Source organism: Flavilitoribacter nigricans DSM 23189 = NBRC 102662 (genome assembly GCF_002646595.1).
GTDB lineage: Bacteria > Bacteroidota > Bacteroidia > Chitinophagales > Saprospiraceae > Flavilitoribacter > Flavilitoribacter nigricans.
On sequence record NZ_PDUD01000041.1, the window covers coordinates 57,672 to 115,342 of the forward strand.

The 57,671-nt window shown below is 51.4% G+C and carries 36 protein-coding genes (2 of these 36 cut by a window edge); 23 read left to right on the forward strand and 13 right to left on the reverse strand.

The genetic code is table 11. The features are described 5' to 3' along the window. A protein-coding gene (locus CRP01_RS32410; protein ID WP_170110628.1) for a hybrid sensor histidine kinase/response regulator crosses the window boundary here: on the reverse strand, nt 1-3,448 show its 5' portion. 344 nt of this gene lie to the left of the window's left edge; only the first 3,448 of its 3,792 coding nucleotides appear in the window; it begins with the start codon at nt 3,446-3,448; its stop codon lies off the left edge, out of view. A gap of 492 nt (nt 3,449-3,940) precedes the next feature. Between CRP01_RS32410 and CRP01_RS32415 the strand changes: the two genes are divergently transcribed. Together CRP01_RS32415 and CRP01_RS32420 are read left to right on the forward strand one after the other, a co-directional pair. Beyond that, on the forward strand, nt 3,941-4,306 hold the full coding sequence (locus CRP01_RS32415; protein ID WP_099154240.1) for a hypothetical protein: 366 nt from the start codon (nt 3,941-3,943) through the stop codon (nt 4,304-4,306). Nucleotides 4,307-4,315: 9 nt separating this feature from the next. Then, nucleotides 4,316-5,101, forward strand: a complete 786-nt coding sequence (locus CRP01_RS32420; protein WP_099154241.1) for a LytR/AlgR family response regulator transcription factor — start codon at nt 4,316-4,318, stop codon at nt 5,099-5,101. Between the two features lie 164 nt (nt 5,102-5,265). On the opposite strand, the gene CRP01_RS32425 is transcribed toward CRP01_RS32420, so the two are convergent. Further along, nucleotides 5,266-10,185: a CheR family methyltransferase gene (locus tag CRP01_RS32425; protein ID WP_099154242.1), complete on the reverse strand. Its 4,920-nt coding sequence runs from the start codon at nt 10,183-10,185 to the stop codon at nt 5,266-5,268. A 425-nt stretch (nt 10,186-10,610) separates the two neighbouring features. On the opposite strand from CRP01_RS32425, the gene CRP01_RS32430 reads away from it, so the two are divergent. Further along, nucleotides 10,611-11,216: a GAF domain-containing protein gene (locus tag CRP01_RS32430; protein WP_099154243.1), complete on the forward strand. Its 606-nt coding sequence runs from the start codon at nt 10,611-10,613 to the stop codon at nt 11,214-11,216. A 111-nt stretch (nt 11,217-11,327) separates the two neighbouring features. Here the strand turns inward: CRP01_RS32430 and CRP01_RS32435 are convergent, their stop codons facing one another. Further along, entirely contained in the window at nt 11,328-12,176 is an 849-nt protein-coding gene (locus tag CRP01_RS32435) for a hypothetical protein (RefSeq protein ID WP_099154244.1), read from the reverse strand. 274 nt (nt 12,177-12,450) lie between these two features. Continuing rightward, entirely contained in the window at nt 12,451-12,615 is a 165-nt protein-coding gene (locus tag CRP01_RS32440) for a DUF1328 domain-containing protein (protein ID WP_099154153.1), read from the reverse strand. 370 nt (nt 12,616-12,985) lie between these two features. Between CRP01_RS32440 and CRP01_RS32445 the strand changes: the two genes are divergently transcribed. After that, the gene (locus tag CRP01_RS32445) at nt 12,986-14,707 is read left to right on the forward strand and encodes a GMC oxidoreductase (protein WP_099154245.1); all 1,722 of its coding nucleotides are present in this window, start codon (nt 12,986-12,988) and stop codon (nt 14,705-14,707) included. A gap of 96 nt (nt 14,708-14,803) precedes the next feature. On the opposite strand, the gene CRP01_RS32450 is transcribed toward CRP01_RS32445, so the two are convergent. Continuing rightward, complete coding sequence (locus tag CRP01_RS32450; RefSeq protein WP_143473628.1) at nt 14,804-17,269, reverse strand: hypothetical protein; 2,466 nt, start codon at nt 17,267-17,269, stop codon at nt 14,804-14,806. 217 nt (nt 17,270-17,486) lie between these two features. Between CRP01_RS32450 and CRP01_RS32455 the strand changes: the two genes are divergently transcribed. Further along, on the forward strand, nt 17,487-18,371 hold the full coding sequence (locus tag CRP01_RS32455; protein WP_099154247.1) for a helix-turn-helix domain-containing protein: 885 nt from the start codon (nt 17,487-17,489) through the stop codon (nt 18,369-18,371). An 82-nt stretch (nt 18,372-18,453) separates the two neighbouring features. Continuing rightward, nucleotides 18,454-19,104, forward strand: a complete 651-nt coding sequence (locus CRP01_RS32460) for an NAD(P)-dependent oxidoreductase (protein ID WP_099154248.1) — start codon at nt 18,454-18,456, stop codon at nt 19,102-19,104. 278 nt (nt 19,105-19,382) lie between these two features. Here CRP01_RS32460 and CRP01_RS32470 read toward each other — a convergent pair whose 3' ends face one another. After that, entirely contained in the window at nt 19,383-20,321 is a 939-nt protein-coding gene (locus CRP01_RS32470; RefSeq protein ID WP_099154250.1) for a hypothetical protein, read from the reverse strand. 359 nt (nt 20,322-20,680) lie between these two features. Here CRP01_RS32470 and CRP01_RS32475 point away from each other — a divergent pair, with 359 nt between their 5' ends. Together CRP01_RS32475 and CRP01_RS32480 are read left to right on the forward strand one after the other, a co-directional pair. Then, nucleotides 20,681-21,484, forward strand: a complete 804-nt coding sequence (locus tag CRP01_RS32475; RefSeq protein WP_143473629.1) for a hypothetical protein — start codon at nt 20,681-20,683, stop codon at nt 21,482-21,484. Between the two features lie 156 nt (nt 21,485-21,640). Further along, nucleotides 21,641-23,620, forward strand: a complete 1,980-nt coding sequence (locus tag CRP01_RS32480) for a PVC-type heme-binding CxxCH protein (protein WP_099154252.1) — start codon at nt 21,641-21,643, stop codon at nt 23,618-23,620. A 21-nt stretch (nt 23,621-23,641) separates the two neighbouring features. Here the strand turns inward: CRP01_RS32480 and CRP01_RS32485 are convergent, their stop codons facing one another. After that, nucleotides 23,642-23,992 carry a high-potential iron-sulfur protein gene (locus tag CRP01_RS32485; RefSeq protein WP_099154253.1) on the reverse strand — a complete coding sequence of 117 codons (351 nt, stop codon included), beginning with the start codon at nt 23,990-23,992 and terminating at the stop codon, nt 23,642-23,644. A 163-nt stretch (nt 23,993-24,155) separates the two neighbouring features. Here CRP01_RS32485 and CRP01_RS32490 point away from each other — a divergent pair, with 163 nt between their 5' ends. The 7 genes from CRP01_RS32490 to CRP01_RS32525 all read left to right on the forward strand — a co-directional run bounded on the left by CRP01_RS32490 (nt 24,156) and on the right by CRP01_RS32525 (nt 35,334). Further along, the gene (locus tag CRP01_RS32490) at nt 24,156-25,571 is read left to right on the forward strand and encodes a hypothetical protein (RefSeq protein ID WP_222845865.1); all 1,416 of its coding nucleotides are present in this window, start codon (nt 24,156-24,158) and stop codon (nt 25,569-25,571) included. Between the two features lie 228 nt (nt 25,572-25,799). Further along, the gene (locus CRP01_RS32500) at nt 25,800-26,690 is read left to right on the forward strand and encodes a sulfite exporter TauE/SafE family protein (protein WP_099154254.1); all 891 of its coding nucleotides are present in this window, start codon (nt 25,800-25,802) and stop codon (nt 26,688-26,690) included. 221 nt (nt 26,691-26,911) lie between these two features. Continuing rightward, the gene (locus CRP01_RS32505) at nt 26,912-28,372 is read left to right on the forward strand and encodes a sulfatase-like hydrolase/transferase (protein ID WP_099154255.1); all 1,461 of its coding nucleotides are present in this window, start codon (nt 26,912-26,914) and stop codon (nt 28,370-28,372) included. A gap of 67 nt (nt 28,373-28,439) precedes the next feature. Next, on the forward strand, nt 28,440-29,960 hold the full coding sequence (locus tag CRP01_RS32510; RefSeq protein ID WP_099154256.1) for a sulfatase family protein: 1,521 nt from the start codon (nt 28,440-28,442) through the stop codon (nt 29,958-29,960). Nucleotides 29,961-30,055: 95 nt separating this feature from the next. Next, on the forward strand, nt 30,056-33,136 hold the full coding sequence (locus CRP01_RS32515; RefSeq protein WP_099154257.1) for a PQQ-dependent sugar dehydrogenase: 3,081 nt from the start codon (nt 30,056-30,058) through the stop codon (nt 33,134-33,136). Nucleotides 33,137-33,139: 3 nt separating this feature from the next. Continuing rightward, on the forward strand, nt 33,140-34,579 hold the full coding sequence (locus tag CRP01_RS32520; RefSeq protein WP_099154258.1) for a glycoside hydrolase family protein: 1,440 nt from the start codon (nt 33,140-33,142) through the stop codon (nt 34,577-34,579). Between the two features lie 44 nt (nt 34,580-34,623). Beyond that, nucleotides 34,624-35,334 carry a DUF459 domain-containing protein gene (locus CRP01_RS32525; protein ID WP_099154259.1) on the forward strand — a complete coding sequence of 237 codons (711 nt, stop codon included), beginning with the start codon at nt 34,624-34,626 and terminating at the stop codon, nt 35,332-35,334. An 81-nt stretch (nt 35,335-35,415) separates the two neighbouring features. Here CRP01_RS32525 and CRP01_RS32530 read toward each other — a convergent pair whose 3' ends face one another. The 3 genes from CRP01_RS32530 to CRP01_RS32540 form a co-directional block, all read right to left on the reverse strand. Further along, nucleotides 35,416-36,990: a sulfatase-like hydrolase/transferase gene (locus CRP01_RS32530; RefSeq protein WP_099154260.1), complete on the reverse strand. Its 1,575-nt coding sequence runs from the start codon at nt 36,988-36,990 to the stop codon at nt 35,416-35,418. A gap of 146 nt (nt 36,991-37,136) precedes the next feature. Continuing rightward, complete coding sequence (locus CRP01_RS32535; RefSeq protein WP_099154261.1) at nt 37,137-38,585, reverse strand: DUF1501 domain-containing protein; 1,449 nt, start codon at nt 38,583-38,585, stop codon at nt 37,137-37,139. Between the two features lie 9 nt (nt 38,586-38,594). Then, entirely contained in the window at nt 38,595-41,819 is a 3,225-nt protein-coding gene (locus CRP01_RS32540; RefSeq protein WP_099154262.1) for a DUF1553 domain-containing protein, read from the reverse strand. A gap of 255 nt (nt 41,820-42,074) precedes the next feature. Between CRP01_RS32540 and CRP01_RS32545 the strand changes: the two genes are divergently transcribed. After that, entirely contained in the window at nt 42,075-43,853 is a 1,779-nt protein-coding gene (locus tag CRP01_RS32545; protein ID WP_099154263.1) for a sialate O-acetylesterase, read from the forward strand. Between the two features lie 391 nt (nt 43,854-44,244). Here CRP01_RS32545 and tnpA read toward each other — a convergent pair whose 3' ends face one another. Continuing rightward, nucleotides 44,245-44,718 (reverse strand): IS200/IS605 family transposase, encoded by a 474-nt coding sequence (tnpA, locus tag CRP01_RS32550; RefSeq protein ID WP_099154264.1) that lies wholly within the window; start codon nt 44,716-44,718, stop codon nt 44,245-44,247. Beyond that, entirely contained in the window at nt 44,693-45,448 is a 756-nt protein-coding gene (locus CRP01_RS32555) for an IS1 family transposase (protein WP_099154265.1), read from the reverse strand. Before CRP01_RS32555 ends, tnpA begins: the two co-directional genes overlap by 26 nt. 561 nt (nt 45,449-46,009) lie before the next feature. Between CRP01_RS32555 and CRP01_RS32560 the strand changes: the two genes are divergently transcribed. The 3 genes from CRP01_RS32560 (at nt 46,010) to CRP01_RS32570 (ending at nt 50,117) form a co-directional block, all read left to right on the forward strand. After that, nucleotides 46,010-47,371, forward strand: coding sequence for an FAD-dependent oxidoreductase (locus tag CRP01_RS32560; RefSeq protein WP_222845867.1), 1,362 nt, complete (start codon nt 46,010-46,012; stop codon nt 47,369-47,371). 372 nt (nt 47,372-47,743) lie between these two features. Continuing rightward, nucleotides 47,744-48,889, forward strand: a complete 1,146-nt coding sequence (locus CRP01_RS32565) for a hypothetical protein (protein WP_143473630.1) — start codon at nt 47,744-47,746, stop codon at nt 48,887-48,889. Nucleotides 48,890-49,100: 211 nt separating this feature from the next. Continuing rightward, nucleotides 49,101-50,117 (forward strand): zinc-dependent alcohol dehydrogenase, encoded by a 1,017-nt coding sequence (locus CRP01_RS32570; RefSeq protein ID WP_099154267.1) that lies wholly within the window; start codon nt 49,101-49,103, stop codon nt 50,115-50,117. A 188-nt stretch (nt 50,118-50,305) separates the two neighbouring features. On the opposite strand, the gene CRP01_RS32575 is transcribed toward CRP01_RS32570, so the two are convergent. Further along, nucleotides 50,306-50,470, reverse strand: a complete 165-nt coding sequence (locus CRP01_RS32575; RefSeq protein ID WP_099148859.1) for a DUF1328 domain-containing protein — start codon at nt 50,468-50,470, stop codon at nt 50,306-50,308. Nucleotides 50,471-50,791: 321 nt separating this feature from the next. On the opposite strand from CRP01_RS32575, the gene CRP01_RS32580 reads away from it, so the two are divergent. The 4 genes from CRP01_RS32580 to CRP01_RS32595 all read left to right on the forward strand — a co-directional run. After that, nucleotides 50,792-53,602: an alpha-L-rhamnosidase gene (locus tag CRP01_RS32580; protein ID WP_099154268.1), complete on the forward strand. Its 2,811-nt coding sequence runs from the start codon at nt 50,792-50,794 to the stop codon at nt 53,600-53,602. A 166-nt stretch (nt 53,603-53,768) separates the two neighbouring features. Continuing rightward, nucleotides 53,769-55,196 (forward strand): sulfatase family protein, encoded by a 1,428-nt coding sequence (locus CRP01_RS32585; protein WP_222845868.1) that lies wholly within the window; start codon nt 53,769-53,771, stop codon nt 55,194-55,196. 12 nt (nt 55,197-55,208) lie between these two features. Then, the gene (locus CRP01_RS32590; RefSeq protein WP_099154270.1) at nt 55,209-56,675 is read left to right on the forward strand and encodes a sulfatase; all 1,467 of its coding nucleotides are present in this window, start codon (nt 55,209-55,211) and stop codon (nt 56,673-56,675) included. A 77-nt stretch (nt 56,676-56,752) separates the two neighbouring features. Further along, nucleotides 56,753-57,671, forward strand: partial view of a sulfatase gene (locus tag CRP01_RS32595; RefSeq protein WP_099154271.1) — the 5' portion only. The gene runs 578 nt beyond the window's last position; 919 of the gene's 1,497 nt are visible here — the first part of the coding sequence; the start codon lies at nt 56,753-56,755; its stop codon lies off the right edge, out of view.

The following is a 57,671-nucleotide window of genomic DNA, read 5'->3' on the forward strand; positions in this document are numbered from 1 at the left end:
AATTGAAGGCATTATCTTCCGCCAATAGAATCTTCATGCCGGCCAGCTCATTTCCCATCGTTTTCAGCTGATCTTCCGTGGCGGTAGTTTCGGCTACTTCCTTTCCGGCAGCAAGCCTGACCGGTAATTCAAAAAAGAAAGTACTGCCCTTATTCTCCTCACTTTTAATCCAGATCTTACCCTTTTGCAGGTCTACCAGTTGCTTGGTAATCGTGAGGCCCAGACCGGTACCACCGTATTTCCGGGTCGAGGAGGCCGACACCTGCTCGAAGGAATTAAAGATCGTTTGCAGTTTATCAGCGGGTATACCGATCCCCTGATCTTCAACAGCAAAACGCAGCATACCCGACTCCCCATTCCTGCAGATGAGTGTCCTGATGGTACCTTTATCGGTGAACTTAATGGCATTCCCGATCAGGTTGAGCAGGATTTGATTGAGCCGGGTCGGATCTCCCATTACCAGTTCGGGAACATCTCCTTCGGTACGATAGTTAAGTCGCAATCCCTTTTCCTCCGCCTTGAATTTTAAAATATCCAGCACGTTCTCCACCACTTTAACCGGATTTATCGGAACGGATGCGATCTCTATTTTCCCAGCCTCGATCTTGGAGAGGTCCAGGATATCGTTGAGAATGACCAGCAGATTGTCCGCGCTCTGGTGGATCGCATCTATGTACGGACGCTGCGCGGGCAGCAGCGCGTGTCTCCTCAGTATCCGGATCATACCCAAAATGGCATTCATTGGCGTGCGGATCTCATGGCTCATATTGGCCAGAAACTGTTGTTTGATCTTTTCGGATCGTTCTGCCCTTTCTTTTTGTTGCACTACTTCAGCGGTCTTTTCTCGCACCGTTTGTTCCAATACCTTCTGGCGCTTTTCTAATGCCGCCGTTCTCGAACGGATAACTGTCCAGACCAGGACCAGGCCAATTAGGCCGTAGAAGGCCTTTGCCCACCAGGTCAGCCACCAGGGAGGCAGGATGGTAAAAGTGTAGGCAAAGGGTTCGCTCCAACGCATGGTCTGGCCGGCGGCCCGGACTTTAAAGGTGAAGGTGCCGGGCGGCAGGCTGCGATAGTCCGCCTTGTTTTCAGTAGTGACCGGGTTCCAGCCTTCCTCCAGACCTTCGAGCATGAATTGGTAACTGATCTTATGCGGCGCCACCCAGTCGATAGCAGAATAGGAGAAGGTGAGATGGTTAATGTTATGAGGCAATTGCAGGTTCAAAGGATAATTGTAAAAGGCAGCCACACTATCATATGTACCCTCGAGATGTTTACCGAATAAGATGGAATTTAAATAAGTACTATCATTCGGCAATCTTCGGTAATCAACAAAGGTTTGTTCCAGTTCCAGTTGGTTGAGTTGTATCCGGGGGGCTTTTTCCGGCAATTGAAATTCACGTAGGTCCAACATAATATCTCTCCACCAGATACGGTTTTCACTGTCCAATAGGCTACCTCCAATATTGGTGCCTTTAAGCCCGTCTTCCCGATCGAGGTTGATGATGCGGAAATAGTCGGACCCAACGGCGGTAGAGTCGGGTACCAACAGATTCAGGCCCTGTTCGGTACTGACCCAAAATCGCCCCTGTCGGTCTTCCGTTATGTGTTGAATGATGCTGTTGCTTAGACCATCCTCCTTATCAATGTACGTAAAGGTGCCGCCCTTTCCGGTCGGATGAAAGATATTTATGCCGCCGTTCCAGGTCCCGATCCAGATATTGCCCTTGCTATCCTCCATAATGGTATTGACCTGATCCGTTGTGAGACCGGTCTCTGTTGTGAAATCGGTGAAACTTCCGCCATTGCCGGTTTGGTCCGGAGCATACCTGGTGATACCGCCGTGCCCCATTCCGATCCAGATGTAACCTTGGCTATCCTCCACTAGGATATGTACGTGATTGTTTGCTAAGCCTTCCGATTCGGTAAAGTGGGTCATTTCCTGCCTCGTGGGATTATATCTACTCACTCCGTGATGGTGAGAACCGATCCATAGGTCTCCCCGGCTGTCTTCCATGATGGTAAAGACCTGCTTGTGCACGAGACCGTGCCGTTCGGTGAATGAAGTACTTTCATTGGTCCGGGGATTATACCGGATTATTCCGCTGCTATCGGTTCCAAGCCAATAGTTTCCATTACTGTCTTCCAGTAGGGCTGTAAAGTAACCTTCGCTCCCCAGGTCTTCCGGGGCATACCGGGTATAAATGTGCATATCAGGATCATAAGCGCGCAGGCTGCCATTGTAATCTGCTAATAATTTTGCCTGCCCGTTCTCCAGTTTTACACTGCCGAGGTTATAGTGATAAGTAAATGACCGCTCATCGTAACGGTAGGCTCCGTCTCCCTGCACGGCGAACCAGAAACGGCCCGAATGGTCCTCCATAATAGAGACTATTCGCCGGCTGGTGAACCCCTCTTCAAATGCGAAACGGGTGAAGCTGCCCAGACCTCCGTAAGCATTGGGTATATACTTTATGACGCCGCCGTACTCCGTTCCGATCCAAAGATTTCCCCTGCTGTCAGTGAGTAGGGACCGGATATAGTCGGCGCTCAATCCTTCTTTGGTCGTAAATCGGGCTATGCTCTGTCCGTCATAGCGGTCCAGTCCTTCTTTCGTACCCAGCCAAATATTTCCCTGTTTATCCTCCGTTATCGCGTAAACAAGATTACTGCTCAATCCACTTTCTTCAGTAAAATGGGTAAAGCGCCCCCAGCCGTTATTGGCCCTGGGTTCAAACCGGCTTACGCCACCTCCTTCGGTTCCAAACCAAATATTGCCTCTGCTGTCCTCCAGGATTGCCCGCACATCGTTGTGGCTCAAGCCCTGTTCTATTGTGTAGTGCGTAAAACTACCCTGTCCCTCATTAGCCAGAGGGTCAAATTTATTAACGCCGCCGTTTGCGGTTCCGAACCACAGACCGCCTTTACTGTCCTCCATCATGCACTCTATCGCATTGTCACTCAATCCATTCTGATCGGTAAAATGCGTAAACTGATGCCCATCGTACCGGCTCAACCCTTTGCCGTCGGTTCCAATCCAAAGATTATCCCGGCTATCGATCAGGAGGGAGTGCACCGAGCTGTACAACAGCCCTTCTGCTTCCGAAAAGTGCATAAAACTGTAGTGATCAAAACGGCTGATGCCTCCTCCACCGGTTCCAAACCAGATGTTCCCATGCTGGTCTTCTACTACCGCGTGCACGAACATGGTGCTCATCCCCTGATCGACGCTCAGCTGCTTGAAATTGGCGATTGCTTCGGGTTTGATCTCCGCTGGAGCAGCGAGTGTGCGCGGGGGCTGCACGGCGAGTTGCGTCCTTCCGACGCCTAATACGGTTTTTGGTAAAGGCACAAGGTCACTTCCGGGGCTAATCACCGGAAGTTCTTCGGGCAACTGAATGAGCTGTGGTTTCCCGGCGGCCTGGAAATTGGTGGTGCGAGATCTCATCTCCGGCTTTCTCCCTGGTCTCACGACCGGACGGATCACCCTATCGGAGTTAATTTTTTTCCCTTTTATCGCTTTAGTAGATTTTTCCAGCAAGCAATCGACCATGGCGGGATCCGGCCGGTTAGTTCGGGGCGAAGTAACCGGATAGCTAATCAACGCATCCTTTTGCTTGGCCTTCCGTTTGCAGCAAATGGAAAGAAGGGATAAGGATAAGAGCAGAAAAAGTAGTGTTATTCGACTGGGTCGTATCAAATTTAGGGTTTAGGTTATAGGATGAAGTAGAAAAATCGGGCTTGTTAAATTTAGCTTTTTTGTGAAATTACACCAAATGACTTGAAAAAGAAATTTCCTTAGTTTTCCACAACTTTTGTAAAATGCCTGTCAAGCGAATCAGCCGTTCGATCAACCGTTCGATCAATTTTCCGAAAACAATCCGGAATAAGTGTTAACTTATCAGAATTGAAACCTTTTCCTGCCCAAAACCGGTAGAAGATGGATATTAAATGGAACACCAGTCTGCTTGATCTCAAAAACCTGATCGGGATCTCCCGAGGAGACCCCGATCAAATACTTAAGTATCTGGAGCAGTTTCAAAAATTGATCCCTCCCAGATTGGCCCAACTGCAACAGGGCCTGGGGAAAAAAGACCGTGAAATGATCCGAAAGATTGTGCATCAGATGAGCCCTCAGCTCCAGTTTTTCGGAATAGAAGGAATTGGTACCACCATTACCAGATTGGAATTCGAATACGAAACTTTGCCAATGGAAGAGCTTGAAGATCTGGTGAAGCATCTTATTATTAACTTAGAAAGTGCCTTACTGGAGATAGTGAGGATCATCCGTACCTACTTTAAATGAGGACCTGCTATGAGCCTGAAAAGAATAAGAAGTTTGATCATTGATGACGATCCTTTTATTCACAACTTATTGCGAGATAAACTACAGCAGCATATTCCGCAGGTGGAGGTGGTAGCTACGGCTAATAGCGGAGAGGAAGGTTTGCAAGCCATCGAGCACTTTAAGCCGGAAGTCATCTTCCTCGATGTGGAAATGCCGGATATGACGGGTTTTGAAATGCTCCAAAAGTTAAACGCCATCCCTTTTCAAATCATTTTCATCACTTCTTACCGGCACTACGCCATCAAAGCCATTAGATTCAATGCGCTGGACTACCTGACAAAACCCATTGATCTGGGCGAGCTCAAAAACGCCATCAAAAGATGCCGGGCAAAACTTGGAAACGCAAGCGAAAACAATCCATTAAAGCAGGCATTAATCAACCTCAAAACCAAAAATGCAGCCGACCAAACGCTTATTTTACATACGCAGGAAGGAAGCTTACACATCCAATTATCTCAGATCATAAGAATTGAAGGGGAGCGCAATTACAGCCGGATCTACCTGGTGAACCAAAAGAAGAAGATCGCTTCTAAAACTTTGAAAGACCTGGAAGAGATCCTGGATGACAAGGGATTTTTCAGGTGTCATAAATCCCATCTCATCAATGCGCGACATATTTTAGCTTATCCCACCCGTTATTCCCTGATGCTCTCCGATCAAACGCTTATTCCCGTTGCCAGGCGAAAAAGAGAAGCATTTAGGGACTGGCACGATCGAATGGTCGACAATCCTGTCAAAACTTTAACGCAATAGGCAACTTCGCACTTTAAAGCCTAAACCGGAGAATAGGTAAATAAGAATGGGATGAGTCGACAGCGGATCTGAAAGAACACGTTTGGTGGTTTGAAATATGATGATCACAAATTCAGAAAATCACTTTTCATACCAAACGCTCTGAAGATCTGGCAATGTCAGCACTAATCCACTTTAGCCAATAACTCCACAAAATCCGTAAGATTGGCGGGTTTAGATAAGTGATGATCAAAACCTACCGCTTTAGACTTTTCCTTTATTTCCTGGTGACTATAGCCGGATAAGGCCACCAGCAGTCCTTTATAGCCATTGGCCCGCAGTCGGCTGGCCACTTCGTGACCATCTATATCCGGGAGACCAATATCAATGAACATCACTTCCGGTTCGAAGGCCTCGGCTACTTTCAATCCTTCCATACCCGTCTCTGCCGTTCTAATCTCACAGTCAATTGGTTGTAGCATAAGCGGGATCATGAGTCGGATATCTTCGTTATCCTCAATAAGCAGGATCTTTAGTCCGGCCCTGATATTCGAGAAATCTACGTCCTCCCTTTTCGGTGGCAACGTTTTTTCTCTTTCAGAAATTGGTAAATTGATGGTGAAGGTGGTCCCCATGTCCTGCCCTTCACTCTGTACGCTTATATTACCATTCTGTAATTCAATAAAATCCTTGGATAAGGCCAAGCCAATGCCCAGGCCACTAGACGCTTTTCCCGGCTTTTTCTCCTGGAAAAACGGCTTGAATACCTTATCCAGAGCTTCGGCTTCGATGCCAATCCCAGTATCCGATATCTTAACTTCTGCGACATCATCTTTGGTAGTTAATGTCAGCCTGATCGTATCTTCATCAGTGGTGAATTTAAAGGAGTTCACCAGTAGATTGGTAAAGGCCTGCTCCAGCCGGACCCGGTCACCCGTAACCACTATTCCTTCTTCCAGCTCGACCAGGAACTTACGCTGGTTCCCGGTGTAGATCCGGCTAACGGTATCTGCGATGTCGTTCAATAATCCACTCAGGTTCACCGGTTTTGATTCCAGTAAGATCTTGTCTTGAGCGATTCGGCTCAGATCCAAAAGATCATCCAGTAGTTTACCCATGGTATTGACATTCCGCTTCATGATGCCGAAGATCCTGACGGTCGTTTCGGGATCCATTTCGAGCACTTCGATGGAAGCGGTAAGGGAGGCCAGGGGATTTCGCAACTCATGGCCCAATATAGACAGAAATTCATTCTTCCGATGGTCGGAAGCTTTCAATTCAGTGACGGCCAGCCGGAGGGAGGTTTCCAATTCTTTCCGATCGGTAACATCCATGATCATCCCTACCATTCTCGCTGCCTTTTCCTGTTCGAAAAGGGTTTGGCCACTGGCTTCCACCCAGTTTTTTTGGCCATCCGGATGGATTACCCGGAATATCGCGTGAAATTTACCACCACTTTGCGGCTGGGTTGCCTTCGCAAATTTTTCCTGCACCAGGCTTACATCATCCGGATGAATACGGTCCCAGAAAATATTCAGGGTCGGCACACCATTCTCCGGTATTCCCCATAAACGCTTAACCACCTCATCCCACTCCGTCAGATCTTCTACAAAGGAAAATTCAAAGGCTCCCAGGTTGTTGGATCCCATCGCAATGCGGAGTTTCCGCTCACTGCTTACCAGTCTTTCGTTCGCTTTGATATGATCGGTTATATCCTGCACGGTACCTACCATCCGGACGGGTTCCTCCCCATCGTAAATGGTTTTACCCGTAGCTTCCACCCATCGCATCTTTTGGTCTTTCCGATTGATCACCCGGTAGACGACCCGCAGTTCCCCGTTATTTTTTCCTTTCAGTGCTTCCTCAATGATCTGCCGGGTCGGTTCCCGGTCATCCGGATGGAGGCCTTCGTTGAAGATCTGATACGTAATGGGATTCACGTCCGGCGGTACCCCCCACAGCTGCCGGGTAAAATCATCCCAGATGACCGTATCCTTTCTAATATCATGATCGTGGATCCCGATCTTCCCCGCGATCCGGGCCATATTCAGGCGTTCCTGGCTTATTTTCAATTGTTCCTGGGTCTTCTGGCTCAGAAGAGCAGTAGAGATCAGATTGGCTACCGACAATAGAAAGTTGGCATCATCCTTCGAAAATTCCCGATAGGTACTGGTGTGAATACTCAGAATACCGAAAGGTGGATCCTGGTGGTTGATCAGACAACTAAGGCCGCTAACCACTTTGTGATCCAACAACAGAGATGGCCCTTTAAACCTTTTTTCATCCTGTAGGCGCTTGACAATAACCGGCTCTCTGGAGATCAGGGTGTAACCGGCCTGGGAATTTTGGTCACTGGGAACGGTAGCCCGGCCCACTAATCCTTCCTGCCAGCCCACTCCGGCGACGAGGAGCAGGTTATTTTTTTCCGGCTGATATTCCAGCACTTTACAAAATTCTACATTGAGGGTATACGCTACCTGTCGGACCGCCTGCTCAATAAGGGTTTCGGGAGCAGCGCCCCCCAGGGCCGTCATACCCAATTTGGCCACTGCAGCCTGTTGTTCCTCCCGCACTTCTGCGCGCCTGGACAACTGTTTGAGTTCCGTTACATCGTGAAATACCAGCACTACGCCCTCGATGCGACGCTCCTCCGCCCGATACGGCGTAATCTGCCGAATAAACCACCGGTCATCCTGCCCCTGGATCTCCTCGCGCACAGGCTGAAAATTCTCCAGTACTTCTCTACATTTATCGACCAGGCTTTCATCGACAAGATTGAGTCGAAGAAAGGATATGGGCCGGCCGATATCGGCGGGACCCAGTTTCAGCAAACGCTCTGCGGCCGGCGTGTAGCGCTGAATTCGCAGATCGGGATCAAGAAATATAGTAGGCACATTGGCGCTACTAAAAAAGTTTTCAAGATCATCATTGGCACTTTGCAGTTGATCTACCTTCTCCTTGAGTTGTAAATTAACCGTATTCAGTTCCTCGTTCAGGGACCTCAGCTCCTCTGCACTGGCTTCCAGCTCTTCGTTGGCAGACTGCAACTCTTCGTTTGTCGATAGCGCCTCCTCGTGCGACGCTTTCAGTTCCTCTGTGCTTGTTTCCAGCTCCTCGATCGTATTTTGCAGTTCTTCTTTGGTCTCAGCCAGTTCACGTTCCAGGTTTTGATTTACCTTCATTTCATCATCCTGAGTGATGCTTTGCTTGAACTCATTCTCCTGCTCTAAAACTTCGTAGAAAATAATAGCAATGGCCTCACCCTCCGCAAACTCCTGATCAAGCAAAGGCGTCAGCTCTACCCGAACCATCTTTGTCTTTCCTTCCGCATCCGTGGGAGCAACCGGCACCTTAAAGCTGATCATTTCTTTGCTTTTCTTCACCTTATACAGGGCACTCCGAAGCCGGCTCCGCAGGTCCGGTTTGATCAGCTGGATGATGTCATTACGCGGCTCTCCGGTTGACAGGGCCAGGTAATCACTCCAGTTGCCATGATTGTAAAGGATCGTACCTTCCTGATCGACAATCACTCCCGGGGGAAGAATATTCTCCAGCATGGCCCGTCGGATTAAATCCGAACGGGAAGGAGCTCCTTTAATTTTTTTCAGACTTTCTCTTTTGGCGGGTTTATTCGTACGCTCCGAATAAAATTCTCCCATGAACCTCCGCGTGTCCTCACGTCCGGGTATTTTTTGGTAGACCCTCCACTTTTTCGAAAGCGTTTTAAAGGAATTCTGTTTACTGGTAATAGTCTCAGAGCTACCTAAAAACAGATAGCCATCCTCGTTCAGTGCAAAGTAAAATGCCCCTAACACCTTTTCCTGCATTTCCTTTTTTAGATAGATCAGCAAATTACGGCAGCTGATGAGGTGCATATGGCTGAAGGGAGGATCTATTACTGAGTTTTGGATGGCAAAGGAGATCAGATCCCGCACCTGATTGTTGATGCGGTAATGATAAGAGTTTGCCGTTATAGTGAAATATTTCTCCAGGAATTTTTTCGGCATCTCCCGGGCGATACTTTCCGGATAGACGCCTTTTCGGGCAATTTTAATGGCCTGCTCATCAATATCGGTGGCGAATATTTTAATGGGGTTCGATTTTCTTTGTTTCCCACGCTCTTCAAGAAATAAAATAGCGATCGAATAGGCCTCTTCCCCGCTGGCGCAACCAGCGATCCAAATCCGGACCGGCTGTTCCTTTTCCAGCTTGGAAACGATATTGGGGATCACTTTTTTTTCCAATACTTCGAAAGCCTCCGGATCGCGGAAAAAGTCAGTGACATTGATAAGAAGATCCTTGGTCAATAATTTCCGCTCTTCTTCAATGTTCCGCAGCCTTTCCAGATAGGTCTTATAATCATCAATATTGGTCAGGCTCATGCGCCGGGCAATCCGGCGTTGAACGGTAGAGGGTTTATATTGTTGTAAATTAAAATTTTCGTGCGTTTTAAGGATGGCGGTAATTTCCTCCAAGCTGTTCTCCGCATTAAGGGCAATTTCCTCTTCTTCGTCTCTCAGGGTAAGCGGATGATCCAGATATTGCTGCAGCACCTGATACATTTTGTCTACCCGAACCACTTTATCCACTATACCGGCATCAATGGCACTTTGGGGCATACTATCGTGCTCGGCGGTCTCGGGGAGTTGAGCCAGCACCAGTCCTCCGGCCGCTTTGATGGCCCTCAGTCCGGCGGTGCCGTCGCTACCCGAACCCGATACCACTATACCCGCACACTGACTCTCACATTCCTCTGCCAGCGAACGGAAAAAGTGATCGATCGCCTTGCGATGACCACGATTTTCGGTCGGAGTGACCAGTTTTAATTTGCGATCCTTGATTTCCAGGTAGGTATTGGAAGGAATTACATAAATATGGTCCGCCTCGATCTCCTGATCGTGCTCTGCATCGCTTACCGAGATTGGACTTTCTTTATCCAGAAGTTCCGGAAGCAGGCTTTTATAATCCGGATCCAGGTGTTGAACAATGATGAACGCCATCCTCGTCTGGGCCGGCAAAGACCTCACGAAATCCTTCAAAACAGCCAAACCACCAGCGGAGGCACCAATACCTACTATGAGAAAAGATGATTCCTTATTTTTCATGTCACCAGATGATCTAAACGTCTATTTGAGAAAATTTACAGACTGTCTAAATTAAAAACCATTCATTATTTAAAAAAAGAATAATCAGGTATTAATGAAAAAAACGTATTACTCTAACAATCAGCACTTAATTCAACTACTTACGATTAGTTTGGCTCTTCTCCCGGGGCCGGCAGATTGCTTCATTTTTCCAGAGAAAAACCAAATTACTCTGCCTCTTGCAGAACGTATAAAGCTAACATGTGTTCAAATATAGTACCATTCCCAAAATATAATCGACATAAAGTGGTTTGGGATCTTCCTAATCCGCTGTAGTCGAGATAGCTACTTTCTCTCTATTTAGTACGCAGCGGGCTTAATACTTTCGCTGAATGTGATCTCGAATAACCAGATAGAGAAATAGGGGAATACCAAAATCCTCCCTTATGGATAAACAAAACGCTCTACGAAAGCTAGCAGAATTTGCAATTCTTTGCAACCTGACCAACGATATCTATCGGATCATGGATACAGCTTGCAGGACCGTAGCGGAGACGATCGGTACGGATCTGGCCAAGGTGTTGCGCAAAGCCGGCGCAGAAGATCACCTCTACCTGGTCTCTATTTTCGGATACGAGCAGAATGATTTCTCCGATGAGCCCCGTAAATTCAAAGAGAGTTCTGCGGCAGGATACGCAGTAGAAAGCGGTACCGATGTAGTTTCCGAAAATGTAGAGAAAGAAAAAAGGTTCAGCCTGAGTGCGCTCGAAAAGAAATACGATATCTCGAGCATGGCCAATATTCTTATACCCGGCAAACCCGGTGATGAAGCATGGGGCGTATTAGAAGTAGATTGCAGCGAACCCAGAAAATTTACCGATGATGAACTGGCCTACCTGAAATCTTTTGCCGAACTGCTGGGTACCGTAATCGCAAGAATCAGGCTGGAACACCAGCTCCAGGAAACGCTCAGTTACCGCGAAGGCCTACTTGCCGAAGCCAATGACTGGCTGGGTAGAACTAATGAAAGCATTAAAAAGCTAATCAAGTAAATCATTTTTATAACGGGCTCGTAACGAAAGTATACTTACTACCAGGATACTTACCTAAAGGATATACATCAGATCCCAGTCTAAATTCCAATCCTCGAAAACACAAAACCATTATCGATCAGATACAAAGGCCCCGGTACAATCACAGAAAGTAGACCACACCTGATGGATCTCATCTAAAACAAATACCCTGCATATATTTCGTTTCGAAGTCTGGATCGCACTAACCTTCCTGGCTTTTACCTGCTCCGGAAACCGGGTTTTGATCCATTCATTCCGCTCCCAATGCCATACACTGCCATCAGCGGCAATACCCCAGCCTCCGGCGCCGGCATACACATCGATCAGGGTATCATCCGGATTGCGCTGGGTCCATTCGTTTCCCTCCCAGCGCCATACGCTTCCATTGGCTCCGATACCCCAGGCCCCCGATATGACCGCCAGTTTATCGCCCGGATTGCGCTGTACCCAGTCATCGTTTTCCCAGCGCCATACACTGCCGTCCGGGCCAATACCCCACGATCCAGATACATCCTTCAGCTTGTCGCCCGGATTGCGTTGCACCCAGTCATTGTTCTCCCAACGCCATACACTGCCGTCGGGGCCAACACCCCAGGGCTCAGATATAGCCGCCAGCTTATCGCCCGGATTACGCTGCACCCAGCCATTTTTTTCCCAGTGCCATACGCTGCCGTCCGGACCAATACCCCAGGAGCCCGATAGATCCTTCAGCTTGTCGCCCGGATTGCGTTGTACCCAGTCATTATTTTCCCAATACCATACACTGTTATCCGGACCGATCCCCCACGAACCGGATATGGATACCAGCCGGCTGTCCGGGTTTGACATTTCCCAGCTCTGGCCGCAATCCGTATTTGCAGAATGGTTAGGAACCGAAGAGGTCCTGCAACTTTCGAGAAAGAAAAAAGAAAGGATAAGGAGGGGCAGATAATATTTCATATGGATTTGACTTTACAAATTTCTATAATGATCGGGAATTTCCGGGAACTTCTTTAATATCACCTACAATAGATCAGGACGAATAGGGGAATCCGGTTTTAGCAATTATACGACTTGTGTTGACGCGAAGCGCTATACCATAAATAAAGATGGTCCTAACCCATTGGGAAAGGACCACCTCTGTTCGATGATCTATCTAATGGATCATCTATATAGTGTTACTATCTATGCCAAAATAGTGTCTTGTGTTTTTGGCATGATATTATTTGTCTTATTACACTCTTTTCACGGCACCGGACAGCAGAGAAACTACCAGCAGTACGATAAATACCCAGAAAAGGATTTTTGCGATTCCGGCCATAGCACCGGCAAAACCACCGAATCCAAGAACGGCAGCGATAATAGCAACAACGAAGAAAATCAATGCATAACGTAACATAATATAATGGTTTTCAGGTTAATAATAGGCATTTCAGTAAAATTGAAATACACTACTAAAACACCATTACTGAAGTTGGTGTTCGGTCAGGTTTCCGGGCAATAGTGCCGAAGCCGGCCAAAATTTAAAGGAATATCGGGACCAATTGCCGAAACTAAATACAAAGATTGATGCCTTGCAAGCTCGGCGCAGCTTTGACAGAACGCGGGTGGAGAATGCGGTGTTTACAGTATTACAATGCCAGGGAGCGCGTCCAACCGCCTCCACGCACATTCACCAAACCATCGGCCAGGGCGTGGTCATCCGATCCCGGTATGGCTGATAAAAAACTGCTGTAAGGAGAATTACAGGAGATCAGAGGGCAAAACCAATGAAAAAAGATACAGATGTTCTGATCATCGGCTCGGGATTCGGTGCCTCCGTTGCGGCCCTGCGGTTTGCGGAGGCCGGGAAAAGCGTGACCGTCCTGGAGCGGGGCGGCTACATCACCCGGGAAAAGTTTGAGGCCGATGACGATATGCTCTGGCAACCGGACAATGGTCGTTACGGTATGAACGATTTTCAAAAGCGCGGCACGCACGTTATTCCCTGGTTGGGAGCTGGTGTCGGCGGAGGTTCACACGTTTATGCCGGCACCTTGAAGCGCCGGGAATTCTTCGATGATTTCCCATCCGATGTTTCCGTGGCGGAGATGACGCCTTTCTACGAACTGGCCGAGGATATGATGCAGGCCGTGAAGTATCCGGATCATCCCCCCTACGATCAATTACCCGCTTACCGCATCTTCCGGGAGGCCGAAAAGGAAATGGAGGAGCAATATCCCGATCAGGTAGAAGAACACGGAGATATTTTACTGGGCATCTCGTACGCACCCAACGAAGCGCTGGCGGGTAAGGTCTTCACCAACAAATACGGCGCTCAGCAACGCTATTCCGATCCCGATGAACAGAAGATACTAGGGGGCGATATTGAGGTTAAGAATACACTTGACAAAAACTACCTGCACCTGGCAACAGAACGCGGGGCGGTGATCAAAGAATTTGCCCAGGTCGTAAAAATAGAGCCCTTGCCGGAGGGCGGCTACCGCGTATTCTGGAAAGACCCCAGACAGGACAGCCAGGCCGGCGGGCAGATGACAACCGAAACCCTGGTCTGTGGGGCCGGTTCGATCGGTAGCACGGAGCTTTTACTGCAAAATAAATATCAACATCGCACGCTGCCGGATCTCTCCGATCAGTTGGGAAAGCGTTATTTTACCAACGGGGACTACATCATGTTTTTATTGCCTCGAAAAGGACTACTCGCCTCCTGGATCGGCCTTTTCGCCGCGATTGCCGGCTGGATTGCCGGTTGGGGATGGCTGGCCCTGGTAGGTGTAATCGCTTATTTTTTCGGATGGTATCGGTCCGATCCGAAAGCCGCCCCCGACCAGGGATCTACCAACAGCGATTATATCCGGTTCAGGCACCGGGACGGCAGCCCCCAGGGGATGTACATCGAAGGTGGACGCTACCCGACGCCGGTGAAGGCACTCCTGGCCATTGGGCTAAGTCTGGCCGGCGAGTACCGTCCGCACACCTACGGGCATATCAGTAACAGTGTAAATTTTCTGGGAAAATACGTTCCGGTCTTCGAATTGATCGAACGCTCCTGGCCCATTCCCATGCTGATGATGGGACGCGATGATGCGGTGGGCCAGTTCCACCTGAACGAGGAAAACGAAGCAGAAATCGAATTCCCTATAGAGAATAATGATCAATACGTAGACTTTCTAACGAAGTGGGGTAAAATCTTCAGTAAAAAAGCCGATAGCTACTTTCTCCCCAACTTCGTTGCGAAGGCTTTCAGAATTGTAGAAATACCCCACAATATGGGCGGGTGCAGCATGGGCGAAAATGCAAAGTCCGGGGTGGTAGACAGCTACGGGCGGGTTTTCGGATATGATAACTTTTTGATCCTGGACGGGTCTATCATGCCCTGCTCGTTGGGGCCGAATCCGGCATTGACCATTCTGGCTTTTGCGGAGCGATCTATGCGGCAGGTAATCTCCCAACCGGAAAAAGCGGAAGACGGAATTGCTGACCGTCCGTAAGGAAATTGTTAGGACTGACCCTAAATTGTAGGGATCAATAAATAAGTTGGCGCTAAATCCATCGAAAAAGGCCACCAGTGTTCGATAATATCTATCCTAATTGATCACTACCACTTTTCCCGCGGCATGGCGACCATCCGCCAGACGTATTCGATAAATATACATTCCCGGGGGCACCGGTGTGTTATTCAGATCAAGTCCGCGCCAGGCTCCGGTTGGGTCATTTGCCCGGATCTTGGTATTGCGGAATATCCTCTTTCCGTTCAGTGTATATATTTCCAGCAGTTCTACACCAGTTGCCGCCCTATTAGCGGTATACAAGGTAAAGGCCTGACCGCGACGCAATAAGCCGGGTAAAAAATAATCGCCCCCCAAAGGTCGATGGATGGAGGAAACTATATCCAGGCGGACCGTCACCAGGCTATCGCAGCCAGACGCATTCGACAGGTAAACAAAATGTAAGCCAGGTTCCGTTAAATACTGATTCAAGCCAATCCGCAAGCTATCTCCCAATACGATGGCCGTATCGATCTCAACGGAATTACTGTTCCCGGTAGTCAATCTTAAATTAACCAGGGTATCGCAGCCCTTGTCAGCATTTAGTACGTGAGTATAAATCCCCGCGTCAGTAAGGAGAGTACCATAAAATTCGTAGGGTTCGCCGTCACAGCTGATAGCCGTGCGATTGATCTCGATGCTTGGTTCAAAATACACTTCCACGCAGTATTCCACGGGGCACGCAAGTGCCTGTTCCTCCAATTCACATATGCTGGTGTCACGGGTGAGGAATTGACCGCGCCAGGTGAGCGTATCTCCCAGGCAAAGTTCCTTGTATTCCACGGAGCGAAGGGTATCCGCAGACGCTGTCACCAGCGTCTTGGCCAACCATTCACAACCGGTTTCATCGGTGACGTACACGGAATAGGCCCCCGGTTCTGTGAGCGGACGGTTGGTCCCCTGAAAGCCATCCAACCAAAAATAGCCGGTAGCATTTTCCAGGCTGACATCCCAGTGCAGGGTATCGCCCGGGCACAAGGGAACGGTATGGACCAGCCCGTCGGGGAGAATGCCGAGCGGGGGAGGAGTACGCTCCAAGGCCGTCATCCGGGCGGTATCAGCCACGCAATCACCCTGCTGGACCACGTAAAGGTAAACGCCCGGGGTATCCCGCACGGACGAATAAACAAAAGGCACCGAGCCCTGCAGGGGAGGAACCCAGTAGCCGCTCTCATCGATCCCTGGTCCCAAATGCGCTCTCAGATTAATGCCGGTTCCGTCCGGACAGGCTTCAATCGTAAAATCCTGGCCGGCGAATGCGTTTGAATTTAGATCTAACTGAATAAATGCTTTAGCCGTATCACTAACTGTTCCCGCAGCGTACAATAAGCAATCCAGCCGTCGTTCGCCGGGAGCACTGTCCTCATCGAAAATAAGACGGATAGAACGGATTATTTCAGCGAAGTCCTCCGGTTGGGCCTCTCCCCGATTACCGATCACTAAACGATCATCGGAGTTCGACTGAACCAGGAATAAAGACTGGTCAGGTACATCAAAATTCACCGCTCCCGGAGGGGAAAGATCCCGGCGAAAAGTAATTACGAGAGAATCGATCACACCACTTTCGATAGCTACATAAACATCCTCATCCGCAATAGCGAAGCGTCGGGTACAGAGCGTATCCGCCTCAAAGTGATCAATAAAGCGTCCGCTGCTATCATCTTCGTCCAGATCCAGGCGCAAAGCAAAATTCGTACGGAATTCATCCGGACTGGTAAAGCCGTAGATGGATTTCCGATTCCTCGGCAATACTGCCTCATCCGGCAAATGGACCACGCAGCGTTCGGAGACCTGTGCCGGGGCCAGTTGCCAGTTAAAGATCCGGTTTTCGTACCCTTGCGTTTCCGTATTGCGGATATCATTGCCGAATAGTTTCATTTGTTGCTCCTCCGGATCCCAGAGTGGGGCCAGGGCGACAAAGCCCGTACCGGGTTCGTCAAAAGTGTACACCACGGAACTGGCATTGAAGGGATCTTTGAGATCTATGCGATAAATTTTCGTGCTTTGATCAAATTGATGTCTTGTACTTCCGTACAAATGGCTTTCATGGAATAAAAGATCGCCCAGGAGCGTTTCGCCGAACGGCAGGTTTCCGATGGTTTTCAACTGCGCGGTCCGGGGATCATAACTGATCAGTTGTTCATATCCCAGGTAAAAGACTCCATTCGGATCACACACCAGAGAAGTGCAATCCAGGGTTTCGATCCGCACCAGGGAATCCCGGTTGGTTCCCTTTTTTACGTCAATTTCCACCAGATATACCGCTCCCGGCTGTCCGGTGAGACCGTATAATTTCCCATTGGGATGTAGGGCGAGGTCGGTGTAGATATTTCCCGGGAAGCGTATTGGCAAAGGAGTAGGAGCGGCCGGATCCAGAAAATAGGAAACGGAGCAATCATCGTAGGGATTGAGTGTTCCCAGTCGAAATCCGGTCTCATTAAAGATGATCTGAGAGCGGATCAGGAACGGGCACAACAGGGCCAGCAGGAGCATCGCGTTTTTCATGGGGTATATGCTGTTAGGTCTTAGGCTGTCCTAAAGATAGAAACCCTTATTGCAAATATGCCCAGCGGGTTCGGTTTAACTGTTGCTGCCAACACTTTTGTCATTTTTATTGCTTTCCCGCTGACGGTATGTACCGATTTACCAGAAGCCAGCGCTCCACTCGATGAACTATTCAATTTAATTTTAACATCTTTACATAGTTTGAAAAGTTCGCAGCGTGGCCAAAGACCTAACCTACAGCAATTTTATTAAGAGTCATATAAAAAGCATACCGGGTGATTTTAAATGGCAGGCCACCCCCTTGCAAATATATCCGCTGGAGATTATATCCAATTATCTGGTCCTGCCCACGCCGCTCCTGCGGGCCGATTTTCATTTTATGGTTTATCTGGCAAAAGGTAGCTACCAACACCAGGTAGGCATTGACAATTACGATATTCAATCGCCTTCTATTTTATATGTACCCGAGCGAGAGATCTTTTCCTTTACTTCCAGGTCCATGCAGCAGGATCTCGTCGGGTTTTTCCTGCTCATGGAAAATAAGGTGGTCACTTCGATCATGGGCAAAGTAGAACTAGCCGATCTGTTATCCATGGAAACGGTGATCACCCTGGATGCGGGGAATGATCAATGGTTCAATACCGTTTGCGGATTATTACACCAGGAGGTTGTTTCCATGCAACCAAACCGAAAAATAGGAACCGGGCTTTTGCAGGCTTTACTCCATAAGCTGATCACACTAAACAGCGGCAGAAGAGCCCTCTCCCGGCAACACGAAATAGCGGGTGATTTTAAACAGCTGTTGAACAAGCATGCAAAAGATCACAAATCGGTAGCTTTCTACGCAAAAACATTAGGGGTTTCGGAAAACTATTTAAACCGGTGTGTTAAAGCACATTACCGGAAAAGCTGCAAACAGATCATTCTGGAAACCGCCGTACTGCAAAGCCAGATATTGATGCTCGAAACCCCAAAGGATATCAGTGAGATCGCCTTCGAAATGGGTTTTGCCGATCCGTCCTATTTTTCCCGGGTTTTCAAAAAAGTCACCGGGCAGACCCCTTCCCAGTTCAAAACCCAGATCGTGCACGGTTTGTCCTAGTCTTCGTCTGATTCTGAAAAGAATATCCCCTACCCACAGCCTAACTTTGCCTGATATTTGAAAATATCAAGTTAAAAAGGAAATGAAAGTATTTTTATTAGGAGCTACCGGGAGCACAGGCTATGAGGTCTTAAAGCAGTTGGTGCAGGATGGATACGCAGTAAAAGCATTAGTCCGTGATCCGACGAGCTTATCATTGTCAGAACTGGAGCAATCGCAAAACGGGCAGATCGAGGTGATCCAGGGAGGTATCTTTGAACCCGAAAAGCTCAAAGCCCACTTGGAGGGTTGTGATGTAGTTATTTCCGCTCTGGGCACCGGAAGAGATAACCGCTATACGGAAGTTTATTCCGAAGGTGGCCGAAATATTTTGGCAGCCATGCGGGCTAACGGAATTAAAAGACTGATCACCGTCACTTCTGGTTTGATCGACATGAGTGACCCGGGTACCGATAATTTTTTCTTAAACCGGATCATTCGTCCTAATTTTAACAAGGTATACTACGACCAAACCAGATGGGAAACCATCCTGGACGATACCAATGATATCGACTGGACCTGCGTTCGCCCCACCTATCTCACCAATAAATCATTTACCGGCAAATACAGAGTGAAGGATCAGCACTGCCCCGAAGGAGGACGGAAGATCAGCCGGGCGGACCTTGCCCATTTTATGGTACAGCAGATCGATTCTGGTGAATTCATCCGCCGCAAACCGGTATTAGCTTACTAGCTTGGTTGAATTAATCTGGAATGGAAAAATTAAAAAGAACGTTGATCGTATGGGTAAGTATCTATCCGCCACTCACGATTATTCTGGCTGTATTTAAAGAGCACCTGAATGCGTTGCCCCTGGCTTTAAGGACTCTGGTACTGACCGTAATATTAGTACCCCTGATGACCTATATACTGATCCCTTTCTGGACCAGGATATTCGATCGGATCGATTTGCTGCGTAGGAGAAAAAAGAAAATCAAAAATTCGTAATGAACCAAGGCGATCAAATAGCCGCTAACCCGATCTCATCTCCTCGATCAGCAACGCATTTTTTTTCGATTCCGCCTTTTCGATCAATTCATCCGTTTCCTGTTCCTTTCTTTCAATCACCTCGTAGAAATGATTGATTTCGGCCAGGAGTTCGGCCATCATGGCAATCACACTCGAGATGCGGTCCCTGATGATCCAATCGTTGATCAGGTAATTGTAGTAGACCTCGACAAAGCGGTCGAATTTTGTCGTTCGGCTACTGAGCGAGGTTTCCCGCTGGGGGTAAATGTCTTCCAGTTCTTCCTCGTATTTCGTTAAAGCTACCCGCAGGCTGGAAAATTCCTCCACCGCTTCGTCGACGATCGTTTTCTCCTGGCTGTAATCGCTTATCTTCTTGCGGTGTCCCCAGTCGCGGCGGGCCGATGCGACCTCTAACAGGGCGAGTATCCGCTTTGCCCGCTCGTTGCACAAGCGCCCGACCGCTTTGACCTCTTCGATCTCCGATTTAAGTCGCACTAAGTCATCCAGTTCCTGAAAGAGGGCCAGCCAAACTGATTTGCCCCGGGCAGCGATGGCATTTTCACGTTCTTTAATGAGACTTTCTATACGATTTTTCACCACTTCCCGTTTTTCCACCTTTCCGTGCAGGATGCCGCGCTCAAATTCCAGCAACTTGACCAACCGCCGACTGTCTCTCAGTTGCAGAAAGGCCTGCAGGTACTCCTGTCGGTCTTTTTCTTTCTGCTCGTCCACATCACCCAGGACCTTACGAAACAACAGGTGAATACTTAGATTTTCCAGTCGTTCGACGTTCCGGTATTTTTGCTCTACTTTTTCCTCCAGCTCCACGATCCTCTGTTTTTCTGTGCGGAGTTTATCATTGACCTTCTCCAGGCGTTTTGCGGCCAACAGCATACCCTGGTACGAGACTAAATCCTTTTTGAGTTGTTCTTCGCGGTTCATTGTGAAACTACTTCAATAGCTCATCAATATCCGTAAAATGTCCAGTTCGTGCAAATCCTGCCTTCCTGGTATAGTAGAGATCGTGCAATAATTTTCCGCTGGTTATGGATCAAAGGTCCCACTGCAAGGCTACATTCAGAAAGGAGGGATCAAAAGTATTCGGGAATTGGGGGTAGCTTCCCCAGGCAACGGTGCATTTCCGGAAAAGCAGATCGTAAAGGCCATTCTCTGCCACCTCCGTAGGTAATACCCGCCATTGCTTGTTTGAATTTCGTAAGTATTGCTTTGATATTTGTTATCAGATAGTTGTGAATCCCAATACCTTCATTTCAGAATTTTTTAAGTTCAAAATGTTACGTTTGATGAAATTTTCAGGATTAAACAATTGGGGTAAACGAGCAGGTTTAGTCGTGATCTTTTTGCATCTCATCTGCTTTTTATTTGCACAGACTACGGATAGCACCAAGATCATCAGCCATTTCTCCGGGAAGATCTTTGCGACCAACAACGGAATCTCCCTGGTGCCGTCCTTTTCTCTGGACAAACCCGCCATTTTATTCAACCTGTCTATTGGTTGCAAAAAACTAACCTTCGAACCGGACGTCCGCTTTTCGCTGGAAGACGGGAAGCCCTGGTCATTGCTTTACTGGTTCCGGTATAAGGCGGTACAAATCGAGCATTTTTCCCTGAGGACCGGGGCCCACCTGGGACTCAATTACCGAACCATTACAGCGCTTTCGAATAATGTCACGAAAGATGTAATCGAGACCCGGCGGTTTTGGGCGGGGGAGATTGCTCCAACCTATTCTTTTTCGGATAAGGTCAAAGTCGGAGCCTATTACCTTTATTCCCTCGGCTTGGACGATAGTCAAAAGCACACCCATTTTCTGGTGCTGACGAGCGCCTTTCCCAACATCATGCTTACAGACAAGATCAAATTTGGCCTGTTCCCCGTGGCCTATTATCTGAGACTGGATGATCGGGACGGGTTTTATGTGTCCTCCACTTTCAGCTTATCCAAAAAAGATTTTCCTATCTCGCTCGAAGCCATTATCAATCAGAAGATCCGAACGGATATCCAACCGGAAAGACGTTTCGTGTGGAATATTTCACTGGTGTATTCCTTCAATAAGGAGTACGTGGAATGGGTGCCGAAGATCTAAGGGAATATAGGCTGTTTGCTTCGTTGGATTTTTGTATTTTCAGCCTGGAGACCAGTTATCCCAGACCTTCCAGACCTTCTAAGTCTCGAAGACTTAGAAGGTCTTCGGTCTTAGCAGGTAGCAGATCTTCATCCAATTAACATCAAGGCAGCACCAATGAAAAACCCATTTCCCTATCTGTGGTACGGCATGATCTTCTTTGCCTGTTCCCCATCTCCCTATCCGGATCCGCTTTCACCCGAAGAAGCGCTCGCTGCCTTCGAACTGGCCGACGGTTTCACCATTGAATTGTTTGCCGCGGAGCCCCACGTGCAGGACCCGGTCTCCATGATCTTCGATGAGCGGGGGAATATCTACGTAGTGGAAATGCCGGACTACCCCGACAAACCCGAGCCCGGACAGGCGAAAGGCCGCATTCGGCGGCTGGTAGATACGGACGGCGACGGCACGATCGATACGTCTACCGTTTTCGCCGATCAGCTTTCCGAAGCAACCAGTATGCTTCCCTGGAAAGGCGGACTACTGGTGACCAGCGCTCCCCATATCTATTACCTCCGCGATACCAATGGCGATCACCGGGCGGATCAGGAGGAGATCCTGTTTAGCGGCTTTTTTGAAAATAATTCCGAGGCCCAGATCACCAATCTGCGCTTCAGTGTAGACAACTGGATCTATGCCGCCAATTTCGGTCAGCCCGGGGAAGTCATCTACCATCGGCGGCCCGAAGCCGACACCTTGCCCATGCGCGGCGGTGATTTTCGCTTCCGGCTGGACCGGGACCAATTCGAACTGGCTACGGGTCCCACCCAGTTCGGCCAGGCAATTAACGACCGGGGGCACCGCTTTATGTCCCAGAATACCATTCACCTCCGGCAGGCCGTTATTCCGTGGCGCTATCTGCACCGGCATGCCTACCTGCCTTCCGGGAACGGCGTGCAAAACATCTCGGATCACGATCTGGAAATGTTCCAACTCACGCCACCGCCCTACTGGCGGGCGGAACGCACCCGGCGGCGGCAGAAAAGCTACGATGAACAGCAACTCGACCGGACGGAATACGCCGAGGATCATTTTACCGGTGCTTCCGGAGCAACTTTTTACGGTGGAGATGCCTATCCAGCGGAATTCTACGGCAATATCTTTTCGGGAGATGTGTCCGGCAATCTGATCCACCGGGATGTGCTGAGTTTACCCGGCGACAGTCCGGTTTATGTCGCCCGTAGGTCCGAAACCGAAATGGATCGGGAATTTTTGGCATCCAGAGACCCCTGGTTTCGGCCCGCCAACTTTACTGTGGGTCCGGACGGCTGCCTGTACGTGATCGATATGCACCGGCAACACATCGAAACTCCCGTCTCCATTCCGGAAGATCTGAAAGCAGATATGGATTTTTATAACGGCAGTCAGCACGGCCGCATTTATCGCATCGTTCCGAAAAATAATCCCAGGCCGGTGATCCGTCCGAATTTGGCGGAGAAGACCAGTACCGAACTGGTTGAATTGCTGACACATGCCAACCAGTGGCACCGCCTGACGGCCCAGCGCCTGTTGCTGGAAAGACAGGATACATCCGCGGGGGCACAGCTAAAGGACCTTTTTAAGGAAAATGCGGATCCGCGCAGCCGGTTGCACGCGCTGTATACCCTGGAGGGCCTTGGGCTATTGCAGGAAACCATGGTACAGGCAGCTCTAACCGACCCTGACCCCGGCCTACGGGAGCACGGTATCATTTTATCGGAAAAGTATTCCAAGTTTATTCCGCAAATGGCAAAACTGGTGACGGATGCTGATCCCCGGGTGGCACTTCAGGCCGCTTTGAGTCTGGGCGTGTTTTCCGGCCCGGAAGTGACTTCCGCCTTGGCGGATGTGATGGAGCAGCACGGTGAAGATCCGTGGTTCAGGACGGCGGTTTTGAGCTCATCGGCAGGATCGTCACCCGAGTTGCTGGAGCAACTCATCAGCCGGCAATACTTTTCCGATCCTTTGGATGCCGCCCAAACGGATTTTCTGCAGGATCTGGCCAAGATCATCCGTAAACGCGATCACCCCGGAGAACTCGACCGGCTGGCGGCACAGTTACAAACGATACCACGTGATTCTACTCTGGACCGGATCATCCAGGAAACTTTGCAATAAAAAGGGAAAAACGACAGCAGATCAGGTCTGGGGCGCCCAAGACGTACAATGGCCGACCGCGTATACCGGACCTTTAAAAAGCAGGCACTTGCCGCAGGAAGGATCGGTCGCGTTGGGGATCCATAAATTGCAATTGCTGCACTGGTTATCCGCTACGGGCGACTTTGGCAGGTAACCGAAATTTTCGCGCAGTTTCAGTTCCTGTTCACTGAGTCCCGAAAGATCGTCGCAATCGGCAGCAGCCTTACTTTCGCCGGTCTCATCGGCCGGATTAGCCTCGCCCCGGCAGGCGGTTAAGCCGAGACCGACCAATAGAAAACTACCGTTGAAAAGTCTTTGAAAAAACTGGCGCCGCGAGCTGTCTGCATGCATATTGATGATCTTTTTCGGTTATCTGTACCCATCCATTGTATCGGGATGCACCGGATTCTGTAAATGTCCGGTATATAAAGGAAATAGCAGATTCGAATGCACCACCTTTTTCCCGTACATTAGGCAGAGCAACCAGATCTAACACCGTATAAAACCGTAGCCTATGCCCTTCCGACCTTTCTTTCCGTACCGGGAGCAAAAGATATTACAAATTTTGCTAAAAAGAAGTAAACGCCTGGCGCTTTTCATCCTGGTGATGACCGGGGCGGCCGCCGGCGAAATCGCAGCCCAGTCCATCCGGGTTGGGGTTTTCGAGGTGGATACTACTCCGCCCATCGGGAGTCCGGTGGCTTACGCACCGACAAGAAAGATCGTCGATCCACTGAGTGCGCGCGGCATCGTGATCCTTTCGGACGAGCAACCCATCGTGCTTTGTGCGGTAGACTGGCTGGGCATCGCCAACGAAGGATTGGAACTGTGGCGAAAAAAACTCGCCAAGGCGGCCAAAACCACGGTCGATCGCGTATCCGTCCACGCCTTGCACCAGCACGACGGTGCCCGCTGTGATCTCACGTCCGAAAAGATCCTCCGCCAGTACGGGCTGGGCGGCACGCGCTACGATACCGATTTTCTGAAACTAACCGTCAAGCGGGCCGCTAAAGCAGTAAAACAGGCCCGGCGATCCGCGCAGCCGGTCACCCATCTAGGCATCGGTCAGTCAAAGGTTGAAAAAGTAGCCTCCAACCGTCGCATACTGGGCGACGACGGAATGGTCAGTATCATCCGCTGGAGCAAAACCTCCGACCCCAAAGCCATCGCAGCTCCCGAAGGGCTGATCGATCCCTGGCTGAAAGCGCTTAGCTTCTGGAATGGCGACCAACCCATCGCGGTGCTGACCTATTACGCCACTCATCCCCAGAGTTATTACGGCCAGGGGGATGTGACCTGTGAGTTTGTGGGGATCGCCCGCAATCAGCGCGAGCGGGATTCGGGTATTCCGCATATCCATTTCAATGGTGCCGGTGGAAATATCACCGCCGGCAAATACAACGACGGCTCTGTAGAACGCCGACCGGTACTGACCCGCCGGATGGAAACGGCCATGGCCGCTGCCTGGGAACAGACCGCTAAATCCGAGATCGCCGCCGACGACCTGGGATGGCATACCCGGGAAGTATTGCTCCCGCCGGGAAAACATCTCGTTGAAAAAGACCTGGTCGCCCAACTGGAAGATCCGGAAGTGGAGGACGACTGGAAAATGTACGTGGCCAAACATCTGGCCTGGCTGCGACGGACGAAAGCCGGCAAGACCATAACTATTTCTGCGCTCCGACTGGGCAAGGCGCAATTGCTCCACCTACCCGGTGAACTATTTATCGAGTACCAGCTCGCCGCCCAGAAAATGCGGCCGGAAGACTTTATCTGTACGGCGGCTTACGGAGAATACGGCATGGGCTACATCGGTACCGCCGAAGCCTACACGCAGGGTGGATACGAGACGAGTGAACGGGCCTCCCGGGTCGCTCCGGGATCCGAGCAGGTGTTGCTGCAGGCCATACGGGCGGTGCTGGATCCTTAACCAGGGGCTCTTTTGATGAATTTATATTATGGACTGGGTTGGTGAGGTGACAGGGAGAGGGGGTGAAGGGGAGACTGGGTGATGGGGTGATTTGGAGATGGGGAGACGGGGGGACGGGGGGACGGGGCGATGTATGCTCCGGTCAGTTTGCAAAGTATCCGGTAGTGTAGTTTTGTTCGCAATTACATTGTTAAACGCTAGTGCCGAAGGTACTAAAAGCTTATTCTAATGATCATCGCTATTTGGATAATTCTGATTGGATTGTCGTTATTTTTCATCTATGTCCTGAGCAGAGACCTGATCACGCACCAAAAGGTCCTCGAACAGATCAGTGTGGCCAAAACCGCTGCGATCGGCTTTGTCGTCAATTTTTTCGACGTGCTCGGCATCGGTGCTTTTGCGCCGCAAACCGCCCTGTTGAAATTTACCAAACAAACCGAAGACCGCGTGCTGCCGGGCACCCTGAATGTGGCCAATACCATTCCCGTCCTGATCCAGGCTTTGATCTTTATTCGGATCGTGGAAGTAGAGCCCATTACCTTATCCGCCATGCTGTTGTCGGCAACGGTCGGTGCTGTGGTCGGGGCCGGTATCGTATCCGGTTTGGCCGTGCGGAAGATCCAGCTGACTATGGGTTTTGCGTTGCTGGTCACTGCCTTCTTTATGCTCGCCGGTCAGTTGGATTGGATACAGGGTGGGGGAACGGCGATTGGTCTGACGGGCTGGAAATTAGCCGTAGCCGTAGCGGTCAATTTTGTGCTCGGAGCCCTGATGACGGTAGGTATCGGCCTGTACGCTCCCTGTATGGCGCTGGTGTACGCCCTGGGCATGTCGCCGCTGGTGGCCTTTCCCATCATGATGGGCTCCTGTGCCTTTCTGATGCCACCCGCATCTGCGAAATTTATCCGGGAAGGTGCCTACAACCGAAAAGCGGCCATCAGTATGGCCATCCCGGGTGCGGTCGCCGTGTTGATCGCGGCCCTGGTCGTAAAGTCGTTACCCCTGCATACCCTGCGGTGGGTGGTCATTGGCGTGATCATTTATACCTCCGTGGTTATGTTCCGATCAGGTCTACAAGCCCGAACTGACGTCAATCAGATGGAAGGCGAAGCCATTTAGAGTGGGTTTGGGAATAAGGTAATCGGCCAAATGGCAATTTCAATGGCAATAACAAATTCAATACCCAGATTAGGCGAAGAGGTAAATATTGGCGTGTAAAGCGGCCTTTACCTTGCTATTGGAATTGAGATTGACATTGCAATTAAAAAAATTATATGGTATTCCTTAACCACTGAAAAGTCCTATGCCATCTGGCCTACCATCATAAAACTGCAAACACAATGTCTAAAAATTATCTACTGTTCCTGTTGTTAGGCTTATTTTCCTGTCGACAGGGAGCGGAGCAGGAGCAGGCACAACAACGACCAAACATTCTATTCATCCTGGTGGATGATCTGGGCAAAGAATGGGTCAGTGCCTACGGAGCGGAGGATATTCAGACGCCGCACATTGATGCGCTCGCCGCGAGCGGGACCACCTTCCGCCACGCCTATTCCATGCCGCAATGCACGCCGAGTCGCGTGACCCTGCTCACGGGGCAGTATCCCTTCCGCCACGGATGGGTCAACCACTGGGATGTTCCCCGGTGGGGTGGAGGGGCGCACTTTGACGAACGGCGGAATCCCGCGCTCCCCGTTAAGATCAGAGAAGCCGGGTACAAGACCTGTATGGCCGGCAAGTGGCAGATCGATGATTTTCGGGTGGAACCGGATGCTTTGGTAAAAAGCGGGTTCGACGCCTATTGCATGTGGACCGGATACGAAGCCGAAGTGCCCGTCAGCGCCGAACGCTACCAGGATCCCTATATCTATCAGAGTGGAGCCAGCAAAACCTACGAAGGTCAGTTTGGACCGGATATTTTCAAGGATTTTATCATCGACTTTATACATACCAATAAGGATGATCCCTGGTTGGTGTATTACCCCATGGTCCTGACCCATACTCCTTTTGTCAACACGCCGGATGAGACGGCTGACGATAATCTGGGGAAACACAAAGCGATGGTACGTTACACCGATAAGATCACCGGAGAGCTTATGGCCGCGCTGGAAAAAGAGGGCCAACGCGATAACACCCTGATCATCTGGACCACCGATAACGGGACGGCCCGGCAAATTGAAGGGCACTACCGCGGGAACGTAGTCCAAGGAGGAAAAAGCCAGACCACTGAACCCGGGATCTGCGCACCATTCATCGCCAGCTGGCCGGGAGTGGTGCGAGCCGGGCACAGCTCGGAGGCATTGATCGACTTTACGGACCTTTTCCCCACCTTTTTATCCCTGGCCGGTGCACCTATAGGCCCTGAGATCGAGATGAACGGAGAGCAATACATCATTGACGGCCGGTCTTTCGCCGATGTGCTGCTGGGGAAACAGACCAACTCAGCACGCCCGTGGATCCTAGGCATGGGTGGTGGGAATAACGCCAAACGAACCGAAGCCGGCGTAGAAAATCAATATGTGTACCGGGATCGGGTCCTGCGCAACGAGCGATTCAAGTTATTTGTCGGACCGGACCAACAGGCGGCGGGCTTTTATGATCTGCAAAGGGATCCGTGGGAACAACAGAACCTAATCGACCAAACGCTCACCGATACGGCCCAACGGGCACTAAATACTTTGCTGGAGGCGGCGTCTGATTTTCCGGAAGAGGACGCCGATCCCCGCTACATCCCCAATCCGGAACAAAGCTGGGATGTGCCCATCACCGCGGAGAGCGGCGTGTGGAAAAGAACCGAATGAGGTTTCTTGTGCTTCCGGGAAAAGCCGGCATTATCTATTTTGCCTAAATTCAAACTATCTTTCGACTATGCGATCAATCTACCAATTTGCAGTGCTAACCATTTTTACCCTACTGGCCTCCTGCGCTGGCAATAGTGCTCCGCAGGAAGAAGTCGCGGAACAGTCACCGCCCAACTTCATTCTGTTGATGGGCGATGATCACGGCTGGGACGAAACTGGCTATAACGGGCATCCCCACGTGCAGACGCCCGTCCTGGATGAAATGAGCAAGCTGGGCCTGCGGATGGATAATTTCCGTTCCGGACATCCCTCCTGTTCACCTACCCGGGGGAGTTTCATTACCGGTAGGCACCCCAACCGCTACGGCACCTTTTCGCCCGGTTTTTCCATACGTCCGGAAGAGATCAGTGTGGCCCAGCTGCTGGGCCAGGCCGGCTATACCTCAGCTCACTTTGGGAAATGGCATCTGGGACCGGTAAAAAGTGCCTCGCCCACCAATCCCGGCGCGATGGGATTTCAGGAGTGGCTTTCCCACGATAACTTTTTTGAAATAGACCCGATGTTATCACGAAACGGAGGAGCTCCCCAGCAATTCCAGGGTGAAAGTTCGGAATTGATGGTGGAGGAAGCGATCCGGTTTATCGAAAAAGCAAACAAAGCGGATCAGGCCTTCTTTGTGGTCATCTGGTACGGATCTCCCCACGAACCCTATAGCGGGCTGGAGGAGGATCTGGCTCTCTACGATAATCTGCCGGAAGCATACACCAATGATACCGTCCGCCTCACCTCCAATACCACCGGAGAACAGGTGAAACGCCCCTTGCGGGAGGTGCTGCGGGAACGCTACGCCGAGATCACCGCCATGGATCGTTCTATCGGGGTCTTGCGGGATTTCCTAAAGGAAAAAGGCCTGAAAGATAACACGCTTTTGTGGTACTGCGGCGACAACGGTACCCCCCGCAGTGCGGCCCGCACCGGCATGACCCTGCGCGGCGAAAAGGGAGACATGTACGAAGGCGGTATCCGGGTGCCCAGCGTAATGGAATGGCCGGCACGAATTAAATCCGGAAGTATCAGTCGGGTAAATTCCGTGACCAGCGATATACTTCCTACCTTGTGCGAGGTAACGGGGCAACCCGTGCCCGAACGGCCGCTGGACGGGGTCAGCCTGCTGCCCATGATCGACGGCACGATGGAGGAACGCCCCAGCCCTCTTTTCTTCTGGAGCTTTGCGACCAACAAAGTATTTGGAGAAGATCCCCAGCCCTATATCGAGCCCCAATTGCAGGAAGGCACCCTTCCACTGGTTAAGAAAATGAATGGAAAATTCACGAGAGATTTTAAAAACTTCCAATATCCGGAAGTTTCGGCAACCGATACGGGCGGCGCCCGGACCATCATCGATAACCGCTATAAACTGGTGCTGGACGAACAACCTGAACCGGAATTGTTTGATATGATCGAGGATCGGGCCGAAACGACAAATCTGGCGGACGCCCACCCGGAGATCGTTGAAAAGATGCAGCAGCAGCTTTACGACTGGCAGCAGTCGGTGCTGAAGAGTCTGGCGGGGAATGATTATCACTGATGTGTTGAAGTGGAGATGTGTTAAAGTGTTGGGGTTGGGGGTGTTGAAGTTGAAAATTATTATCTATAACAGTTTGTACAATAAGAGAATCGATCATGAATCTTATGTTCCGCTATTTGTCTATTGGAGTCCTTTGTTTACTGGCTGCGGCCTGCGGCCGGGAAGAGCAAAAAGTGATATTGTTTGCTCAGCCCACCGGGGATAACCAGGAAGCCATTGAAGCCGCAAAAACGGCGATCAATGAGTTGGGTACTACCCAGAAGTTTACAACTCACTTTACCGAAAATCCGGCGTTTTTTACCGAAGATTCGCTTCGGGAATACAGCGCCATCGTCTTCCTGAATACCAGTGGTGAAGTACTCGACGATGTGCAAAGAGCGGAGGTGGAAAGATTTGTACAGGCCGGGGGCGGATTACTGGGACTGGAATCGCTCCCTGAATTTAAAAATGAGTGGCGCTGGTACGCTGACCGCATGGATGACCCCGCTGGCCAACTCGAAATTGCTTCGGATAAGCTGGGGGAACAGCTCCAGGCGGCGATTGGTGACCGGTCACTGGATTATGGCCTGGCTACGACCCAACGGGTTCCGGAAGAAACCCGTTTTGTGAAGGAAGTGCTGGATTTCAACCTCAATGAGCCGATGGAGCTGGATGAACTTCCCGGTCGGGGTATTCTTTTTGTAGAACGACGGGGCGCACTCAAATTGTACGATTTTGCGACCAACGCCACCCGGCAGATTGCCCAGAAATCTCTCTTCTACGGCAATGAAGACGGCTTGTTGGGCGTCGCCGTTGATCCGAATTACGAAAGTAACAACTGGATCTACCTGTTTTATTCCGCACCGGGCGACGAACCGGTGCAACATATTTCCCGCTTTGATCTGATCGGCGATTCGCTCTACGTGTCGTCGGAAAAACTACTGTTGACAGTACCGACCATCCGCAAATGCTGCCACAGCGGCGGGGCGTTGGAATTCGGGCCGGACGGCAATTTATTCATCACGCTCGGGGATAATACCAACCCCTTCGAGTCCTCGGGCTACGCACCCATCGATGAGCGCGAAGACCGGGCACTGTGGGACGCCCAAAAATCAGCCGCCAATACCAATGACCTGCGAGGCAAGATCCTGCGGATCAAACCCGAAGATGACGGCACCTATTCCATACCCGACGGCAACCTGTTCCCGGTCGGTACGCCTAATACCCGTCCGGAGATCTACGTAATGGGCTGCCGGAACCCATTCCGGCCCTCCATTGACAGCAAGACCGGTTATTTGTACTGGGGCGATGTAGGGCCCGATGCGGGTAAGGGCAATCCCGACCGTGGCCCGAAGGGCATGGGCGAATTCAACCAGGCACGACAAGCCGGGTTCTGGGGCTGGCCGTATACCCGGGGCAACAATCAGGTATACAACGATTACGACTTCACCACCGAAACATCGGGAGAAAAATTCGATCCGCAGCGTCTGATCAACGACTCTCCCCACAATACCGGCCTGCAGGAGTTACCTCCGGCACAGCCATCCATGATCTGGTTTTCCTACGATGCCTCCGAAGAATTTCCCTGGCTGGGGAAAGGCGGGGTCAACCCCATGGCCGGTCCCGTGTTTCACGCGGAGGATCAGGCGGAGGGCTTTCCAGAGTATTTTGAGAATAAACTCTTCCTGTACGAGTGGATGCGCGACTGGATCTACGTGATCACCCTGGACGAAAATCAGGAATACGTAAAGGCCGAGGCCTTTATGCCGAACACAGAGTTCTCACACCCCATGGATATGCTCTTCGGTTCCGACGGCAGTCTCTACGTCCTGGAATACGGTCAAAAGTGGAACGCTCAGAACATGGACGCACGCCTGAGCCGGATCAGTTATCTGAAAGGAAACCGCGCCCCGATTGCCCGGATACTCGCGGACCGGGAGGTGGGTGCTGTCCCCCTGACGGTGCAGTTCTCCGGAGACCAGTCGGAGGATTTTGATCACGATCAGCTCACTTACGAGTGGTCCTTCGATCAGGAGGGCGTACAGTCCACGGAAGAAAATCCGGATTTCACTTTTGAAAAAGAAGGGGTTTACACCGTAAAACTGACCGTAAAGGATCCCGACGGGAAAATGGCCACTTCCACGCAAAAGATCCTGGCCGGTAACGAACCACCGAGCTTATCGATCAAAGTCGATGCCGATGACCACGTCTACTGGGACCGCCGTAAGATCAATTACCAGGTGGTGGTAACGGACCGGGAAGACGGCTCCACCGAAGACGGTAGTATCGATCCGGATAAGGTCAAAGTCACGCTGACCTATCTGCCCGAGGGAGAAGATATCGTCCTGGCGACCATTGGTCACCAGCAAAATACCGTTCCCGAGGGGAAACTGCTGATCGATGCTTCCGATTGTAAGGCCTGTCACGCCGAGCGGGAAAAGGTCAACGGCCCGGCTTACCTGGACATTGCCAACAAATACACCAGTGCCGACAAAAATGACCTGATCAGTAAAGTGATCAAAGGCAGTAGCGGGGTTTGGGGCGAGACGATGATGGCGGCCCATCCTCAACTGAAAGTAGCGGAAGTGGGTAAGATCATTGATTATATCCTGTCGCTCCGCCAGGATGAAGCGGCGGGTACCAGTCTGCCGTTGGCCGGAGTGCTCAATTTTCAGGATCACATGGGCCGGGAGGCCGGCGGCAAGTACATCCTGATGGCTTCCTATCTGGACGAGGGTAACGCCAATGTAAGCGGTAGTACGCTTTCGGTAAACGAACAGATCAACTTCATTGCACCCAAGATAGAAGCCGAATACGCGGATGAAAAAAGTGAAGGACTGGGCACCTGGGATAGTATGGGCGCCAGGCTGGTCGGTTCGATCGTGCACAATTCCTTTCTGAAATTTGCTGACATCAGTTTTAAAAAACTCAAAAGCATTCAACTGGCGGCCGGTTACAATGCCAACTATCCCTACGCCGGCACGGTGGAGGTCCGGGCCGGTTCGGTCAACGGTAAGTTGTTGGGCAGCACAAAGGTCAGCTATTCCGATCCTAAAAAAAGCAGTATGGAGTTTTACGATATTCCCCTGCAGGCCGGGCCGGACAAAGATGACCTCTATCTGGTGTTCAAAAACCCGGCGGATGAAGACCAGTACGTGCTCAATGCAAATTGGATACAGCTAAATTACGAGCGATAGTCAATGAACCGCACTAAAAACACCTTACTGGCCGTACTGCTGCTAGCGGCTTATTCTCTCACGGGCCAGCCAGTGGAAACGATCGACATCGGTTCGGAACGCCAATTGCTTGTGGACCACTATCTGATTGACACCCTGGACGAGGTGGCTCTAAAGCTCCACGAGCCGCAGGATATGGGTCCGGTGATGTATTTTGACCGCCCCTGGGAAGGGCAGTTCAGCGCTTACTGTACCGTGATCAGGGATGGGGACCTGTTCCGGGCCTATTACCGGGGGCTGCCGGTCAGCGGCCGGGACGGCAGCACCAACGAAGTCACCTGCTACGCCGAATCCGACGACGGGATCAACTGGCGGAAACCATCCCTGGAATTATTCGATGTACATGAGACTAAAGCCAACAATGTCATTCTGGCCAATGCGGCGCCGGTTACCCATAATTTTAGTCCGTTCCTGGATACCCGACCGGGCGTGCCGGTCGAGGAAAAGTACAAAGCCCTCGGCGGTACGGTTGAAAGCGGACTGATCGCCTATCACTCCCCCGACGGCATCCACTGGAAAAAAGTACAGGAAGCTCCGGTGATCACCGACGGTATGTTCGACTCCCAAAATGTAGCCTTCTGGTCGGAATCCGAAAAAAAGTACGTCGCCTACGTTCGGGTGTGGACCGGAAACGGTTATTCGGGTTATCGTTCCGTCGGACGAACGACCTCCGATGATTTTATCCACTGGAGTGAAACCACTCCGATGACTTTTGGCGACACTCCACTGCAGCATCTGTATACCAACCAGACGCACCCGTATTTCCGGGCGCCGCAGATCTACATCTCCATTGCGGCCCGCTTTATGCCCAACCGGCAGGTAGTAGACGAACAAAGTGCCGAAAAACTGGGCGTCAACCCGAAATACTACAAAGACTGCTCCGATGCGATCTTTATGACGAGTCGGGGAGAAACGGAATATGACCGTACCTTTCTGGAAAGTTTCATCCGTCCCGGAATAGGACTCGAAAACTGGGTTTCCCGCACCAACTATCCCGCATTGAATGTCCTGCAAACGAGCCCGACCGAAATGTCCGTCTACGTCAATCAGGATTACGCCCAGCCCAGCGCTCACCTCCGGCGGTATGCTTTGCGACTGGATGGGTTTACCTCGGCTTCGGCCGGCTTTGACGGTGGGACAATGGTCACGCGGCCATTTACCTTCTCGGGCGAAGAGTTGTTCCTGAATTTTCGGACCTCAGCGGCCGGATCGATCCGGGCCTATATCGTAGATGCCGAAACGGGCAAGATCCTGGAAAGCTCTACTGAAATTATCGGTAATGAGATCGAACGAGCGGTTAGTTGGGGCTCCTCCCGATCTCTCGGGCACCTGGCCGGCAAAGCCGTACGGCTTAAATTTGGGATGCAGGATGCCGATCTGTATTCCTTTCGTTTCGGGCAATGATAACGACCTGTTTCGGACCGACGAAACCAAGTAAATATTAAACCATGTCCAGATTGAGATCTCCCTTGTTCCCGCTACTGATCACGTTGCTTACCCTTAGTTTTAGCTGCAAGGAAAAGAAAAAGATCACGCTGGCCTGCGTGGGCGACAGTATTACCTTCGGCGCGCGCCTGGATGATCCGGATAGCGATTCCTATCCCGCTCAATTGCAGCAACTGATGGGAGAACGTTATCAGGTTGTGAATCTGGGAGTGGGTGGCTGCACCCTGTTGCGTAAGGGCCGCCCCACGGTCTGGGATCAGTTGGACCGGATCCGGGAAACTGCACCGGATATGGTAGTAATCAGCCTGGGCACCAATGATACCTGCGGGATGGGTACCTGCGGCGATCGCAAGTGTTGGGAATACAAAGACGAATACCGGGGCGATTACCTGGACCTGATCGATACTTTACGGGCCCTGCCGACCCAGCCCCGGATCTGGATCGCGGCCCCTTCCCCGATGGTGCTGGAAACGCCGGGTTTGAGTGCGGAACGCCGGGCCGGACTGTCCGTTCGCAAACCCCGTCTGCAGGAATTGATCCAAACCGTGAAGGAGATCGCCCAAACCAATCAGCTCGGCTTTATCGACCTGAATACACCGCTGGATCACCGGCCAGAACTGTTTACCGAAGAGGATGGGGTACACCCTAATCAAGCCGGTTACCGGGCCATTGCGGAATTGGTATACGGGGCTATTCGGGGGAAGCAGCCGTAGACGGGATTTTTTTTCTTAGCTAATCGGATGCCGGTATTTCAATAATACTTGAGATTATGGTTTGGAACCATTTACCAACTATCATTCAACCCTGATCTGGTTTCCCGGCGCGTACAAACCATTTATAAAATCTCCATCACAGGCTTCCAGCAATCGCTGTTTAAGTTCATGCAAGCGGTCCGGGTATTGGGCGGACAAGTCGTGTTCCTCCCGGTAATCATCGGGCAGGTAATACAGCTCAAAGACATCTTTAGAGAGGTAGGTCCTCAGTTTCCAGCCGTCTTTGGTCAGTAGGGTAGGACCGCGGAAGGAAGCGTAGACCACAAAGTCGTGTTCGGCAACGGGCTGTGTTCCGATCAATTCGTTGTAAAAAGAGCGTCCGTCGGTCTGAATATTACCTGCAAAACCCGTAATGTCCGCCACCGTAGCCAGCAGATCATAGTTGGCTACCAGGCGGTCACTTACGCTTCCCGGACTGACCTTTTGTGGCCAGCGGATGATCAACGGAACTTCGATGCCGCCTTCGAGATTACTCCGTTTTAGACCGGCCCGGCCATTATTGCCGTTGAAAACATCACCGGCCGCATCACTGTAGTATTTTCCATTGAGATCATCAAAAAGTTCTCCGGTCTCCATGTTCCGATAGGGCTTGGTAATGCGCCCCTCCTTCGCGTAGTAGATCTCGTGCCCGTTATCGGAGGTGAAGATCACGATGGTATGGTCATCAAGCTTTAGCTTTTGCAACTGATCCATGATCCGGCCCACATTATCATCCAGCATTTTGACCATGGAGGCATACTCCTTTTCAATTTCGGTCAGCCGGTCATCATCTTTAAAATCGGCATGTACCTCCGGAATAGCGACGGGGCCGTGGGGCAGCTGGGTGGGGAAGTACAGAAAAAACGGACGATCCCGATGGTCGGCAATAAATTGCAGGACGCTGTCCATAAACAGGTTTTGGGAGTAGACGTCTTTGCCTTCCCTATTCCAGCGTTCGGCGTAGGCCGCGGGCGTTTCCGGCTCCAAGGATTTACCGCAATTGACCAGGGTATTCCCCTCGATCTCCACCAATTCATTGTCACTAAATAAAAAAGGCGGATAAAATCCGTGGGCCCGGACGTGATCCATATAGCCGAAATAGTGATCCCAGCCGTGGCGGGTCAACTGATCGTGGGTGGTAGCAAATCCCCAGTCCAGCTTTCCGAACTGTGCCGTCCGGTATCCCGCTTTTTGTGCGATCTCCGCCAGAAAGATCTGGTTTTCCGGTATAGGAGATAATTTATCGTTGATCTTCTTTTCAATTTCTTCGCGGGTAGCTTCTCCCGTACTGATCTGCTCGTAAATGCGCGCGCTGGTGATCTCAAAACCTGCGGCGTGGCAGTCGTGCAATCCGGACAGGAGCGCAGCGCGGGCCGGCGCACACAACATACACGAGTGAGCATTGCGGAAGCGCAGGCCTTCGGCGGCCAGTTGATCGATATGGGGCGTTTGGATGATCTCCTGCCCTTCGTGACTCAGCAGGCCTTTTCCCAGATCATCGGCGTAGATGAGAATAATATTCGGCTGTTGGGGTACGGCCGGTCCGGTCGCACTTACACCGCAGCCGCTACCCAGTGTAAGTACCAGCAGTATCCATGGTAAGAGATAACTAACCATCGATACAGCATTTAAAAGCCCCTGAAATCCATTAGGGTAAAATTTTAGTCCGCCGGATGCAGTGCTGCACCTCTTTCCGATGGCAGCGGCCCAGTGACCGGCTGCGACTTTAGGCTCATTCAATGTAATGTCTTCTATCCGTTCCATCAGGCAACAATTCCCTGCACTACTTTCCCGTGCACATCCGTGAGCCGGTACCGTCGTCCCTGGTGTTTAAACGTCAATCGCTCGTGATCCACTCCCAGGAGGTACATCAGCGTCGCCTGGAGATCGTGCACGTGGACGGGATCCTGGGCGATGTTGTATCCGAAGTCATCCGTCCGCCCGTAAGTCAGTCCCTGTTTGATGCCGCCACCCGCCATCCAGATGGTAAAACAGCGCGGATGGTGATCCCGACCGAAGCTGTCGATGGTGCGTCGTCCCTGCGAATAGTTGGTGCGTCCAAACTCTCCACCCCAGATCACCAGGGTATCGTCGAGGAGGCCCCGTTGCTTCAGATCTATGATCAGTGCGGCCGACGCCTGATCCACGCTGTTGGCCAGTCGCCGGATCTGCCGCGGCAGATTACCGTGCTGGTCCCAGCCCTGATGGTACAACTGGATGAACTTTACGTTCCTTTCCGCCAGTCGCCGGGCCAGCAGACAGTTGGCCGCGTAGGTGCCGGGGATCCGGGCCTCCGGACCGTAGAGGTCGAAGATATAATCCGGTTCGTTCTGAATATCCATGGTTTCCGGCACGGAAGTCTGCATCCGATAGGCCATCTCGTACTGCGCGATCTGACTTTGCAATTCCGGATTGCGGGTGCGTTCCAATTCCATTTGGTGCATCTTTTCCAGATAAGCCAGCTGGCGCTTGCGATCCTGGCGGTCAATTCCCGGCGGATTGGACAGAAAAAGTACCGGATCACTGCCCGAGCGGAACTGAACGCCCTGGTGAAAGGAAGGAAGGAAACCATTACCCCACAATCGTGAATACAGCGGCTGGGACCCACCCCGTCCTTCGGAGAGTAGGACACAGAAACTGGGCAGGTTCTCATTTTCACTACCCAGGCCATAGCTGATCCAGGAGCCGATACAGGGACGTCCGGCCTGCTGGGAACCCGTTTGAAAGAAAGTGATCGCCGGGTCGTGATTGATCGCCTCGGTGTACATCGACTTGACGAAACAGATCTCATCCGAGATCCGGGCAATATGGGGTAGCAGCTCACTTACCCAGGCTCCGGATTGTCCATGTTGCGCAAACCCGAACGGTGATCCGACCATGGGGAAGGACTTCTGGCCGGAAGTCATACCCGTCAGGCGCTGTCCCTGACGCACCGATTCCGGCAGTTCTTCGCCGTCTCTTTCGGTCAGCAATGGTTTGTGATCGTACAGATCCATCTGGGAAGGGCCTCCACTCTGAAATAAATAGATCACCCGCTTCGCGCGCGGGACAAAGTGCAATTGCCCAAGGATGCCGTTGCCCGGGTCCGGACCGGCCGGCAGACCGGCAGATTGCAGCAACGATCCGAGTGCGGCTGCCCCCAGTCCGAGGCTCGTGGTATTGAGAAAATCCCGGCGGGTATACTGTTTTCTGTATTGGTGACAATCACTCATTTGCTTCGTTCACTTTTTGGTGTAGACTTCATCGTAGTTCATCATAATATTGGCGACCACCGTACCGGCGGCTACTTCGGCCGGCACCAGAGCAATATTCCGGGGATGATCACCGACCTGCAGCAAGGCTTCGGCCGCCGCCGGATCCGCCCGGAAACGTTGCAGTTCTTCTTCGTAAAGGTCCAACATCAGTTGTTGCTCTTCCGGCAGGAGGTGCCGGCTGGTTAACAACCGAAATCCGAAATCCAGTTGTTCATCGAGCGCAGATCCCCCCTGGCGCAACATGCGCTCGGCCAGCATGCGCGCCGCTTCGATCATTTGGGGTTCATTCAGCAGCAGCAATGATTGCAGGGGAGTACTCGTCTTTTGCCGGCGAACGACACAAAACGCCCGGTCGGGCGCATCGAGGACCGTCATGGTGGGCGGCGGAGCCGTCCGGCGGATGAAGGTATACAGGCTGCGCCGGTACAGATCCTTACCCCGGTCCGCCTTGTAATCTACCAACAGGCGCGAAAAATGGGTTTTGCTCCAGAGATCGTCCGGCTGGTAAGTCTTTACACTGGGGCCGCCGATCTCCGCTACCAGCAGGCCACTGGCCAGCAATGCATTGTCGCGGATCATTTCCGCCGATAGTCGGAAGGCCGGTCCCCGGGTGAGCAGTTCGTTTGCGGGGTCCCGTTGCCGGATCTCCGGATCCACCTCCGAGGACTGGCGGTAGGTGGCCGAGGTGACGATCGTGCGGACCAGAGCCTTCAGGTCCCAGTTCGATTGCCGAAAATGGATGGCCAGCCAATCCAGCAATTCCGGGTGGCTGGGTAGTGCCCCCTGATTGCCGAGATCTTCCAGGGTATGGACGATACCCCGGCCGAAAAACAGATGCCAATAGCGGTTGACCAGTACCCGGGTGGTAAGCGGATGCTCCGGACTCAGCAGCCATCGGGCCAGGCCCAGCCGATTACGCTCCAAAGTATCGGAAAAAGTCAATACGGCTGCGGGAGTGCCCGGCAGGACCCGCTCCGTCGGCGCATCGTAAAGACCACGATCCAATACGTAAGTCGGGCGGGGCGGGTCCATTTCCCGCATCACCATGATCTCCGGAAACGTGTCGATCGCGGCGTGTTCCCTGTTTCTCAGCGCCGTCAGTTCCTGCCGGAGGTGCAGATATTGGGTATCCCGGCGTTGCAACTGATGCAGTCCGAGTCGTTTTTTTTCAGCCGGAGTGCGTTCCGCCAGGGAAGGAGCTTTGTAATCCGGGTGGGCGAGGTGAAACACCTCCTCCGCAGTCAGATCACGCTGGTAAATGCGGATCTCATCGACCGCTCCCTGAAACAGGCCGAGATCCAGATCACTTTGATAACTGCGGCCTACCCGCAGCGGGTAGGGCAGAACCTTGAGGGTATCATTGATGGTGCGGATACTCTTGTAGAGCTGGTCATAGCGAGTTCTGGTGGCCAGTTGTTCTCCGTTGCGGTAAAGCTTTATCCCGGCAGCCCGACTGGAACCGTCGTAGGTGAAAGACAAATGACTCCATTCGTTCACCCGAATGCTATCCAGCGCATAGATTTCCAGCCGATGATCCGGCGGATTGTGCGTAAGCCGCACACTGGGTCGGTTCAGACTATCCAGGAAAAGCTCATAACCCCGCCAGTGCGAATTCTTGCCTCCGGCATTACCGATGATCGAGGCGTAATCTTCCCGCAGCTCCGGTCGTACCCAGACACTGATGGAAAAAGGATCAGTGCGTTCAAAATCGCCCTGCCCGGGCAGGCTCAGCCAGTCAAAGGTATCATCGAAGCGGAGCGCCTGCCCGAACTTGCCCGCTACGCGCTCCACGCCTTTCCCGGCGCGTGCCTCCGGACCGCGTCCGGCTGCGTTAGGACAACAGTTTGCCTCCGGTTGATCCAGCGAATAATAGCCGGTCAGATCAGTAAGAAGATCCTCCCGATCAAAGTGATTCATCGCTTCCGCAGGATTAGCGATCGCCCGCTGCTGGTATTGTTGAAGTTCCGCCGATTTGGCATCGATGCGCTCCCGGATAAAAGTGATGACCTCATCCAGTTCATCACTAAGCAGGGGCATCGTTGGGGACGCCGCCCCGTCGTTGGAGACCATACCCAGTTCGTCGACATTATTGAAAAATGCGGATAGCTGATAAAACTCCTTTTGGGAAACGGGATCGTATTTGTGGTCATGGCAGCGGGCGCACTCTACCGTCAGCCCCATAAAAGCCTTCGCCATGGTGGCGGTGCGATCCACCACATTTTCCACCCGGTACTCTTCCGGCACGATCCCGGACTCCGAATTGATGGGATTGTTCCGGTTAAAACCCGTAGCCAGTACCTGTTCCCGGGTTGCATTCGGCAGCAGATCGCCGGCCAGCTGCCAGGTAATAAACTGATCGTACGACAAATTCTCATTAAACGCTTTAATGACCCAGTCGCGCCAGGGCCACATCCGGCGAAATCCGTCTGCATGGAACCCATGGGAATCCGCATAGCGGGCCACATCCAGCCAGTCCATCGCCATCCGTTCGCCGTAGTGCGGTGAGGCCAGTAAACGATCTACCAGTTTTTCGTAGGCCTTATCGGAATCATCGGCCAGGAAAGCATCGATCTCTTTGAGCGTGGGCGGTAGGCCGGTCAGATCAAAGGTCAATCGGCGGATCAGGGTGGTTTTATCCGCCGGTCTGGCCGGTTCCAGGCCCGCTTTTTCCAGTCGGGCCAGTACAAAGCGGTCGATGGGATTGCGCACCCAATCCGCTCGATCTACCGGTGGCAGCGCGGGTGCAGTAGGAGGGGAGAAGGACCAGTGCGTCTTATACGCCGCCCCCTGATCGATCCAGCGGATCAACACGGCCTTTTCGTACGCTGTTAGTTCTACCTTGAATTCGGGAGGCGGCATTTGCAGCTCCGGATCTGCGGACAGTATGCGGTGGTACAAGGTACTTTGTTTTACCTTGCCGGGCACGATGGCCCGCCCGCCACTTTCCAATACGGCGTAGGCCTGATCTGGACGATCCAGGTGGAGTCCGGCCTGCAATTTGTTCTCATCCGGACCGTGGCAGGCAAAGCACTTATCCGACAGGATCGGCTTTACGTGAAAATTGAAATCGATCTCATCCGGAAGCTGCGCCAATACGTCATCGGTAAACGCATCCTCGACGTTTGTGCAACCGGTCAGGCCACAAAAACCACATATAAGGCCAAAAAGGCTGATCAGAAAAGAGGACTTCATCAATTTTCGGGTAGGTCTGTTTAAAATTGGATTCGATAGTTGAAGTTAAGGATAATTTGGCGGTTTTTACGTCTTCCTGCAAAGCCCATTTGGTAAGTTTATGACCCAGGTGGAGAGATCTACTAGATTTTTGCAACTGTATCCTGATGTGCCCCAAGCTGAGTAGCCCCTGATTAACTCCTGCCGGATAAACACATTAACCGACAATCTTGATACCTTAACGAAAAATTGCGGACCAACAAACGAAAGCCAAGCATGAAACAGACCATTCCCCTGCTGATCTGCCTGTTGCTCAGCCTAAGTTCGGACGCCCAGGAAGCAGTCGACCTCTTCATCTGGGCCGGCCAGTCGAATGCCCAGGGATGGACGGGCGATGCCGCAGCTTACCCCGTAGACGACACAACCCTGGATCAATCCATTTTGTTGAACTGGACCTTTTTCGGTCAGACCAGTTCGGCGGGTGAATGGGTACCGATGCAGGCGCAGGCGGGGAGGTACCCGGCCGGTCATTTTGGCCCCGAGGTAAGTTTTAGCCGGGAATTAAAACGGGCCGGATACCATCCGGCCATCTTCAAATACTGCCTCGGCGCAACCGGTCTGGCCAGAGACTGGAAAGCACCCGGTGCGGGCGGCATCTACGATCATATGGTCGAGGACCTGCAGACCGCTATAGCCGCATTGAAACAAAAGGGATACCGCGTGCAGGTCCGCGGGTTCATCTGGATACAGGGCGAATCGGACGCGGGAGATGAAGCTGCAGCCAATGCCTACGGAAGTAATCTCCAAAAGATGATCGATCACCTGCGCACGCAGGTATTGCACCGGCAGGACCTTAAGATACTGTTGGGCGTAGACGAACAGCACGCCTTTGTGCAACAGCGCCCCGTAGTGGTAGAGGCCCAAAAAAACCTGGCTAACCAGGACCCCAATATTATATACACCAGTATGTACGGCCTGCCGAAAGCCGATGCCACCCATTTAACCCCCGCAGGATTGGTCGGGCACGGCAAACGGATCTTTTCCGCCTTCAGGATCGTGAACGGTGATACCCGGGAGGCAAGCTCGTCAACTACCTTTGCCGATCAGTGGGAATTCCGGGGCATTGCCGTCGAAGAAGCCGGATACAACATTTGGGGTAGCTCACCGATACTGGGAGACGACGGGAAGGTCCATCTGTTCGTGGCCCGCTGGCCCTGTGAACTGAAAGTGGATCCCGGCTGGCGGACGCACAGTGAAATTGCGCACTATATCGGAGATTCGCCGGAAGGGCCCTTCGTTTTTTCGGATGTGGCGATCGGGGGAGAGATTGGGGGCGTGAAAGGTAATGCGCCACATAATCCCGCCATCCATAAAGTGGACGGCGGATACGCTTTGTTCTATATTGCCAATGACGGTATCCAGGGGCACCCCGCCAATCAGTACATCTGTCTGGCCGTTTCGGAAAGTCTGGACGGGCCCTGGAAAAAAGCCGGAGAGGATGGCGTGATCCTCAGGCCACCCAGCAATCCGGACTATTGGAACCATGCCGCCGGTAACGGAGTCAACAACCCGGCCTTCCTGCAACATCCCGATGGTGGCTTTTTCCTCTATTTCAAATCGGAAAAGGCCCGAATGGGACTGGCCGTTGCCGAGAACCTGGAAGGCCCCTATGTGCAATTGCCATTTCCGGTGACCGCCAATGACCGGAATATTGAAGACGGTTATGCCTTTATGTACAACGGGAAATTCGCTTTGCTAACTACCGATAACCACGGCATGATCGAGTCCGGGGGCGGCATTCTATGGACGTCGGAGGACGGCATCCGTTTTGATCATTACGAAAAGGGCTTTCACCGGATCAATGCGTATACCGAACTGGAGATGAATAGTGTGGCCGTACACTACGGTCCTCAGGATCGGGAATACGCCAAATTAGAGCGACCACAACTCCTGCTGAAAGATGGTAAGCCCTGGTACTTATACGCACCTTCGGGCAGCAATATCTACGGTGGGGATTGTACGGTGAGCTATGTGCTGCGGTACAAAGGAGAATAAAGGCAGGTGGGGAGCCCCCGGTATTTCCCCAGGATCGTTCGGTTCTCAAAATCCAGCCTATAAAAAATGGCAAATCCAATGGCAATAGCAATTTCAATAACTCAAAATCAAGCGAAAAGGTCATTGATAGGCCGGATAGTTATCGTTTACTTGCCATTGATATTGACATTGAAAAATCGTATCCTATACTGCACAACGTCAGATTTTGTGCATTCGATATTCCTCTTCCGCCCTGCCCATACGCGCCCGTTCTGGGCACCACTGCCGTGCGACACAAAGTTGTGACCTCACGACATGACATAAAGTTATAAGCTGTGGGAAATGACCCCAGCGGGGTCAAAAATCAGTTGAATTGGATATGGAATTATTTAGCGACCCCAGCGGGGTCGCACTAACTAACGTCAAAAAAGTCAAAAAGATATTCTGTTTGAAATTCGATCTCAAAAGCTTTCAGTAACTCGAGGTATTCTTCCCGAAATGATTTTTTGTAGTGGTGTTCCTTTTGCTTTAACACATACCTGACCACCCTTTGAGCGTGAGATTTACTGTACGAAAAAGCTCCGTAACCAGCCTGCCACTGAAATCGATGTGGAGTGAATTTTTCTGCTCTTATGAAAGACGAACTAGCTTTCTTGATCTCCTGCACTAATACAGAAACAGGCTCTGCCGGGTGCATGCTGAGAAAAATGTGAACATGATCCGGCATACCGTTGACCGCCATCATTTTATGTCGGCGGTTTTGGACAATACCTGTAATATACTGGTAAAGCTGTTTTTCCCAATGTGGTTGGATAAGTGCTTGCCGATATTTCACAGCAAACACAAGCTGTGGGCGGTAATCAACTTGTAAGGATGACCGCTTGATTTTGTATTCGGTGCAAACTGGCCAAGTTGAATTGGTAGAAATAATATCGAATGGCCAAAAAATGATTACGACTCACCTTTGAGAATGCCAAACTTTTTCTGACTAACCGGGAAACTCTTGCTCTCATACCGGTCCAAAATCCTTCAATAATATAGGTAAATGCTTTACCTTCCACATGCCTTTTGGTCGGAATGACGGCTTTGTAAGGATCCCAGGAGTCGGTCGCGAAAAAACACTTGTGCTTATATCCGGCCGGAATGTTACGCCATAAAGCCTTGGCGCTTTCTTTACCTCGATTACCGATGTGAAAGGCAACGACTAAGCGATTCACTGGATCGAAGGCCACCCAAATCCATCGCTTTTGGCTTTTGTTATCTACAAAAGACCAGGCCTCATCTAACTGTAATACAATCAGTTGAGCCTTTTTAGGACGTAACTTTTTTAGCCATGATTCACTCAGTCCAATGTCCATCGGTACCGCTTTCCATACCGATTCAGCAAAATCCAATAGCCAGGGCAGGCTTACCGAAAAAACTCGGCATATACCCAGAAGACTGATCCTTTCATTCAGGGCCTTACGGATCATCTCGCGTTGCCCTTGTTTGATATAATGACGATTGTTGAGCACGAACTGCCGACCGCAGTCTTTACACTTGTGATTCTGCTTACCGTAGTAGGTCTTGCCATTCTTGACTATCTTTATGCTCTGGCAACTCGGGCATAAGATCATGTTTTTTTAGTTTGGTCACTTCAAAAATAATGACCTCTCCGGGTTGCCTTAATTTTTTGCCCTTATCCTTACATGTTTATTACCGCCAAGCTGTGTATACAGTTGAGTGTAAGGATTGGCCATAATTGAGAACGCGTTTTAATCAATACAAAGGTATAGGTTTTATTTTGCAAGATCTATAATCCAGAAACAAGGGTTAATTGGATTAAAAAAATTTAAAGGATTAATGCGACCCCGCTGGGGTCGGTTCCCTATATTCATAGCATTGTTCAACGGATATTTGACCCCGCTGGGGTCATTTCCCACAGCTTACAACATTCTGTCGCATCAGACGGGCACAACTTTGTGTCGCACGGCACACCTCCTTCCGAGGAGGATAACAACTTGCTTAATGGATGGTTTTGCTCCACCCCGGTACGGGCTGTATGGCTGGGGGAGCTGGCCAAAGGTCAGATGGGGATCTTCATTTGCACAAAATCACATGTTGTCAAGTATAATTGCTTAAAACCAATACCCCTACCCGGTACCACCAGGGGAATCAAACCAAAAAAGAAAAAGACTATGGATAAGATCGAAAGAAGGTCAATGTTAAAATCGCTCGGCGCCCTTTCCCTGGGAATGGCCACTCCGGCCCTGGCCAAAGGAGAGGTGTTGGCATCGCCCTACGCGGTCAATCATCAGCAGGTGGAAACGGACATCCTTATTGTCGGTGGCGGCACGGCGGGAGTGATCGCTGCCATCCAGGCCGGACGGGCGGGAGCACGGACTACCCTCATCGAAAGTGGAAGTCAGCTCGGTGGTACGACCACCACCGGTGGCGTGGCATTTCCCGGTATTTTTCACGCCTGGGGAAAACAGATCATCGGAGGTATTAGCTGGGAACTGGTCATGGATTGTGTTCAACTCAATGGCGATCTGCTACCCAATTTCTCTTTGCTGCCCGATCGGCACTGGAAACACCAGGTGACGGTCAACGCACCCCTGTACACTCTGCTGGCCGAAGAGAAATGCCTGGAAGCCGGCGTAGATATTCGTTACTACGAGACGCCGCACCAGATAGAATATCAGGAAGGGAAGTGGTTGGTGGAGACCGTCGGCAAAGGGACCAATGCCCGCATCAGTTGCAAGCAAGTGATCGACTGTACGGGTAATGCCCTGATCGCCTCCATGGCCGGGTTTGACGTACTCCGGGAAGCGGATACGCAGCCGGGATCCCTGGTTTTCCGGATCGGAGGCTACGATTACGATGCACTCGACCTGAGCCAGATCCCCAAACAATACCACCGGGTATTGCGGCAAAATATGCTGGAAAGTCAGGTCCGCACCAGTCGCGAACACAGCTACGTTCCCTACAGCTATGTGTACGTGCCGGGTGCCGATTCGACCACTTCCGAATCCCACACCCTGGCGAATCAGCAGGGCCGGTCGACGCTCCTCCAGCTGGTACGCGAACTCCGATCCTTACCCGGATGCGAAAATCTAAAGCTTCAGGACCTGAAGACCGAAACGGCCGTACGGGAGACCTATCGCATTGACGGCGTTTACCAGCTGACGCATCAGGATTATGTGCAGGGGAAAGTATTCGAGGATTCTTTATCTTATTCTTTTTATCCGATCGATTTGCACCGGGAGGGCAAGTCGATCTACCAGGAATTCCTAAAACCGGATGTCGTGGCCAGTATACCCCTGCGGGCGCTGATCCCGAAAAAGAGCCGGAATTTCCTGGTGGCGGGGCGGTGTGTGAGCAGCGATCGACTGGCTAATTCTGCCTTACGGGTGCAGGCCTCCTGTATGGGAATGGGGCAGGCCGCGGCAGCTGCGGCCGTACTGGCTTGCCGACAGAACACTACTCCGGGGGAAGTACCGATTGACGAGGTCAAACAATTGCTGATGGAACATGGCGCTATTGTGCCGACAAAGTAAGTAAAGGACGGAGTTAGGACGGTGCGCTGCACCTTGATATACACGTCCACATGCGGTTGGAGATAGATCGGTGCGCTGCACCTCGATGAAAAAGTCAGCATAGAGTTTGGAGATAGAGCGGTACGCTGCACCTTGAGTCCAACGAACACCTTAGTAAAATAGATCCTATCCTGCAATCTGATGGATACAAAAAATGGCTTGCAGGCCATTGGAGTGATCATCAATGAAAAGCTGCAGCGCAGCTTTCTATCTTCAATCTTAAATCATAATATGGATAGAGCTACAGCGTAGCGTCCTCTTTTTTTTAGTCCGATAATGCTAAGCCTTTTTCGGGCCCGGCTTTGAATAGAACAATAAGAAACCAAAAATACCATGTTTTCATCTGAGGTTAATCGCTTTACAATAGTTACCGGGTTTTTGCTATTGAATTTGCTCCGGTTCACCTTGTCAACCGGAGAGGAACTGCGGTATTTCAAAGTGGCCACTATAGGCGGCGATTATCCTCAGAACCAAGTATCAAGTATCGCATATAAGGATACCCTGACGGATGATTCTCTTTTTTTGGTCCAAAGCCAGGCAGGCATCCCCCTCCATTATTTCAAGTTAATAACTACGGAAGTGTGCTTTGAACGGGAATGCCGACTGCTGAACATCCGGGTTTACTGGAATATAACGGGACGCTATCTGGGTTTTGAGTTGCCGGCAGGAGAATTTCTGAGCAAGCGGGACCATGAACCCTTTTCCAGCGAAGAATACGAGCGTTTAAACGATCTGCTGGCCAATCCTAATTTGCCCTTAGGCAATATTTCCTTTGAGGCCCTGATCGAAACTCCGGCACCGGATTCGGTGGATGCGGTATCGGGCGCGACTACCACCGATGTGGCTAAAATGGTCGTAAAAGGCGCGGCTTATACCACCTATACTTTGTGGAATATCCTCCATGGCCCGAGTCGGGAACGGGTGGCCGGCCTCACCGAAAAGCAGTTGACGCCGGAGCTGATCGACCTGATCCTGCATAGTCCCGATATCAGCGATCGGGTCTGGGCCTTGAACCGGATCGATCCAAAAAATACCCTCTCGCCAAAGCTCAGCACTTCGATAATGGCGTTCATTGTCGGAGATGACTTTTATCTGGCCTATACGGCGGTCCGGGCGATAACGGCCGCGCACCTCCGGGCGGAAGCGCTGCAGTTGGCCCTGTTTGGCGCTTATCCGGTGGCCAGCCATAGCATTCAAAGCATGATCATCAGTAAATTAACAGAAGCGCCTTATTTGAGCCCGGTATTGATCAGCCGGTCCAGAAGTCTTTTGGGTACACTGAACGGAAAACAACTGGGTGATATCCTAAAATGGTATGCCCACCATGGCGTCAATGACCTGGAAACGGGGCAAGCCGTAGCGGAGATCCTAAAGAATGAGAACCGGTTCATTTCCCGGCAGGCATATACGTTTCTGAAAAAGATGAACAGTTTCGATGCGGGCATTACCGCTGCTCTTGCTGCCTACGAGCAAAAGTAAAAAGACAGCCATGAAAAGAGCGTTTGGCCATTAGGCAGATCCATGATTAATTTCAAAGACAGGGAATTTTACCCCTGAGTTTACAGGCGGACTGGCTAAAAATCCGTCTATTTAAATAGACTGTTCAGACCGTTGGTTAACTATTTCAGAGGCAAAGACTTTTCGATAGCTACGTAGCGGTCCAGCATTAATAAAATCTAATGAGCGCAAGATGAAAGCAACATTTTACGAAGGAGACCGGCGTTTTTCGGTAAGTGAAAAAGCGATCAGTACTCCCGGAGCAGGGGAGGTACGGATCAAGGTCGCGTATTGCGGGGTTTGCGGTACGGACGTACATATTTATCACGGCATGATGGACAAACGGGTCAGTACGCCGGTGACCATCGGTCACGAGATGTCCGGAGAGATCGATGCCATAGGGGAGGGGGTCACGGACTTTTCCGTAGGCGAGAAAGTGGTCGTCCGCCCGCTGGATGACCGTGGTGCGCAAGCTTCGGATAAAGGGCATCACCATATCTGTAAGGATCTTAAATTCATCGGCATTGACAGTCCGGGAGCCATGCAACAATACTGGAACGTGCCGGCCTTTACCCTACACAAACTTTCCCCGGAAACCGATCTGAAGCTGGCTGCGCTCGTAGAACCACTTTCTGTGGCCTGTCACGATGTCCGCCTGTCCGGATTAAACGACGGGGAAGTGGCCGTGGTGCTGGGAGGTGGCCCGATTGGCTTGCTGGTCGCACTGGTAGCCCGACAGACCGGAGCGGAAGTGTATATTTCCGAAGTCAACCCCAAGCGTATCGGCCTGGCCCGGGAGCTTGGCTTTGCGGTGATCAATCCCGCAGAAACGGATCCGGTAGCACATCTCCGGGAAAAGACCAACGGTTTTATGGCCGATGTCGTCTTCGAAGTCGCCGGTGTGCAGCCGACCCTGGATATCATGACCGAACTGGCGGGAATCCGTGGTCGGATCGTGATGGTCGCCATCCACGGACAGCCGAAGCCGGTCAATCTTTTCCAGTTTTTCTGGAAAGAACTCCAGTTGATCGGAGCCCGGGTCTACGAACGCGAAGATTACGATAAGGCAATTGAACTGATCACCAAAAATGAACTGCCCTTTGAGTCGCTGATCACCCGGGTTGAACCCCTCCAGGATATCCAGCGGGTATTCGAAGACATTGACCGGCAACCGGATGGGATGAAGGTTTTGCTGGATTGTCAGGCCTGATGGAGAATTCCAGATGATTGACTACTGAAAACGGAAGACCTGTAATATAGACTTCCAATAAATAAAGATGGTCCTAACCCGATCGGGAAAGGACCATCTCTATTCGATGATCTATCTAATGGATCATCTGTACAGTTTTATCATTTATGCCAAAATTGTGTGTTGTTCTGGCATGGTATTGTTTATCTCTACACTCTTTTCACGGCACCGGACAGCAGGGAAACTACCAGCAGTACGATAAATACCCAGAAAAGGATCTTTGCGATTCCGGCCATAGCACCGGCGAATCCACCAAATCCAAGGATGGCGGCGATAATAGCGACAACGAAGAAAATTAATGCATAACGTAACATAATATAATGGTTTTCAGGTTAATAATAGGCATTTCTACAAATTGAAATACACTACTAAAACAACCATATCCAGGTCTGTGTTCGGTGAACAAATACAATAAACTACTACGGCGTATTTGCCAAATGCCCGCTCGGGGCCGCCAACCGTTCACACCAGACCTGCTGCATCACCTGCTGTAGCTGCATTTTGAGCAGCTTGATATTATAAGCCCCACCTTTTCCCAAACCAATTCGGTCAGTATAGATTGCATGGAGATTGTTTTGGGGTATCCTAATCAATTTTACGTCAGTAAAATGTAGTCTTCACTCATAATTCAACTCATGAGAATAATTCTATTGATATCCGGTTATTTGCTGCTGGTTGTGTTCCCGCTGCAACTGCAAAGTGCCAGTCTTCAGCCTCATCAATTACGTTGTGAATATCTGCCGGAGCCACTGGCGATGGAAAAACCACATCCCCGGCTGAGCTGGCAGTTGGAGGCCACCGATCGGGGAGCGATCCAGACCGCTTACCAGATCCTGGTGGCCAGTACGCCGGAACTGCTCGGTCAGGACCGGGGCGATCTCTGGGACTCCGGAAAAGTGCCCAGCAACCGTACCAACCAGATCCATTATGCAGGCCATGAACTGGCCGCCCGCCAGGATTGCTATTGGAAGGTAAGAGTATGGGGCAAAGAAGGTACGGCTTCTTCCTGGAGCGAACCAGCCTATTGGAAAATGGGCTTATTGGATCCGGCCGACTGGAAAGCGCAATGGATAGGCTTTGATAATCGCCGACTCAATAAAAACGAAACTTTCCACCTCCCGCCCAGCCCCTATTTCCGAAAATCCTGGCAGGCTAAGGGTAAGGTCAAAAAAGCCATATTGTACTCCACCGCACTGGGGCTTTATGAGGCCCGGATCAACGGGCAGAAAGTGGGGAAAGACTACTTCGCGCCCGGCTGGACGGACTATGACCAGAGGGTTTACTACCAGACCTACGATGTGACCTCCATGCTACGCACCGGCGGGAATGCGATCGGCTTTATCCTGGCCAACGGGTGGTATGCCGGTTATACCGGTTACGCCGTTCTGGTAGGGCATCCCAAAGAATATGCTTTTTACGGAGAAGTGCCGGTCTTTATGGCGCAGTTGGAAATAGAATACGAAAATGGAGAGCGGGAAATGATCACATCCGACACCGACTGGAAGGTCAACACCGGTCCTACTTTAGAAGCGGACCTGCTGATGGGAGAAGCCTACGATGCCCGCCTGGAATTCGAAGGTTGGGATGAGTCCGGCTACGATGACGCCTCCTGGCGAAATTGCCGCCGCATGGTCGGGGCCATGGGCAAAGTGGAATCCTCCCCTGGCGTACCCGTCCAAATCGTAGAGGAGATCGAACCGATCGCGATTAGCGAACCGGAAAAAGGGAAATATATTTTTGACCTGGGCACCAATATTGCGGGAATAGTCCAATTAAAGATCCGGGGAAAAGCCGGAACCAGGGTACAGCTTCGTTACGGGGAGATGCTGCACCCGGACGGACGCCTGATGACGGAAAATCTTCGCAAAGCCAGAGCGACCGATACCTACATCCTTAAAGGAGACAGTGGGGGCGAAAGCTGGAGTCCGAAGTTTACCTACCATGGCTTTCAATACGTCGAGGTCAGTGGTTTGGATAATCCTCCGGACAAGGAGATGATCACGGGTCTGGTACTCAGTTCGGTCACGCCACGGGTGGGGCATTTCGAGTCCGGGAATGACATGATCAATCAGCTCTACCGCAACATTGTACGCACCCAAAAGGCGAATTATCTCGATGTCCCTACGGATTGCCCGCAGCGGGATGAGCGCATGGGCTGGACGGGAGACGCCCAGATCTATATCCGTACGGCCACCTACAATTCGGATATTGCCGCATTCCACCAAAAATGGCTGGTCGACCTAAATGACGCCCAGTTTGGGAACGGCGCCTACCCGAATTTTGCCCCAATGGCTTTCCACCGCCCCAATATGACTTATTCTCCCGGCTGGATGGATGCCGGGATCATCTGCACCTACAATATCTTCAAAGTATACGACGATCTGGATCTGGTCCGGAAATTCTACTCCAATATGCAGGAGCAGTTGAACCTGTACCAAAGAAAAAGTGAGCAGGACTTATTGCAGGAAGGTGCTTTTGACGAAGTAGATCCCCAGGGAGGTTTCGGTGACTGGTTGAATCAGGACAAAACGGCCACCAGCAAAATACTGGCAGCTAACATCTACTGGCTTTTTGACCTAAAACTGATGGCCGAGATGGCGGACGCGATCGGTCAAAGAACGGATGCCGAAAATTACCGGATCACCTTTCGCAAAGTTCAGGAAGCTTTCCTGGAAAAATACCGGACGCCGGAAGGCCGCCTGCAGGAGAATACCCAGACGGCCTGTGTCATGGCGCTTGATCTGGATGTGCTGCCCACCTCCATGAAACCGGTGGTTGCCCGGCAACTGGTACAACTCCTGGAGGAAAATAATGGCTATCTGACCACCGGTTTTCTCGGCGCCAAGCATTTGTTGCCGGTACTTTCCAATGCAGGGTACCGGAAGGAGGCGCTGGAACTCTTTACCAAAAAAGGGTTTCCTTCCTGGTTATACGAGGTGGTCAACGGGGCCACTTCCATTTGGGAAAGGTGGGATAGCTATACCATTGAGAATGGCTTTGGCGGTGCACAGAACACCGGCATGAATTCTTTCAGTCACTATGCTTTCGGAGCGGTCGCCGAATGGATGTTTCGCCATCTAGCGGGCATTGATATGATGGAAAATGGCTTTCGGGAAATTGCGATCCGTCCGGAACCCAACCGGGCTTTGGGTCCGGTAGCGGCCAGTTATCAGTCTATAAACGGGGAGATCCGGTCGGCCTGGTCACTGAGCGGCAATGATCTGAAACTGGAGGTCACTATCCCTGCCAATACCACAGCTCAGGTCTGGATCCCCGCCCGGGCTGTCGATGCCGTCAAAGAAGGAGGGCTTCCCCTGACAGAAGCAAAGGGCATCCTGGGACAAGAAATGGACGGTCAGTTGCTCCGGGTAAAGATCGGATCTGGGACTTACACTTTTACTTCCGCCAGTGTTGCCGGTCTGCTGCCGGAGGTGGCGGCACCGTAGGTGGGTATGAGGGGCGAGTTGTGAGGTGTCAGGAGCGAGGGGTGAGGTCTCAGGGGCGGGTTAGTGGTAACTTAAGATCTCTGACGAAAGATGATTATAAGAATAAGTTGTTTATAGCGGATTTGAGGTGCTGTGTCATAAATTTATAGGCTAAAAAAGTTGATCTATGTTTCAAAGAATGCTTTTGGGATGGGTACTGCTACTCCTTTTTTCCTGTAGTAAAAAGGCAGAACTGCCAACGGACCGCAAACCCAATGTGATCATTTTGCTGGCCGATCAATGGCGTGCCCAAGCTACGGCCTATGCCGGAGATCCCAATGTAAAAACGCCCAATATTGACCGCCTGGCTTCCCAGAGCATCAACTTTCGCAATGCGGTTTCGGGTATGCCGGTCTGTTGCCCGTTTCGGGCCTCTCTGATGACCGGGCAGCGGCCACTTACCCATGGGGTCTTTATGAATGATGTCCAATTGGATACGAATGCCGTATCGCTGGGCAAGGTTTTCGCGGCGGCGGGATACCGGACCGGTTACATTGGGAAGTGGCATCTGGACGGGCACGGTCGCCTGCAATTTATCCCACCCGGTGAACGGCGGCAGGGATTTCAATACTGGAAAGGTAACGAATGTACCCACAATTATAACGAATCGGTCTATTACGATAATGCGGACAGCAGCCGACTGATCTGGGAGGGCTACGATGCGTTTGCCCAAACCGAAGATGCGATCGGGTACCTAACCCAAAACGCTGAAAAGGAGGATCCTTTTTTACTCGTTCTTTCCTGGGGTACTCCGCATGCTCCTTACCATACGGCACCGGAGGCGTACCGCAGTCAGTATGATTCTGCGGCTATGGTCCTGCGGCCGAATGTGCCGGACCAAATGGCCGGCCGGGTCAAAAAAGACCTCAGTGGTTACTATGCCCACGCCACTGCTCTGGATGATATGGTCGGTAAGATCCGGAACAGCCTGACGCAGAACCAGCTCGACGAAAACACCATTATCTTATTAACGGCCGATCACGGTGACCTGTTGGGATCGCAGGGCGCTTATAAAAAGCAGCAGCCTTACGAGGAATCCATCCGGGTACCTATGTTGTATTATGTTCCTTCGGATTTAGGAGGCAAACCGGGGCCCCGAAACGCCCTCATGAATTCCGAAGATATCATGCCCAGTCTCCTGGGGCTGTGTAATATTCCCGTTCCGGAAACCGTGGAGGGCATGGATTTCAGTAAGGATATCCTGGGCCTGGAAGCAATCCAGGATACCCTTGCTTTGATCACCTGTGTGCAACCTTTCGGTCAGTGGAATAAACCCAGGCACGGTGCCCGCGAATACCGGGGACTGCGCACGCTGCGGTATACCTATACCCGTGACCTGAACGGTCCCTGGCTCCTGTTTGATAATGAAACCGATCCGTACCAATTGAACAACCTGATCGGCAAGCCCGAATTTGCATCACTTAGCGGGCATCTGGACGAGCTGTTGAGCCGACAATTGCAGGAAACCAATGACGCCTTTTTACCGGGACTGGAATACATCGCCCAGTGGGGTTATCCGTTGGATGAAACCGGCACCGTACCTTATTTTCACTGAAAAATCAGTCCTATGTCTGGAAAAATTCTAAAAGGGATCGTCTGTTCAATTACCCTAAGTGCTTTGGCAATTACAGCTTGTAATGACGATCCATCCGAAACTCAGCAAGCGCCGCCCAATGTGCTCCTCATCGCCGTGGATGATCTGAACGACTGGGTGGGGTGTATGGGAGGACATCCGCAGGCCAAAACGCCAAATATCGATTACCTGGCTTCGCGGGGTGTACTATTTACCAATGCCCATTGCCAGTCGCCCGTCTGCAATCCCTCCCGGGCCAGCTTGATGACGTCCCTCTATCCCAGTTCATCCGGCATTTATTTCCTTAATCCCGACCTGAAGCAGTCGCCGGTAGCGGTCAAAAATAAGCTGATGCCGCAAAGATTCGTTGAGGAAGGCTACCACGTTACCGGTGTCGGAAAATTATTCCACAACGGAGGCGGGCAGAATGAGACTTACATTCCCAATTACGGCGGCCAGTTCGGTGGTTTCGGACCTATGCCAGAAAAAAAGATCAGTACTTATCCGGGCCATCCGTTATGGGACTGGGGCGTTTATCCCGAACGGGATGAGCAGATGCCCGATCACCAGATTGCCGAATGGGCCACAGAACGGCTGGCCGAACCGCACGATAGTGCCTTATGGCTGGGGGTAGGTTTTTATCGCCCGCATGTGCCTCAGTTTGCCCCGCAAAAGTGGTTCGATCTGTATCCCATGGAAAGCCTCCAACTACCCGAAACGGTGAACCATGACCTCGATGATATCTCTCCGTATGGCATCGACATCACCCGCCTCGAACACGTATCGCCTACGCACGAATGGGTACTGGAAAACGATGCCTGGAAACCATTGGTGCAATCCTATTTGGCGTGCGTCAGCTTTGTGGATGCCCAGGTGGGGAAGGTCGTAAAAGCACTTGAGGAAAGCACCTACGCCGACAATACTTACATTGTACTTTTCAGCGATCACGGCTTTCACCTGGGGGAAAAAGAACGTTACGCCAAACGCAGTCTGTGGGAGGATGGTGCTCGTACCCCCTTAATCGTAGTTGGGCCCGGCATTGCTCCGGGGAAAGTGAGCAACAAACCAGTACAGTTGCTCGATATCTATCCTACCCTCCTGGAATTGACCGGACTGCAGGCGGACCCTTCCCTCGAGGGAAATTCCCTGGTGCCGCTATTGAAAGACCCGGAAGCCGAATGGCCCCACCTGGCGCGAACCAGCTTTGGACCGGGAAACTACGCTATCATTTCGGAACAGTACCGGTTCATCCAATACAATGACAGGTCCGAGGAATTTTATGATCATAGCAAGGACCCTCACGAATGGAATAATGTGATCGCGGAAGATGAATACGCTACCGCGATCGAGCAACACCGACAGCAAATACCGCAAGCGCGCTACGAGATACTCGGGGCAGGGTCTACCGGTCATAAGTCCTACGTTGCCTCTGAGGCGAATCGCGCGGCGAATGCGGAATGAATTGATCTTCTGCAGGAGTAGAGTAGGGGAGAGGGGGCCATGAAAACAGAATAATTGAAAAGCATACCACCAAGTAAATGAAAGATCTGTATATCCTTGCTATCGCCTTAAGTCTGCTGCTATTAAGCGCCTGCACGAGTAACGACAAAGCCCCATCGAACTCCCAGGCAGCAACCAGACCAAATGTACTATTCATCGCCGTCGATGATCTCAATACCTGGCTGGGTTGTCTGGGCGGATTCTCCAACACAAAAACCCCTAATATCGATAGCCTAGCCGCGCGGGGAGTATTGTTTTCCAACGCCCATTGCCAGGCGCCTTTGTGCGGCCCTTCCAGAGCTTCCATTATGACCGGCCTGCGGCCTTCCACTACGGGCATCTACGGCATGATCCCTGATAACGAAGTCCGCTCGGAAAATCCGGCGACCCGTGATATCGTTTTCCTGCCGGAATATTTCAGGAATAACGGCTACCATACCATGGGGATCGGGAAGTTATTCCACCAGCATGCGCCGAACGGGGTATTCGACGAGTCCGGAGGCCGGGTGAAAGGCTTCGGCCCTTTACCGGAGGAGCGGTTTGTCTGGGATGGCTTTGGCAACTCGGATAGAGCGATCTACGGCCGTACCAGTACGGATTGGGGCGCGTTCCCGGCAGTAGATTCCCTGATGCCCGATCATCAATCCGCTGATTGGGTAATCGAACGTCTTGCCCGAAACTACGAACAACCCTTTTTTATGGGCCTGGGCTTTTTGCGGCCGCACGTTCCGCTGTACGTTCCGCAAAAGTGGTTTGACCTGCATCCTTTGGAAGGAATAACCGTGGCTCCCTATCAGGCGGACGACCTGGATGATGTACCACCGGTAGCTCTGCAGATCAACGACTTACCGATGATGCCTTCTACTGAGTGGGCTATCGCCAGCGGAGAATGGAAAAACATTATTCAGGCTTATCTGGCCTGTGTAAGTTTTGTGGATCATCAGATCGGCCGGGTAA

What these genes read in the sequence shown, in the direction of transcription:
- CRP01_RS32530 (WP_099154260.1), bottom strand. Translation starts at nt 36,990, where the DNA reads ATGGTTAGTTATCTCTTACCATGGATACTGCTGGTACTTACACTGGGT.
- CRP01_RS32490 (WP_222845865.1), top strand. Translation starts at nt 24,156, where the DNA reads ATGCCCTTCCGACCTTTCTTTCCGTACCGGGAGCAAAAGATATTACAA.
- CRP01_RS32525 (WP_099154259.1), top strand. Translation starts at nt 34,624, where the DNA reads ATGTCCAGATTGAGATCTCCCTTGTTCCCGCTACTGATCACGTTGCTT.
- CRP01_RS32540 (WP_099154262.1), bottom strand. Translation starts at nt 41,819, where the DNA reads ATGAAGTCCTCTTTTCTGATCAGCCTTTTTGGCCTTATATGTGGTTTT.
- CRP01_RS32510 (WP_099154256.1), top strand. Translation starts at nt 28,440, where the DNA reads ATGCGATCAATCTACCAATTTGCAGTGCTAACCATTTTTACCCTACTG.
- CRP01_RS32505 (WP_099154255.1), top strand. Translation starts at nt 26,912, where the DNA reads ATGTCTAAAAATTATCTACTGTTCCTGTTGTTAGGCTTATTTTCCTGT.
- CRP01_RS32515 (WP_099154257.1), top strand. Translation starts at nt 30,056, where the DNA reads ATGAATCTTATGTTCCGCTATTTGTCTATTGGAGTCCTTTGTTTACTG.
- CRP01_RS32520 (WP_099154258.1), top strand. Translation starts at nt 33,140, where the DNA reads ATGAACCGCACTAAAAACACCTTACTGGCCGTACTGCTGCTAGCGGCT.
- CRP01_RS32545 (WP_099154263.1), top strand. Translation starts at nt 42,075, where the DNA reads ATGAAACAGACCATTCCCCTGCTGATCTGCCTGTTGCTCAGCCTAAGT.
- CRP01_RS32420 (WP_099154241.1), top strand. Translation starts at nt 4,316, where the DNA reads ATGAGCCTGAAAAGAATAAGAAGTTTGATCATTGATGACGATCCTTTT.
- CRP01_RS32445 (WP_099154245.1), top strand. Translation starts at nt 12,986, where the DNA reads ATGAAAAAAGATACAGATGTTCTGATCATCGGCTCGGGATTCGGTGCC.
- CRP01_RS32560 (WP_222845867.1), top strand. Translation starts at nt 46,010, where the DNA reads ATGGATAAGATCGAAAGAAGGTCAATGTTAAAATCGCTCGGCGCCCTT.
- CRP01_RS32575 (WP_099148859.1), bottom strand. Translation starts at nt 50,470, where the DNA reads ATGTTACGTTATGCATTAATTTTCTTCGTTGTCGCTATTATCGCCGCC.
- CRP01_RS32500 (WP_099154254.1), top strand. Translation starts at nt 25,800, where the DNA reads ATGATCATCGCTATTTGGATAATTCTGATTGGATTGTCGTTATTTTTC.
- CRP01_RS32480 (WP_099154252.1), top strand. Translation starts at nt 21,641, where the DNA reads ATGAAAAACCCATTTCCCTATCTGTGGTACGGCATGATCTTCTTTGCC.
- CRP01_RS32425 (WP_099154242.1), bottom strand. Translation starts at nt 10,185, where the DNA reads ATGAAAAATAAGGAATCATCTTTTCTCATAGTAGGTATTGGTGCCTCC.
- CRP01_RS32585 (WP_222845868.1), top strand. Translation starts at nt 53,769, where the DNA reads ATGTTTCAAAGAATGCTTTTGGGATGGGTACTGCTACTCCTTTTTTCC.
- CRP01_RS32565 (WP_143473630.1), top strand. Translation starts at nt 47,744, where the DNA reads ATGTTTTCATCTGAGGTTAATCGCTTTACAATAGTTACCGGGTTTTTG.
- CRP01_RS32430 (WP_099154243.1), top strand. Translation starts at nt 10,611, where the DNA reads ATGGATAAACAAAACGCTCTACGAAAGCTAGCAGAATTTGCAATTCTT.
- CRP01_RS32580 (WP_099154268.1), top strand. Translation starts at nt 50,792, where the DNA reads ATGAGAATAATTCTATTGATATCCGGTTATTTGCTGCTGGTTGTGTTC.
- CRP01_RS32435 (WP_099154244.1), bottom strand. Translation starts at nt 12,176, where the DNA reads ATGAAATATTATCTGCCCCTCCTTATCCTTTCTTTTTTCTTTCTCGAA.
- CRP01_RS32590 (WP_099154270.1), top strand. Translation starts at nt 55,209, where the DNA reads ATGTCTGGAAAAATTCTAAAAGGGATCGTCTGTTCAATTACCCTAAGT.
- CRP01_RS32485 (WP_099154253.1), bottom strand. Translation starts at nt 23,992, where the DNA reads ATGCATGCAGACAGCTCGCGGCGCCAGTTTTTTCAAAGACTTTTCAAC.
- CRP01_RS32460 (WP_099154248.1), top strand. Translation starts at nt 18,454, where the DNA reads ATGAAAGTATTTTTATTAGGAGCTACCGGGAGCACAGGCTATGAGGTC.
- CRP01_RS32555 (WP_099154265.1), bottom strand. Translation starts at nt 45,448, where the DNA reads ATGATCTTATGCCCGAGTTGCCAGAGCATAAAGATAGTCAAGAATGGC.
- CRP01_RS32535 (WP_099154261.1), bottom strand. Translation starts at nt 38,585, where the DNA reads ATGAGTGATTGTCACCAATACAGAAAACAGTATACCCGCCGGGATTTT.
- CRP01_RS32415 (WP_099154240.1), top strand. Translation starts at nt 3,941, where the DNA reads ATGGATATTAAATGGAACACCAGTCTGCTTGATCTCAAAAACCTGATC.
- CRP01_RS32470 (WP_099154250.1), bottom strand. Translation starts at nt 20,321, where the DNA reads ATGAACCGCGAAGAACAACTCAAAAAGGATTTAGTCTCGTACCAGGGT.
- CRP01_RS32450 (WP_143473628.1), bottom strand. Translation starts at nt 17,269, where the DNA reads ATGAAAAACGCGATGCTCCTGCTGGCCCTGTTGTGCCCGTTCCTGATC.
- CRP01_RS32440 (WP_099154153.1), bottom strand. Translation starts at nt 12,615, where the DNA reads ATGTTACGTTATGCATTGATTTTCTTCGTTGTTGCTATTATCGCTGCC.
- CRP01_RS32570 (WP_099154267.1), top strand. Translation starts at nt 49,101, where the DNA reads ATGAAAGCAACATTTTACGAAGGAGACCGGCGTTTTTCGGTAAGTGAA.